Origin of the sequence: Aromatoleum toluclasticum ATCC 700605 (assembly GCF_000378245.1) — a bacterium.
In the GTDB taxonomy this organism is placed as follows: Bacteria; Pseudomonadota; Gammaproteobacteria; order Burkholderiales; family Rhodocyclaceae; genus Aromatoleum; species Aromatoleum toluclasticum.
In genome coordinates, this window is the sequence record NZ_KB899510.1 from 57,672 (window position 1) to 98,641 (window position 40,970).

The 40,970-nt window shown below is 63.7% G+C and carries 38 protein-coding genes (1 of these 38 only partly in view); 23 read left to right on the forward strand and 15 right to left on the reverse strand.

Going from position 1 to position 40,970, the window contains the following annotated elements; translation table 11 throughout:
- The 5 genes from F464_RS0124045 to F464_RS0124065 all read left to right on the forward strand — a co-directional run.
- Nucleotides 1-1,568, forward strand: partial view of a Na(+)/H(+) antiporter subunit D gene (locus F464_RS0124045; RefSeq protein WP_018992411.1) — the 3' portion only. 184 nt of this gene lie to the left of the window's left edge; 1,568 of the gene's 1,752 nt are visible here — the last part of the coding sequence; the start codon falls outside the window, past its left edge; it ends in the stop codon at nt 1,566-1,568.
- A gap of 46 nt (nt 1,569-1,614) precedes the next feature.
- On the forward strand, nt 1,615-3,117 hold the full coding sequence (locus tag F464_RS0124050; RefSeq protein WP_232429024.1) for an NADH-quinone oxidoreductase subunit M: 1,503 nt from the start codon (nt 1,615-1,617) through the stop codon (nt 3,115-3,117).
- Nucleotides 3,118-3,130: 13 nt separating this feature from the next.
- Nucleotides 3,131-4,573 (forward strand): NADH-quinone oxidoreductase subunit N, encoded by a 1,443-nt coding sequence (locus F464_RS0124055; protein WP_018992413.1) that lies wholly within the window; start codon nt 3,131-3,133, stop codon nt 4,571-4,573.
- Nucleotides 4,574-4,824: 251 nt separating this feature from the next.
- Nucleotides 4,825-5,271 (forward strand): CBS domain-containing protein, encoded by a 447-nt coding sequence (locus tag F464_RS0124060; protein WP_018992414.1) that lies wholly within the window; start codon nt 4,825-4,827, stop codon nt 5,269-5,271.
- Nucleotides 5,272-5,320: 49 nt separating this feature from the next.
- Nucleotides 5,321-6,511 (forward strand): class I SAM-dependent methyltransferase, encoded by a 1,191-nt coding sequence (locus tag F464_RS0124065; protein WP_018992415.1) that lies wholly within the window; start codon nt 5,321-5,323, stop codon nt 6,509-6,511.
- Nucleotides 6,512-6,704: 193 nt separating this feature from the next.
- On the opposite strand, the gene F464_RS0124070 is transcribed toward F464_RS0124065, so the two are convergent.
- The 4 genes from F464_RS0124070 to F464_RS0124090 all read right to left on the reverse strand — a co-directional run bounded on the left by F464_RS0124070 (nt 6,705) and on the right by F464_RS0124090 (nt 10,831).
- The gene (locus F464_RS0124070) at nt 6,705-7,766 is read right to left on the reverse strand and encodes a GlxA family transcriptional regulator (protein WP_018992416.1); all 1,062 of its coding nucleotides are present in this window, start codon (nt 7,764-7,766) and stop codon (nt 6,705-6,707) included.
- 348 nt (nt 7,767-8,114) lie between these two features.
- Entirely contained in the window at nt 8,115-9,167 is a 1,053-nt protein-coding gene (locus F464_RS0124080) for a GlxA family transcriptional regulator (RefSeq protein WP_018992418.1), read from the reverse strand.
- A 266-nt stretch (nt 9,168-9,433) separates the two neighbouring features.
- A complete protein-coding gene (locus tag F464_RS0124085; RefSeq protein WP_018992419.1) occupies nt 9,434-9,763 on the reverse strand; it encodes a DMT family transporter in 330 nt (109 codons plus the stop codon).
- A gap of 117 nt (nt 9,764-9,880) precedes the next feature.
- Nucleotides 9,881-10,831, reverse strand: coding sequence for a choline ABC transporter substrate-binding protein (locus F464_RS0124090; protein WP_018992420.1), 951 nt, complete (start codon nt 10,829-10,831; stop codon nt 9,881-9,883).
- Between the two features lie 418 nt (nt 10,832-11,249).
- On the opposite strand from F464_RS0124090, the gene F464_RS0124095 reads away from it, so the two are divergent.
- The 4 genes from F464_RS0124095 (at nt 11,250) to betI (ending at nt 15,076) form a co-directional block, all read left to right on the forward strand.
- Nucleotides 11,250-12,134 (forward strand): TorF family putative porin, encoded by an 885-nt coding sequence (locus F464_RS0124095; protein WP_018992421.1) that lies wholly within the window; start codon nt 11,250-11,252, stop codon nt 12,132-12,134.
- A 154-nt stretch (nt 12,135-12,288) separates the two neighbouring features.
- Complete coding sequence (proV, locus tag F464_RS0124100) at nt 12,289-13,497, forward strand: glycine betaine/L-proline ABC transporter ATP-binding protein ProV (RefSeq protein ID WP_018992422.1); 1,209 nt, start codon at nt 12,289-12,291, stop codon at nt 13,495-13,497.
- Nucleotides 13,490-14,326 carry an ABC transporter permease gene (locus tag F464_RS0124105; protein ID WP_018992423.1) on the forward strand — a complete coding sequence of 279 codons (837 nt, stop codon included), beginning with the start codon at nt 13,490-13,492 and terminating at the stop codon, nt 14,324-14,326. Before proV ends, F464_RS0124105 begins: the two co-directional genes overlap by 8 nt.
- 162 nt (nt 14,327-14,488) lie before the next feature.
- Nucleotides 14,489-15,076 (forward strand): transcriptional regulator BetI, encoded by a 588-nt coding sequence (gene betI, locus F464_RS0124110; protein ID WP_018992424.1) that lies wholly within the window; start codon nt 14,489-14,491, stop codon nt 15,074-15,076.
- A gap of 24 nt (nt 15,077-15,100) precedes the next feature.
- Here the strand turns inward: betI and F464_RS0124115 are convergent, their stop codons facing one another.
- Together F464_RS0124115 and F464_RS0124120 are read right to left on the reverse strand one after the other, a co-directional pair.
- Entirely contained in the window at nt 15,101-15,430 is a 330-nt protein-coding gene (locus tag F464_RS0124115) for an addiction module antidote protein (protein WP_018992425.1), read from the reverse strand.
- Nucleotides 15,427-15,759, reverse strand: coding sequence for a type II toxin-antitoxin system RelE/ParE family toxin (locus tag F464_RS0124120; RefSeq protein WP_018992426.1), 333 nt, complete (start codon nt 15,757-15,759; stop codon nt 15,427-15,429). Before F464_RS0124120 ends, F464_RS0124115 begins: the two co-directional genes overlap by 4 nt.
- Nucleotides 15,760-15,982: 223 nt before the next feature.
- Here F464_RS0124120 and betB point away from each other — a divergent pair, with 223 nt between their 5' ends.
- Both betB and betA read left to right on the forward strand, forming a co-directional pair.
- Nucleotides 15,983-17,455 carry a betaine-aldehyde dehydrogenase gene (gene betB / locus F464_RS0124125; protein WP_018992427.1) on the forward strand — a complete coding sequence of 491 codons (1,473 nt, stop codon included), beginning with the start codon at nt 15,983-15,985 and terminating at the stop codon, nt 17,453-17,455.
- A 20-nt stretch (nt 17,456-17,475) separates the two neighbouring features.
- Nucleotides 17,476-19,185: a choline dehydrogenase gene (gene betA, locus F464_RS0124130; protein ID WP_018992428.1), complete on the forward strand. Its 1,710-nt coding sequence runs from the start codon at nt 17,476-17,478 to the stop codon at nt 19,183-19,185.
- Nucleotides 19,186-19,767: 582 nt separating this feature from the next.
- On the opposite strand, the gene F464_RS31165 is transcribed toward betA, so the two are convergent.
- The 7 genes from F464_RS31165 to purU form a co-directional block, all read right to left on the reverse strand.
- Nucleotides 19,768-21,033: a hypothetical protein gene (locus tag F464_RS31165; RefSeq protein WP_157354122.1), complete on the reverse strand. Its 1,266-nt coding sequence runs from the start codon at nt 21,031-21,033 to the stop codon at nt 19,768-19,770.
- A 482-nt stretch (nt 21,034-21,515) separates the two neighbouring features.
- Nucleotides 21,516-21,998: a hypothetical protein gene (locus F464_RS31170; RefSeq protein ID WP_157354125.1), complete on the reverse strand. Its 483-nt coding sequence runs from the start codon at nt 21,996-21,998 to the stop codon at nt 21,516-21,518.
- A 430-nt stretch (nt 21,999-22,428) separates the two neighbouring features.
- Nucleotides 22,429-22,698: a hypothetical protein gene (locus tag F464_RS0124145; RefSeq protein ID WP_018992432.1), complete on the reverse strand. Its 270-nt coding sequence runs from the start codon at nt 22,696-22,698 to the stop codon at nt 22,429-22,431.
- A gap of 36 nt (nt 22,699-22,734) precedes the next feature.
- A complete protein-coding gene (locus F464_RS0124150) occupies nt 22,735-23,379 on the reverse strand; it encodes a GIY-YIG nuclease family protein (RefSeq protein WP_026296281.1) in 645 nt (214 codons plus the stop codon).
- 712 nt (nt 23,380-24,091) lie between these two features.
- Nucleotides 24,092-25,444 carry a bifunctional folylpolyglutamate synthase/dihydrofolate synthase gene (locus F464_RS30085; protein WP_018992434.1) on the reverse strand — a complete coding sequence of 451 codons (1,353 nt, stop codon included), beginning with the start codon at nt 25,442-25,444 and terminating at the stop codon, nt 24,092-24,094.
- The gene (gene folD, locus F464_RS0124160; RefSeq protein ID WP_018992435.1) at nt 25,441-26,346 is read right to left on the reverse strand and encodes a bifunctional methylenetetrahydrofolate dehydrogenase/methenyltetrahydrofolate cyclohydrolase FolD; all 906 of its coding nucleotides are present in this window, start codon (nt 26,344-26,346) and stop codon (nt 25,441-25,443) included. Before folD ends, F464_RS30085 begins: the two co-directional genes overlap by 4 nt.
- 14 nt (nt 26,347-26,360) lie before the next feature.
- Nucleotides 26,361-27,242: a formyltetrahydrofolate deformylase gene (purU, locus tag F464_RS0124165; protein WP_018992436.1), complete on the reverse strand. Its 882-nt coding sequence runs from the start codon at nt 27,240-27,242 to the stop codon at nt 26,361-26,363.
- Nucleotides 27,243-27,565: 323 nt separating this feature from the next.
- Between purU and F464_RS0124170 the strand changes: the two genes are divergently transcribed.
- The 5 genes from F464_RS0124170 (at nt 27,566) to F464_RS29465 (ending at nt 30,799) form a co-directional block, all read left to right on the forward strand.
- On the forward strand, nt 27,566-28,264 hold the full coding sequence (locus F464_RS0124170; RefSeq protein WP_018992437.1) for a corrinoid protein: 699 nt from the start codon (nt 27,566-27,568) through the stop codon (nt 28,262-28,264).
- A gap of 22 nt (nt 28,265-28,286) precedes the next feature.
- Entirely contained in the window at nt 28,287-28,919 is a 633-nt protein-coding gene (locus F464_RS29460; protein ID WP_018992438.1) for a DUF1638 domain-containing protein, read from the forward strand.
- The gene (locus tag F464_RS0124180; protein ID WP_018992439.1) at nt 28,907-29,224 is read left to right on the forward strand and encodes a virulence factor; all 318 of its coding nucleotides are present in this window, start codon (nt 28,907-28,909) and stop codon (nt 29,222-29,224) included. The genes F464_RS29460 and F464_RS0124180 overlap by 13 nt, the downstream gene beginning before the upstream one ends.
- Nucleotides 29,225-29,288: 64 nt before the next feature.
- Nucleotides 29,289-29,762: a methylenetetrahydrofolate reductase C-terminal domain-containing protein gene (locus F464_RS0124185; RefSeq protein WP_018992440.1), complete on the forward strand. Its 474-nt coding sequence runs from the start codon at nt 29,289-29,291 to the stop codon at nt 29,760-29,762.
- The gene (locus tag F464_RS29465) at nt 29,759-30,799 is read left to right on the forward strand and encodes a methylenetetrahydrofolate reductase (protein WP_018992441.1); all 1,041 of its coding nucleotides are present in this window, start codon (nt 29,759-29,761) and stop codon (nt 30,797-30,799) included. The genes F464_RS0124185 and F464_RS29465 overlap by 4 nt, the downstream gene beginning before the upstream one ends.
- Nucleotides 30,800-31,056: 257 nt before the next feature.
- Here the strand turns inward: F464_RS29465 and F464_RS0124195 are convergent, their stop codons facing one another.
- Nucleotides 31,057-33,096, reverse strand: coding sequence for a hydantoinase/oxoprolinase N-terminal domain-containing protein (locus F464_RS0124195; protein ID WP_018992442.1), 2,040 nt, complete (start codon nt 33,094-33,096; stop codon nt 31,057-31,059).
- A 13-nt stretch (nt 33,097-33,109) separates the two neighbouring features.
- Nucleotides 33,110-33,397 carry a CBU_0592 family membrane protein gene (locus F464_RS30090; protein WP_018992443.1) on the reverse strand — a complete coding sequence of 96 codons (288 nt, stop codon included), beginning with the start codon at nt 33,395-33,397 and terminating at the stop codon, nt 33,110-33,112.
- A gap of 381 nt (nt 33,398-33,778) precedes the next feature.
- Here F464_RS30090 and F464_RS0124210 point away from each other — a divergent pair, with 381 nt between their 5' ends.
- From F464_RS0124210 to F464_RS0124240, 7 genes are all read left to right on the forward strand, one after another.
- Nucleotides 33,779-34,480 carry a corrinoid protein gene (locus F464_RS0124210; protein ID WP_018992445.1) on the forward strand — a complete coding sequence of 234 codons (702 nt, stop codon included), beginning with the start codon at nt 33,779-33,781 and terminating at the stop codon, nt 34,478-34,480.
- Nucleotides 34,481-34,557: 77 nt separating this feature from the next.
- Nucleotides 34,558-35,472, forward strand: a complete 915-nt coding sequence (locus F464_RS0124215) for a methyltetrahydrofolate--corrinoid methyltransferase (RefSeq protein WP_018992446.1) — start codon at nt 34,558-34,560, stop codon at nt 35,470-35,472.
- Between the two features lie 96 nt (nt 35,473-35,568).
- The gene (locus F464_RS0124220) at nt 35,569-37,611 is read left to right on the forward strand and encodes an ASKHA domain-containing protein (RefSeq protein WP_018992447.1); all 2,043 of its coding nucleotides are present in this window, start codon (nt 35,569-35,571) and stop codon (nt 37,609-37,611) included.
- Nucleotides 37,608-38,405 (forward strand): GTP cyclohydrolase FolE2, encoded by a 798-nt coding sequence (gene folE2 / locus F464_RS0124225; protein ID WP_018992448.1) that lies wholly within the window; start codon nt 37,608-37,610, stop codon nt 38,403-38,405. The genes F464_RS0124220 and folE2 overlap by 4 nt, the downstream gene beginning before the upstream one ends.
- Nucleotides 38,406-38,433: 28 nt before the next feature.
- The gene (locus F464_RS0124230) at nt 38,434-39,093 is read left to right on the forward strand and encodes a hypothetical protein (protein ID WP_018992449.1); all 660 of its coding nucleotides are present in this window, start codon (nt 38,434-38,436) and stop codon (nt 39,091-39,093) included.
- A gap of 398 nt (nt 39,094-39,491) precedes the next feature.
- Nucleotides 39,492-40,754: a serine hydroxymethyltransferase gene (gene glyA / locus F464_RS0124235; RefSeq protein ID WP_018992450.1), complete on the forward strand. Its 1,263-nt coding sequence runs from the start codon at nt 39,492-39,494 to the stop codon at nt 40,752-40,754.
- A gap of 22 nt (nt 40,755-40,776) precedes the next feature.
- Nucleotides 40,777-40,970 (forward strand): serine dehydratase beta chain (locus F464_RS0124240; protein WP_026296285.1); only part of this gene is annotated, 194 nt, incomplete at its 3' end.

Genomic DNA, 40,970 nt, shown 5'->3' on the forward strand with positions numbered 1-40,970 from the left:
GACAGGTGGACAAGCTCAGCATCCTCTTCGCCTGGGTCTTCAGCCTGATGGGCTTGATCGGCACGGTCTATGCGCTGCAGGTGAGAGGCGCCGGTGAACATGTCGCCGCCTTTCTCTATGTAGGCAGCGCCCTGGGGGTGGTCTTTGCCGGTGACTTCCTCAGCCTGTTCCTGTTCTGGGAACTGATGGCCTTTGCCTCGGCCTATCTGGTGTTTGCCCAGGGGGGCAAGGCGGCCCTCGCGGCAGGTTTTCGCTATCTGCTGGTGCATATCGCCGGAGGACTCTGCCTACTGGGCGGGATTGTGTTGCACTATGCCGCCGCCGGGTCCATCCAGTTTGGTCCCCTGAACGGGGGTGGGGCCGCCTTCTATCTCATCCTGACCGGTTTTATCCTCAATGCGGCGGTGCCGCCGCTTAATGCCTGGCTCACCGACGCCTATCCCGAGGCCACCGTTACCGGCGCCGTCTTCATGAGCGCCTTTACCACCAAGACCGCCGTCTATGTGCTGTTGCGTGGTTTCCCCGGAACCGAGGTGTTGATCTGGCTGGGCGCAGTCATGGCGATCTATGGGGTGGTCTACGCGGTGCTGGAAAACGATGCCCGACGTTTGCTCGCTTACCATATCGTCAGCCAGGTGGGTTATATGGTGGCCGGGGTCGGGATCGGCACCGAAATGGCGGTCAACGGCGCCAGCGCCCACGCTTTTGCCCATATCCTCTACAAGGGGCTGTTGTTCATGGGGGCGGGGGCGGTGATTTTTGTCACCGGCCGTCGCAAGCTCACCGAACTGGGCGGCTTGTATAAACAGATGCCGGTGACGCTGTTTCTCTACATGATTGGCGCTTTTTCAATCTCGGCCTTCCCGTTCTTTAGCGGTTTTGTCAGCAAGTCGATGGTGATCGCAGCCGCCACGGGGGACGGTCGCAGCCTGATTGCCTTGATGCTGATACTGGCCTCATCGGGTACCTTCCTGCATACCGGGCTCAAGTTGCCCTACTACATGTTCTTTGGCAAGGATTCCGGACTCAAGGCAAAGGAGCCGCCAACGAACATGCTCATCGCCATGACCATCGCGGCCAGCCTCTGTCTGTTGATCGGCATCTTCCCGGATCTGCTCTACCGGCTTTTGCCCTATAGCGTCGACTTTCATCCCTATACCGGCGTGCACATCACCGAGACCATGGGCCTGCTGCTCTTCACCGGCCTGGGCTTCGCGCTGTTTCTCAAACACCTGGACCCCGAGCGCACCATCAGCCTGGATACCGACTGGTTTTACCGCACCGGGGCAAGGTGGTTGATGTGGTTTGCCCGTCGTCCGCTGACGCGCTACGAAGAGGTGGTCAGCGATTTTTCCAACTCGCTGGTACTCAAGCCCCATACCGCCATCGCAAAGCTTGGACTCTGGTTTGATCAGCATATTGTTGATGGGGTGGTCAATGGCGTGGCGACCGGTCTGATCCGGTGTGCCACGCAGCTGCGCCAGCTGCAAAGCGGCATCCTGAGCCAGTATGCCCTGGGTATCGTGGCGGGGCTGGTGGCCTGTCTGTTGTTGTATGGTTTTTTGTGACTTGAATGTAACGCGCGTGGCGTGTTGATCAAGGAGGTTGTGGGTGGTGGATTCAGCCGTCAACACAATGGGTTTTCCCGTGCTGAGCCTGATCGTGCTGGTGCCGTTGGCTGGTGCGTTGCTGTTGCTCTGGCTCAAGGATGACCTTCAGATCAAGCGACTGGCCCTGCTGGTCACCACGCTTGATCTGGCGCTGACGCTGAAGCTGCTGGCGCATTTCAATCCAGACACCCACCTGATGCAGTTTTTCGAAGAATATCAGTGGATACCTGCCTTGGATATCCACTATGCGCTGGGTGTCGATGGCATCAGCGTGCTGTTTGTCTTTCTCAGTGCGTTTCTGGGCTGGATCTGTGTGCTGGCTTCCTGGCGTGCCATTGAACAGCACGTGAAAGGTTTCATGTGCGCGCTGTTGGTGATGCAGACCCTGATGTTAGGCGTCTTTTGCGCCATGGATCTGTTTCTCTTCTTCATCTTCTGGGAGGCGATGCTGATACCGATGTATCTGATCATCGGTGTCTGGGGTGGGGACAACCGCATCTATGCCGCTTTCAAATTCTTTCTCTACACATTGTCCGGCAGCGTACTCTTTCTGGTGGGCATGATCGTGCTCTATTTTGAAGGCGGGCGCAGCTTTGATATTCCGACCCTGATGACGCAAAAGTATCCCTTTACCGTCCAGTTCTGGGTCTTTATCGCCTTCTTTATCGCGTTTGCCATCAAAGTGCCGATGTTCCCGTTTCATACCTGGTTGCCCGATGCCCACGTACAGGCCCCCACCGCTGGCAGCATCGTGTTGGCTGGCGTCCTGCTGAAGATGGGGGCCTATGGCTTTTTGCGTTTTTCACTGCCGATGCTGCCTCTGGCGACCCACTATTTTGCAACGCCGGTGGTGCTGCTCTCCTTGGTGGCCATCATCTACGGCGGCTATCTGGCACTGGCCCAGGACGACCTGAAAAAGCTGGTGGCCTATTCCAGTATTAGCCACATGGGCTTTGTCACCGTCGGCCTGTTTGTGCTCAATGTTGCCGGTCTGAAAGGCGGTATTTTGCAGATGTTTAGCCACGGCATCATCACCGGTGCGCTGTTCCTGCTGGTCGGGCTGGTCTATGAGCGTACCCATACCCGGCTGATCAGCGATTACGGCGGACTGATGAAGGTGATGCCGATCTACACCACCGGGCTGGCCTTTTTTACCCTGGCGGCGATGGCCTTGCCCGGCACCGGTGCCTTTATCGGTGAATTGCTGGTGTTGGTGGGGGTCTTTGGCTTTAGCAAGATCGTTGCCGCACTGGCAGTCATTGGTGCACTGCTCAGTGCCGGTTATCTGCTGAGTATGTTTAAACGGGTGGCGCTGGGCAAGGTGACCAACCAGGCGCTGACCAAAAGTTGGGATCTGGATGCCAGGGAAGTGGTGGCGCTATTGTCGCTGGCCCTGTTTGTTCTCTGGGTGGGCTTCTATCCCATGCCCTTCCTGAACATCATGCATGCATCCGTCGAGCACCTGCTGCAGCAGACGCAAGCGCAGGTGGTATTGATTAGCCGGTAATCGGATGGGAACAATGGATCAAGATGCCATTATCCATTCATTGATCACCAGTCTGCCGGAGATAACGGTGTTACTTGCCGCTTGTCTGCTGTTGATGCTCGATCTCGTGTGGCGGCGTCAACGAGTCGCCGTGATTGGCTATCTGGCGATCGCCGTGATCGCCATTGCGGCACTGGAGACCCTGTTGATCGCCGGGCAAATCAAGCCCGTCTATAACGGCATGTTTGTGCTGGATGACTTTGCCGTATTTTTCAAGCTGCTCTTCTGTCTGATCACGGCACTGTGCATCCTCTTCTCCATCGGTTATCTGCAGCAGGAGCAGATCGAGCACAGCGAATACTACGTGCTGCTGCTGTTTGCCCTTTGCGGGCTGATGATTCTGGCCTCGGCGGTGGATCTGATCATCATCTATGTGGGGTTGGAGCTGATGGCCCTGTCGATCTATCTGCTGACCGGGTTCAAGCGCCAGAGCCGGTTATCCAATGAGGCGGCACTCAAGTATGTCATCCTGAGCGCCTTGTCCTCCAGTGTGCTGCTGTACGGTATGTCACTGCTCTATGGCCTGACCGGGACGACCAATATTGCGGATATTGCCGCGGTGATCGGGCTACAGGCGGCGATTGATCCGCTGCTAATCTTCGCGATTGTGTTCCTGATAGGCGGATTCTCATTCAAGATCGCGGCTGTCCCGTTTCATATGTGGGTGCCCGATGTCTATCAGGGGGCTCCGACCTCGATTACCGCCTTCATGTCGGTTGGACCCAAAGCGGCGGGATTTGTCGTGCTGTTACGCGTGTTTTTGCAAGGTTTGCTACCCGTCTCGGAGATCTGGCTTGGGCTGTTTACGGTTATCGCGGTGGCGACCATGGCACTTGGCAGCATCGTGGCATTGGTCCAGCACGATATCAAACGCATGCTGGCGTATTCGAGTATCGCCCATGTCGGCTTTGCCCTGTTGGGTGTGGTGGCTGGCGGGAAGGCGGGTATCGCCAGTGTGATGCTTTATCTGCTGATTTACAGCTTTATGAACCTTGGCATCTTTTCCGCCATCATCGTGATGCGCCAAGGGGCATTCGGCGGTGAACGAATCGAAGACTATACCGGTCTTTCCCGGTCACATCCGGTGTTGGCCATGCTGATGTTGATCCACCTCTTCTCATTGGCCGGCATTCCCCCGACGGCCGGTTTTTTTGCCAAGTTTTATATTTTTGTGGCGCTGATCGAACAACAACATATTGCCCTGGCGGTGATTGCGGTGATGTTCAGTGCGGTGGTTGCCTTCATCTATATCCGCATCGTGATGCTGATGTATATGCGCCCGCCCACGGGTGAATTTGCCATGCAGCTTGAATTGCCGCCACGGCTGGCGTTAGGCATCACCAGCATGGCGGTCATCGTGATTGGTCTGTTCCCCTCCTGGTTTCTCACCCTGGCTCAGATCGCGATACTTCAGTAGCAAGGAACTGCACTAGCCTTACCCTCTGAGTCAGACCGGTTGTCACCTCGATGAAATCCGAAACCGACGGCGATAAGGGGAAAACGAAGTGGCGAGTTACCGGCAAGCATCCAGGGACAACGCAGTAGTGAAGTTGTTGTTTCCGGAGAGCGCGTCAGTAGAGATGGCGTCGCGGGATTGTCTGGACACGTTGTGGGTCAGGACTACACTAAGGAGTGGAGTTCCTGCAAAGAAATGAAGGAGGTGCGCTCATGCTCGTTGAATCTGTGCTGGCAACGAAAGGTCATGATGTATTGACAATTTCACCGGATGCCACGGTCTATGAGGCCTTGGCACTGATGGCTAAAAACAATGTGGGTTGTGTGCTTGTAATGTCCAAAGATCAAATCGCAGGCATCTTCTCGGAACGGGATTATGCCAGAAAGATAATTCTAAAAGGTAAGGGCTCGAAAGATACCCCGGTGAGCGAGGTGATGACCACGGAGGTCTGCATCGTCGATAAAGGGAAGACCCTCGATGAGTGTATGGCTGTGATGACCGCCAAACGAGTACGCCATCTACCGGTAGTCGAAGGCGATAAGCTCATTGGTATAATCAGTATTGGCGACACCGTAAAAAGCATTATCGATGAAAAGGAACAGGAAATCGAACACATGATTGATTTCATTCATGGCGGGGTAACCCCCCCCGGAAAATGATGATCGTCAGAAGTAGAATTTTCTCGAACGCAGTCGGAGGAAGTTCTACGTGAAGAAGTCTCTTTTTCAGACGCAGTTACCAGAACCCGCCGCCGATGCCCAGGCGCGAAGTCTGCTACTCGTTGAGCAGATCCAGCAGGCGATCGCTGACCAGGGCGGGCGGTTGCCCTTTGACCAGTATATGGAGATGGTCTTGTATCAACCCGGTCTGGGTTATTACACGGCGGGTTCGCGTAAATTTGGTCCCAGCGGGGATTTTATTACCTCGCCGGAGATCTCGTCCCTGTTTGCCAAATGCCTGGCTCGCCAGTGTCGGCAGGTGCTGGCACTGCTGGGGGGTGGCTATCTGCTTGAGGTGGGGGCCGGTTCTGGTGTATTGGCCGCCGATCTGCTGGCCGAGCTGGAGCAACTGGGCCAGTTACCGGAGGCCTATCTGATCCTGGAGTTGAGCCCGGATCTGCGGGCACGGCAACGTGAGATGCTGCAGACAGAGGTCCCCACCTTGGTTGACCGGGTACGCTGGCTGGATACCCTGCCCGAGGCTGGGTTTCGCGGTGTGGTGGTTGCCAATGAGTTGTTGGATGCGATGCCGGTGCACCGTTTTAGGCTGGAGCAGGGGGCGATCAAAGAGCAGTTTGTCACGTCCCGGGATGAGGGGTTAGCGCTGGTATGGGACAGGCCGGTGAGTCGGGGGTTTGTCGAGGCGGCAGCCGCTGTGGCCACCCAATTGGGAAAGGCGGGCGCAGACTACGAATCAGAGATCAATCTGCGGGCGCCCCCCTGGCTGCAGGAGCTGGCAAAGGCGGTTGACGCCGGGGCTGTGTTGTTGATCGATTATGGCTACAGCCGGGCCGAGTATTATCATCCCGAGCGCAGCCGCGGCACCCTGATGTGCCACTATCGGCACCGTGCCCACCCGGACCCCATGGTTTACCCCGGGCTGCAGGATATCACCGCCCATGTCGATTTTTCCGCTGTGGCCGAGGCGGCGCTGGCTGCCGGGTTTGCGGTGGCCGGCTTTACCACCCAGGCCTTTTTTCTGATGGGCAACGGCTTGGATGATCTGGTGGCGGCCTCGGATATCGATGATGTTGTTGCCCATATGGAACTGATCCAGGCGGTCAAACGGCTTACTTTGCCCAGTGAGATGGGTGAGCGTTTCAAGGTGCTGGGACTTAGCTTGGGGATCGATCAGCCATTGTCTGGCTTTACCTTGAGAGATATGCGTGAACGACTTTAGAACATCGCCGGACGAAAGGCTGGTTGCGGGTGAGCGGTCCCGCTCAACGTCGGCTTTGGAAAATAATCGCCACCGGCTGGTCATGGCCGGGGGCTGTCGGTGACGCGGCTGACGCTCATGACGAGCGGCAGTCATGACATCGACATCGCATGTCCGACCAACACGATCGGAACCCGCGGTCAGCCGGAATCGATCAGCCGCGACGGTGCTTCGCGCTGACCTGGGAAGGCGGCACGCCAAAGAACTCTCGATAGCAGCGGCTGAAGTGGGGCGCGCTACTGAAGCCGCAAGCGATCGCGATGCTGGTGATGGGCTCATTGGTCTGCTGGAGCAGGCGGCGCGCGCGGGTGAGGCGGGCTTCCAGGTAATAGCGTGAAGGCGTCGTACTGAGGTGGCGCTGGAAAAGGCGATCGAGCTGGCGCTGGGAAACCCGCGCCCGCAGGGCGAGATCCTCAATGCTCAACGGTTCCTCGATATTGTTCTTCATCAGTTGCAGGACGGCCTGGAGCACTTCAGGGAAGGTGGGATCGTCCACCAGTGTCGGCATCGGACTGTCGGGCAGGTCGTCCAGAGTCCGGTCGCAGGCGAGGATCTCCTCGATGCCGCGAACCGTCTCGTCACCATGGTGATGGCGGATCACCGCGAGCATCATTCCCAGCGCACTGTTGGCCCCCGCCGACGAGATGCGGTCCCGGTCAATGACAAAAGGATTGGGTAGAAGCCGGACCTGGGGGCGCAACTCTTCGAGTCCTGCGCGGCTGTCCGGATGCACGGTGCAGCTGTAACCATCCAGCAGGCCGGCGTGCGCAAGCAGGTAACTGCCGTTCCACAGGCTGCCCAGGATCACCCGGCGCCGCGCTGCCTCGCGCAGCTTGTCGACCACCGGACGCCGGGGTTCGAGATTCGAACGGAACCCGCCACAGATGATCAGGATGTCGAGATCCTTGGTGTCGAGTGCGAGGAACTCCCCGTCCACGGAAATGTTGATGCCCAGATCGCTGCGCACCGTTGCCCCTTCCAGGCTGAACGTTTCGAAGCGGTAGAGCGGCTTGCGGCTGATCAGGTTGGCGGTGACGATTGCGTCGACGGCGCCGGTGAAGGCCATCATCGAGAAATGTTCGAGCAGCACGAAACCGATCCGGCGGCAGATCGGGGGGTGCGCGTCGGGGGACGACCGGCCCTGCAGATAGGCCTGGTTGCTGTGTCGCATGCGGCTGTCGAAGCTGCGCGGCAGTTGCTGCGGTTTGTCCCCCATCTATCGTCTCCACATCCTGATGTTCGAGGGCGAAAGGGCTCCTGCCGCGAGGGGCGGATCGGGCCGTGAACCGCCGCGAATATACACGAGATCCGGGACGTGCCGTCTCCCGGGGTAGGGCGGCGGCGCGGAAGGATTTTTCGGGGGCGCTCCCGGAAGCGGGTCGCACCGGGACACGATCGCTTCGCAGCCGTCGGTGCCTGGGCGGACACGCTGCACGCGGCAGCGGCCAGCGCCGGCATTACCGACGAGGAGATTGCCGAAGGCTATGTGCTGAGCTGCTGCACGAAGGCCGCCTCGGACGTGAGCGTGGAGTACTGATCGGGGCCGATCCGGCCCCTTTGCCTCTCAAGCGTTGCCGTAATAGTCGACGCTCGGCGTCATGGATGGCGGGCGCGGCATGGACAGCAGCGGGACGGGCGTGAACGTCCGATTCCTGCACTTCTGTCCGCGCTCGCCGCTCGGCGGGTAGCCGAAGAGATCGCGGTAGCACTTTGCGAAGTGCGGCGGCGTCCGGAAGCCGCAGGCGATGGCGATTTCGAGGATCGACATCGAGGTCTGCAGCAGCAGCGCGCGTGCGCGGTGCAGGCGCAGGTCGAGGTAATACTTGGTCGGTACGCAGTTGAGGTAGCGCTTGAAAAGGCGCTCGATCTGGCGCCGCGACACGCCGATCTCGTCGGACAGTTCGTCGAGCGAGAGCGGCTCCTCGATGTTCGCCTCCATCAGCGCGGCGACCTTGAGCAGGTTTTCCTGGCAGATGCCGACCTGGCTCTGCAAGGGGACACGCTGGCGGTCGTTGTCGTCGCGAATGCGCTCGACGATGAACTGCTCCGAAATCGCCATTGCGATCTCGTGTCCGAGGTGGCCCTTGATGAGGTGAAGCATCAGATCGAGCGGCGCGATCCCGCCCGAGCAGGTATAGCGGTCGTCGTCGATCGAGAAGAGCTTCTCGGTGAGCTTGATGCCGGGAAACTCTTCGAGAAGACCCGCCATGTTCTCCCAATGGATGGCCACGTGGTGTTTCTCGAGCACGCCGGCCTTGGCGAGCGCGTAACTCCCCGTGCACAGCGCGCCGATCGGCACATGGCGCTGCGCCAGCCTGCGCAGGGCGGACAGCAGCGGCGGGGTGACCGCTTCCTTGACCTTGATACCCCCGCACACGAAGGCGATGTCGACCGGCCCCGTGTCGTCGAGCGCCACCGTCGGCAGCATGTACGCGCCGTTGCTGGCGGTGGCCGGTTGACCGTCGAGCGTGACGATCGACCACTGGTACACCTCGCGTCCGATGAGGTAGTTCGCCATGCGGAGCGGCTCGATCGCGCTGGAGAGCGCGATCATCGAATACTTGTCGAGCGTGATGAATGAGAAGCGATAGGTGGGCGCTGCCGTTGCTGCTGCCATGGTGTGGTCTCCTTCCGGTCTCTTTTCGTTTGGCCAGAATGCTTGTGTCTGGCTCTTGTTGCCTGAACCGTTTGTTTCAGGGTGACGAACGGTTCAGGCACATGTTCCTCGTTTTTAATTGAACGTGCAATCAAAAAAAGAAACGAGTCGATTGAGAAGCGCTATCGCGCCTTGCGCGAAGTCGACAGACATCGTTTGAAGCGCAGCAGGTGTGACGCGGCGACGGGCTTCGACAGGCGTAACCCGAATGCAGATCGGCAGCCGGTTCAGTGGGCGGCGCTGGGCGAAAAGACGTTGATGACGATCACCCCGGCGACGATCAGCGTCATGCCGGCGACCACCGGGCCGCTGAGTCGCTGAGCGAAGAGCAGGGCGCCGGCAATGGAGATCAGCACGACGCCCACCGCCGACCAGATCGCGTAGGCGACGCCGAGCGGAATGCGGTGAATGGCGAGCGAGAGGAAATAGAACGAGATGCCGTAGCCGGTCACGACGACGAGCGAAGGCAATGCGCGCGTGAAGCTGTTGGAGGCCTTGAGGGCGGTGGTGGCGGTGACCTCGGCGAGGATAGAGATCGACAGGTAAAGCCACTCCATGGGGTGCTCCGTCACGGTCGCAGGGAAAAAAATGGCGCGCGCCTTTTGGCGGCGCGCGCCGAGGGAGGAAGCAGAGGGTGCGCCCGGGTTTGCGGCCGATGACGGCCGCCCCGATTCTCAGCGCTTCAGGTAGGCCTTCACCGCGGCGAGACCGTCGCTGCCGTCGGCAGTCTTGACGCCGGCGAGCCACTGGTCGAGCTGCGTCGGGTTTTCCTTGAGCCAGGTCTTGATCACGGTTGCCGGATTCTTCTTCTCGACGATCGGCATCATCAGGCGGTTCTCGATGTCGGTGTTGAAGGTGAGGTTGCTCACCAGACGGCCGACGTTCGGGCAGCGGTTGAGGTAGTCGGGGGGCACGACGGTGTAGACCTTGGCTTCACCGTAGTTCGGCCCGAAGACCTCGTCGCCGCCTTCCAGGTAGCTGACGTCGAACTTGACGTTCATCGGATGCGGCTCCCAGCCGAGGAAGACGATCCACTTCTTCTGCCGGACCGCGCGGTCCACCGACAGCAGCATTCCGGCCTCGCTCGACTCGACCATCTCGAAGCCCTTCAGGCCGAAGGTGTTCTCCTTGACCATCTTCTCGATCAGCGCGTTGCCGTCGTTGCCCGGCTCGATCCCGTAGATCTTGCGATCGAGCTTGTCGGCGAAGCGGGCGATGTCGGCGAAGGTCTTCAGTCCGGCGTCGTAGGCGTACTTCGGCACCGCGAGCGTGTATTTGGCGCCGGTGAGATTGGGTGTATCGAGGACCTTCACGTCGCCCGTCTTGACGAAGGGCTCGATCATCGGCGTCATCGACGGCGACCAGTAGCCGAGAAAGACGTCGATCTGCTTCTTCTTGATCCCGGCGAAAGTGATCGGCACCGACGCGATGGTGGTCTTCGGCCGGTAGCCGAGGCCTTCGAGCAGGGTGGAAGCGAGCGCGGTCGTCGCGGTGATGTCGGTCCAGCCCACGTCGGCGAAGCGGACGTCACGGCAGCTCGACGGTTCGACGCTGGCGGCGGCGTTGGTGGCGAACCCCGCGAGAGCCAGGGTGGCGGCAGCGGCGACCTTGACCAGTTTCTTCATGGCGATTCCTTTTCGGTGCGGTGGCAATCAATCCAGGCGGCACGCCCGGCCGCGCGATTCCGCGCCAACCCGGGTGCCACTCGCTCTTGGCTGCCGATCATGGACCGACAGTGTTGCCGAGAATAGCCACGGGAGGGCGGAGCGAATTCCCTCGGCGCGACCCGATCTGTCGCCACGGCGCCCGCCATGGTCGGGCAGCTGTCGCCGGTCGCGGTCCACCCGCCCGCGGGCTTCTCCGGGTCCGGTCGCAAACGTGGGTTTTCGGGTCGCAATCCGGTCTGCTCGTGCCCCCTTCGCGACGAATAATCGGCCCGCCTCCCCGGAGGATGACCTCGTGTGCCCAGGCCATGGCGTGACCTGGACGGCGAGCGGGGGCGCGAACGAAGTCCTTCCATGTCTCGTGATAGGAGCCAGAATAATGAAATTCCACACCACCGCCTCCACCGTCGGCTTCTGCGCAATGGCTCTGTGGGGCATCGCCCCGCCCGCCCTTGCGCAATCCGCCAGTCCGGATCCCGTGCAGGTCGCCGCCGGCCCCCAGGCCGGCGTATCCGTCGCGCCCGAGGAACCTGCCGCCTCTGCGCTTACCGCGAACGTGACGCTCACCTCGCAGTATGTCTCGCGCGGCTGGCGGCAGACCTGGGGCCAGCCCGCGCTGCAGGGCGGTTTCGACTACGCCCATCCGAGCGGCTTCTTCGCCGGCACGTGGATGTCGAGCGTGAGCAACCGCTTCATCGAGGACGGCACGGTCGAGTGGGACCTGTATGCCGGCTACGGCGGAACGGTTGGCGATGTCGGATATGGCGTCACCGCCTACTACTACGTCTACCCCGGGGCGAAGATGGCCTTCGCGGACGTGCGCTACGACTACGGCGAGATCGTTCCGAGCATCAGCTACAAGTTCCTCACGGTGAAGTACTGGCTCACCTATACCCGGGACTACTTCGGCTTCAATGACGAGACGCTGGGCACCACGGCGCGCACCGGCGATCGCCACAGCCGCGGCTCGGGCTACCTCGACGTCAACACCAATTTCGACCTCGGCGCCGGCTACGGGCTGCTGCTGCACTACGGTCAACAGAACGTACGCGGCTTCAGCTTCGCCAACTGGCGCGACGCCAAGGTGGCGGTGAGCAAGAGCTTCGACGGCGGCTGGACGGCGTCGCTCGCCTATACCAAGGCATGGGACAAGCACGACCTCTTCAAGCGCTTCACCACGGGCGCCGTCGACTCCTCGGGCCAGCTGGACACCTCCAACCCGCTGAAGGGCACCGTCCTGGTCTCGCTCACGAGGACCTTCTGAGGCATGGCCAGGGGCGCCGGAAACGAGCCACGCAGGGCCAAGCCGCGTCGACGGCGGCCAAAAGAACTCAACGGGAGACACGATCAATGAACGCACATGCTTTGGTGAGGAGCGGCGGGCGCATCTTGCCCGCCGTCGACGAGGGGGGAGGCCGATGAAACACAAGATTGTCGCCAAAGGCCTCCACAAGATCTTCGGTCGCGCTCCCGACGTCGCGATGGAGATGCTGCGCAAAGGGCGGCACAAGGATGAGATCTTCCAGCAGACCGGCATGGTCGTCGGCGTGCAGGACGCGAACTTCGCGGTCAATGAAGGCGAGATCTTCGTCATCATGGGGCTGTCGGGCTCCGGCAAGTCGACGCTGATCCGCCTGTTGAATCGCCTCATCGAGCCGACCGCCGGACAGATCCTTGTCGACGGCGTCGACGTGGCGACCATGAGCAAGGCGCAATTGGTCGCATTGCGCCGACGCGACATGGCGATGGTGTTCCAGTCCTTCGCGCTCTTGCCTCATCTGACCGTGCTGGACAATGCCGCTTTCGGGCTCGAAGTCGCGGGCGTGGGGCGCAAGGAGCGCGAGCGGCGCGCGCTGGAGGTCCTCGACGAGGTCGGTCTCAAGGCCTTCGCCGGCAAGCGCCCCGCCGAGCTGTCCGGCGGCATGCAGCAGCGCGTCGGCCTCGCGCGCGCGCTGGCGGTGGACCCGTCGCTGATGCTGATGGACGAGGCCTTCTCGGCGCTCGATCCCCTGAAGCGGACGGAAATGCAGGAACTCCTGCTGACGCTGCAGAAGGAACACAAGCGCACCATCATCTTCGTCTCGCACGACCTCGACGAGGCGTTCCGCATCGGCAACCGCATCGCGATCATGGAAGGCGGGCGCATCGTGCAGATCGGCTCGCCCGACGAGATCCTGCGCAATCCCGCCGACGACTACGTGCGCGCGTTCTTCAAGGGCGTGGACGTGAAGCGTTACCTCACCGCCAAGGACGTTGCCCTCCCGAACGAGGTTCTCGTCATGGAGGCGCCGGCCGACGTCAACGCCGGGTTCCACTCGGCGATCGGACGCTTGCGCGAGATGCGGCGCAATTACGGCTTCGTCGTCGACAAGGAGCAGCGCGTGCTGGGTACGGTGTCGATCGATTCGATGCTCCGTTGCCTGGCGGAGGGCAGGACGACGTTCGAGCAGGCATTGCTCGACGACATCCAGCCCATTCCGGGCGACACCCGCATGAACGAGCTCATTTCCAACATCGTCAGGAATCCCTACCCGCTCCCGATCATCGACGGCGAGCGGCGCTACCTCGGCGCCGTGACCCAGACGATCCTGCTGCGGAACATGGCACAGGAGGCGGCCAATGTCTGAGTTTCTACCGATCGGCGAGTTGGCCGACCACGCGGTCAATCTTCTGCTGGAGAACGACAGCGGCAGCTTCGGCGCGATCGGCTCCTTCGTCGGCAGCCTGACCGAGCTCGTCGAGCACGGGCTTTTGCTCATCCCCGGCCCGGTGCTGGCCCTGGCGCTGACCGCGCTGGCGTTCTGGCGCGTGGGTTGGCGCTTCGCGCTGTTCTGCGCCGCCGCCGCGGTGGTGATCATCGGCACCGGGTTCTGGAACGCGACGATGGCGACCCTCGCGCTGGTGATTTCCGCCACCTTGATCAGCCTGATGGTGGGCATACCGCTCGGCATCTGGACGGCGAAGAACAGGCTCGCGGCGTCCTTCGTGCGGCCGAGCCTGGACTTCATGCAGACGATGCCGGCCTTCGTGTATCTGATTCCGGCGGCGATGCTGTTCGGTCTGGGCAAGGTGCCGGGCGTGCTGGCGACGGTGATCTTCGCGATGCCGCCGGTGGTGCGGATGACCAGTCTCGGAATCCGTCAGGTCAACAGCGAGCAGGTCGAGGCAGGCATCACCTTCGGCTGCACGCCGTGGCAACTGCTGTTCAAGGTGCAGATTCCCGGGGCGCTGCCGTCCATCATGGCCGGGATCAACCAGACCATCATGATGGCACTGTCGATGGTGATCATCGCCTCGATGGTGGGCGCGGGCGGTCTCGGTAACGACGTGCTGACCAGCATCTCGCGCCTCGACATCGGGCTCGGCTTCGAGTCGGGGCTGGCCGTGGTGCTGCTGGCGATCATTCTCGACCGCATCACCGAAAGCTTCGCCGCGGTTCGCCCAACGAAAACCTGACGCCCTGCGCCGGCGTCTCGTCTTACTCCCTCCCCTTGAAGGGGAGGGGGCTTACCGCACAGCCCACGCCGGTTTTCGGGCTGGGCTGTATTTATATTGATTGCCTGTTCAAAGAAAACGCTTCAGACTCCCGCCCTCCTGTTTCCCCAGTCAGAGGAATCCATGCCCAAGGTCGGAATGCAGCCGATCCGCCGCTCGCAGCTGATTGAAGCAACGCTCAAGGCGGTCGACGAGGTCGGCCTGGGCGACGCCAGCATCGCCTACATCGCGCGTCTCGCCGGCGTGTCGAACGGCATCATCAGCCACTACTTCCGCGACAAGAACGGGCTGATCGAGGCGACCATGCGCCACCTGATGCAGGCGCTGGGCGAGGGCGTGCGCTTGCGCCGGGCTGCCCTCTCCGACCCGGGGCCGCGCGCCCATCTGCGCGCGATCATCGAGGGTAACTTCGACACCCGCCAGGTGAGCGGCGCAGCGATGAAAACCTGGCTCGCCTTCTGGGCCAGCAGCATGCACCACCCCCTGTTGCAGCGCCTGCAGCGGATCAACGACCGCCGCCTGTACTCGAACCTGTGCGGCGAGTTCCGCCGCGCGCTGCCGCCGGAGTACGCACGCTCTGCGGCCCGCGGCCTGGCCGCGCTGATCGACGGCCTGTGGCTGCGCGGGGCGCTGTCGGGCAAGGCCTTCGACACCGAACAGGCGCTGCAGATCGCCTACGAGTACGTCGATCTGCAGCTCGCGAAGGCCTGAATCGGAATTCCCGAGTTCACTCGATCAAGCGCGTGCGTGATCTTCCGGCTCTACGGACAGACGCATGCCGACTGTCTTGAGGACGGCGAGCAGGGTTTTAAGCGTCGGATTGCCCTTCGGTGACAGCGTGCGATAGAGGGATTCGCGGCTGATGCCGGCTTCCGCCGCCACGGCGCCGAGGCCGCCGTAAGCTTCGGCCACGGTGCGCAGGGCGAGCAGGCCGGCCGCTCGATTGTCAGGATCATCGAGCGATTCCATCGCCGCCTTGAGGTATGCCACGGCCAGTTCGCGATCGGCGCGCAACTCCGCCACCTCGGCCTCATGGTGCGATACGGTGCCCTTGAGTTTGCTCATGTTTGCCTCCGTTTCCATTCCGACCACAGTTCCCTGGCACGCTTGATGTCGGCCGCCTGGCTGCCCTTGTCGCCACCGCACAGCAGAAGCACCACGGCTTTGCCGTGACGTCCGCAATAGACGCGATACCCGGCTCCGACATGCACGCGCAGTTCGATTACCCCTTCGCCGACCGGCTCGCAGTCGCCGAAGTTGCCCGCCTGCAGCTGGCGCAATCGAACGCGAATGCGCGCCTGAGCCAGCTTGTCGCGGACGGCCGCGAGCCATTCGCTGAACGGCTCGCGGCCGTCTTCGCGTTGGTAGCGGAGAAGTTCGATCATGATGGCCATTGTAGCTTAAAAGCTACTCGGCGAATGGAAAGGGAAACGGTGTCAGGCGTGCGGCTCGCGCGATCGAGCCAAGCGTCCAGCCAGCCCGGTCGCCGGACGGTCGCGCGCAGAACCGCCCCGGTCGTTTTTTTGGCTGAGCGTTCACCCGTCGGCACGTAGCCTTGGATCCTGAATCCCCGCTCCGTGCGAAGCGCGGCGCGGATTGCCGATCAGAGGAGTCGCCATGCCCCGTTTCACCGAACAGCAGCTCTACATCGACGGCCGCTACGTGCCGGCCACCAGCGGTGCCGGCTTCGACACCATCAACCCGGCCAACGGCGAGGTGCTGGCACGCGTGCAGCACGCAAGCCAGGCCGATGTGGAGCGCGCGGTACGCAGCGCCGTGGCGGGGCAGAAGAAATGGGCGGCGATGACCGCGATGCAGCGCTCGCGCATCCTGCGCCGGGCGGTGGCCATTCTGCGCGAGCGCAACGATGCGCTGGCCGAGATCGAGACGCTCGACACCGGCAAGCCGCTGGCCGAGACGCGCAGCGTGGACATCGCGACCGGCGCGGACGTGCTGGAATACTACGCCGGCCTCGCGCCTGCGATCGAAGGCGCGCAGATCCCGCTGCGCGAGACGAGCTTCGTCTACACCCGCCGCGAGCCGCTCGGCGTGGTGGCCGGTATCGGCGCGTGGAACTACCCCATCCAGATCGCGCTGTGGAAATCCGCGCCGGCGCTCGCCGCAGGCAACGCGATGATCTTCAAGCCGAGCGAGGTCACGCCGCTCACCGCGCTGAAGCTCGCCGAGATCTACTCCGAGGCGGGGCTCCCGGACGGCGTCTTCAACGTGCTCACCGGCAACGGCCGCCACGTCGGCCAGTGGCTGACCGAGCATCCGGACATCGCCAAGATCTCCTTCACCGGCGGCACCGCCACCGGCAAGAAGGTGATGGCCAGCGCATCGGGCTCGACGCTCAAGGAGGTGACGATGGAGCTCGGCGGCAAGTCGCCGCTCGTCGTGTGTGCCGACGCCGACCTCGACCGCGCCGCCGACATCGCGGTGATGGCCAACTTCTTCAGCTCGGGCCAGGTGTGCACCAACGGCACCCGCGTGTTCGTGCCGCGCGCGCTGCAGGCTGACTTCGAGGCGCGCGTGCTGGCACGCGTGGCGCGCATCCGCGTCGGCGATCCGATGGACGAGGGCACCAACTTCGGTCCGTTGGTGAGCTTCAACCATATGGACAAGGTGCTCGGCTACATCGAGAAGGGCCGCGCCGAGGGCGCGCGCCTGCTGTGCGGCGGCGGGCGCATCGCCACAGGCGAATACGAACGCGGTGCCTATGTCGCCCCCACGGTGTTCACCGACTGCTGCGACGACATGACCATCGTCCGCGAGGAAATCTTCGGCCCGGTGATGAGCATCCTGGTCTATGACACGGAGGAGGAAGTCATCCGCCGCGCCAACGCCACCGACTACGGGCTTGCCGCTGGCGTCGTGACCCGCGACCTGACCCGCGCGCACAGCCTCATCCATCGCCTGGAGGCCGGCATCTGCTGGATCAACACCTGGGGCGAATCGCCGGCCGAGATGCCGGTGGGCGGCTACAAGCAGTCCGGCATCGGGCGCGAGAACGGCTTGACCACGCTGGAACATTACACGCGCCTGAAATCGGTGCAGGTCGAACTGGGCGAGTTCCACTCGGTGTTCTGAGCCCTCCCGAGGACGATAACGTGAAGAAAGAATACGACTACATCATCATCGGCGCCGGTTCCGCCGGCAATGTGCTCGCCGCGCGCCTGACCGAGGACGCCGACGTCAGCGTGCTGCTGCTGGAGGCGGGTGGCCCCGACTATCGCCAGGACTTCCGCACCCAGATGCCGGCCGCGCTCGCCTACCCGCTGCAGGGCCGCCGCTACAACTGGGCCTACGAGACCGACCCCGAGCCGCACATGAACAACCGGCGCATGGAGTGCGGGCGCGGCAAGGGGCTGGGTGGCTCGTCGCTGATCAACGGCATGTGCTACATCCGCGGCAACGCGCTGGATTTCGACAACTGGGCCACGGCCAGGGGCCTGGAGGACTGGACCTACCTCGACTGCCTGCCGTACTTCCGCAAGGCCGAATCGCGCGACATCGGCGCCGACGACTACCACGGCGCCGACGGCCCGGTCAGCGTCACCACGCCGAAGCCGGGCAACAACCCGCTGTTCCATGCCATGGTGGAGGCGGGCGTGCAGGCGGGCTTCCCGCGTACCGACGACCTCAACGGCTATCAGCAGGAAGGCTTCGGTCCGATGGACCGCACCGTGACGCCGCAAGGGCGGCGTTCGAGCACCGCGCGCGGCTATCTCGACCAGGCACGCGAGCGGCCGAACCTCACGATCGTCACCCACGCGCTCACCGACCGCATCCTCTTCAGTGGCAAGCGCGCAACCGGCGTCGCCTACCTCGTGGGCGACAGCAACGAACCGTCCACGGTGCACGCCCGACGCGAGGTCCTGCTGTGCGCGGGTGCGATCGCGTCGCCGCAGATCCTGCAGCGCTCCGGGGTCGGCCCCGCGCCGCTGCTGCGCAGCCTCGACATCAAGCTCGTCCACGACCTGCCGGGCGTCGGGGCTAACCTGCAGGACCACCTCGAGATGTACTTGCAGTACGCGTGCAAGGAGCCGGTGTCGCTGTACCCGGCGCTCAAGCTGTGGAACCAGCCGGCGATCGGCGCGGAGTGGCTGTTCAAGGGCAGGGGCATCGGCGCGAGCAACCAGTTCGAGGCGGGCGGCTTCATCCGCACGCGCTCGGCCTTCGAGTGGCCGAACATCCAGTTCCACTTCCTGCCGGTGGCGATCAACTACAACGGCAGCAACGCGGTGAGTGAGCACGGCTTCCAGGCGCACGTCGGATCGATGCGCTCGCCGAGTCGCGGGCGCGTGCACGCGAAATCCCGGGACCCGCGTCAGCACCCCAGCATCCTGTTCAACTACATGAGCAGCGGGCAGGACTGGCAGGAGTTCCGCGACGCCATCCGCATCACCCGGGAGATCATCAACCAGCCGGCCTTGGACCCCTATCGCGGACGCGAACTCAGCCCCGGCGCCGAGCTGAAGAGCGACGCCGAGCTCGACGCCTTCGTGCGCGCACGCGCGGAGACCGCCTTCCACCCCTCGTGCTCGTGCAGGATGGGCGAGGACGACATGGCGGTGGTGGACGGTCAGGGCCGCGTACACGGCCTGCAAGGCCTGCGTGTGGTCGATGCCTCGATCATGCCGCTGATCATCACGGGCAACCTCAACGCCACCACCATCATGATCGGCGAGAAGATCGCCGACCGCATCCGCGGCCGCGAGCCGCTGGCGCGCAGCACGGCACGTTACTACGTGGCCGGAGAGGCGCCGGTGCGCGGGCGCCCGGAGCGTAGCGCGGTCGAGCTGCGCGCGGCTTCCTGAGTTTGCAGGCGCTTCCGGTAACCGGACCGCGGCTGGCTACGGCTCGCCCTTCCTGTGCAATCGCGGTTGGAGCGCTTTTTCACCGAAAGTGCTGCTGTACGGGGGAGGCGCGCAATTCGGCCGGAGCCGTCATCCAGATCGAGTTGGACAAGATGCAGGGATGTGGACGACTGTCGCCGCTCATCTCGCACCATGGATGCTACGAACCGAGATCCCACGCCCGCCATGCCGTTAAGATGATCGACGTCCTCCGCCCCTCTGCGTGTCCCGTTGCCGCAATTCCGTAGGGCGGGAGGAGCGCAGCGCATCCCGCCACTCAAACGTTGTCGCGCCGAAGAACACGGTTGTGGCTACGTGGGCCAGCGGTCGATTGGCTTGCTGGCCGGCAGGTGGTCGGCCGGAGCGGACCTTCAGCCGGCGGTCTGTTTCGGTCCGCAATGCATCCGGAAGTTCGTGTTCGCTAGCGCCGCCAAGATCAGCCGCTCGGACTGCTGTATGGCGTCCGACTGGCGGCGTGAGACCAAGCCGCGGCTACACCAACAGCTCGTTCTGGCGATCCGCGTTTGGCGGTGACTTCCCGCCTCAATCCTCCTGAAGCAATCCGATCAGCCTATTGCGGTATACATCAAGGAACGCTGAGTAACCCCCTGCCGGCCCCCGGAAGAGTGGGTATTTCACAGCGCTGCCCATGCTTTCGGGCTTGTCGACTTGATCCGGCTTGTAAAAGGTGCCGAATTTGTTGGCCTCCCTATGGAATTCCAAAACCGTTTCGTCGCTGACGATGTCGCGCAGGGGCTTTAGCATCTGAGTCCAGATTCCTCCCGTGCCCAGATAGGCCAAGGGATGGAATTCGCCGCCGTCAGTCGGATAGGTGAACCCGAACTGGAGGTAGCAGACTGACCCACGCTGGTCGAACCCAAGGTTTTCCATCTGCTCGATAAGTTCGGAAACCACGGGTAAATCGCTGGGGGAAACCCGTTGCAGCAACTGTCCCTTTGTCATGGGTAAGGCTGCCGCCTTCACGACCCTCGATTCCTGTACCCGCCCACCAGATGTGCCTTGGTACTCGTCAATCACTTGTGCGCTGGTCGTGACCGGAGCATTCGGACGAATATCGACCACTACGACATGTCGGGAGACTTCTCGGGTCTTGAGTACGGTGCGGGGAATCACCAGTCGCTGAGAACCATGGGTATAGAATTTTAGTTCTACCAGACCAAATTTGAAGGGTGAGCTATTACCCTGTTCGTTGAGCCAATGCGTAACCCTCTCAACTCCAACATGAATCCCATCGGAAACAATGAGCAGCAGGATTTCGCCGCGCCGCAGATGGCGCTCAAGGGCTTCATCAAAGTCGTCGGCGAGTCCAGCAGATTGGTTTTGATCACCAGCTACGCGGGAAACACAATCTCGGATGTTCTCCGCCGGGCGAAGCGAGGGGGACTGGCCGCGTTTGATTCGCGCTTCCAACTCCATGATAGGCATCTGACCGATTGCCATTCCATATTGGAGGGTCTGGGCAATGACCTCGCGGATGCCTTCCGGATTGCGGTACAGCTTGGTTTCGACGATTACCAGGTAGCCGTCATTCGTAACGAGCAGGTTGTCAACGCGCCCAAGGGAGCCGCCCACATCGAGGGGAATTTCTCGTCCCAGTGAAAATAGGCTCGTGGTGGATGGCAGGTATTCGCGTACCGGTAACACGTTGGGGCAGGCATCGATCAGTTCCTGTAGCAGGCTTTCATCGAATGAATTCCGGTCCTCACGTCTTACGGAAATTCCGAATAACGGGGTGAACTCTCGCCCTTCTGTGCCTTCCATAAAGACGACAGGCGTGCCCACACTCATGCGCTTCTCCTAGAACTATTGGGAGCCAGAATTCTAATACGAGCGAGCTGTCGCACCTTGCGAGGACGACTCCGAGCGTGTCTTTGGCAACCCGTGTCGGCCGTACGATGCATGGCGACCGAATGACAGCTTCGGCCGAGTAGGCAGCGTACTCGGGCAGTGCGAGCCCACTGCCTCTTCGTCGGCCTCAGCCGTCATTCGGTAGCAGCTGCCAGTGCAGCCACTATGCGACGGTTACCTGCCGCTCGACCGCCAAGCTGCGACGAGCGGCAGCTTCTCCACCCCGTGAACGGAAACTGACGACTGCGGATTCAACCGGTGGATGCAACACACTAGAGCCTGTGTAAGCAGGGGGAGTGTTGCATCCACCGGTTGAATCCGCAACCCAATGCCGTCATTGAGTGCCGAGGCCAGTTGTCGTTTAATGCCCAAGTCAGCGGGTGATTGAAGCGTAGCGTAGATTGATTCGTTGCATTAAATTGTTAGCTGAATTGCTTAGTCTTGATAAATTCTTTCTCATGAGCCGGATCTAGCCGCTCTCCTTCAGGTATGTAAATACTCAATGCTTCTCGTACCCTTTGCGCTGAGTAGCAATTTAGTATCCCCTGATTTGCGAGAACGTGGTCATGACCATTGTGTAAACCGATAAGCCCTTTAGATGCTTTGCTAATCAGGTCTTGGCTTGGCAAGCCGAATAACTTTGAAGTTACTCCGTACGCCGGAACGAGATACATTGCTGACTGAAGCTTTGAGGATAGAATCCTGAACTCCTTTGAAGCTTCAGCTTGCTTTTCGTCTTCTAACGTTTTCGGATTGGCATAAACATTTGCATATAAGATTAACTTGTGAGCAATCTCTGCAATGACATTTTTCATTGCCTGTACAGGCTCGATGATTAATTTAAGCAAAATTTGCCCAAAAACGAAAGTACCTGCGCCCGCCAAGATTGTTAGAAATATCTCCACATTTCATCCTTTGCAGATAACTTTGGTTTATGACGACAGTGTTTGCGCATGACATATAAATGCATGGCAAAATATTCAGCAAGTTGCTGTTTAAAATCGCAAATTACGCGCAATGCGAAGTGACACGTCAGGAAAGGCAGCAGCCGACGGCATAGTCGGGTGGTCGTATCCATGTGGTAAATAGGCGGAGAGCATACCGCTTCGCCCTGATGGCCGCTATCTGGATCGGGCGGCTTCTGGCCGATACAACCCTTTCAGCCGCCAACGTTACACCGACTGTTCGAAATCCTACCAAGCACCCAAGGCTAGGCGACAGGATTTGACTCAAGACAGTTACTCAAACAGTAGGGATGCTGCCTTGCAACGTTCGCGTTGAAACGGGCGGAGCACTCGCGAGAGACCAGGGTTGCCCGGTGTACCCGGTCCTCCGCTACTCATTGAATGACGTGGTGATGGCGACCAGTGGAATGCGAAGATGAATCGGGCTTTCCATCGATTGAACCTGCGCTCGGATATCGGCATCCGTGATCCACTCTGCCACCACTGACAACTCAAGGTATGCTTGATTAGTTGCCGGCGTGAACTCCCCAACGTTGATTCCCTGCAGAAACAGATCTCTGATGCGCGTCGGGATGTGGAACATCAAGAGTCCGCGTCCTGAACTGTGGCGCACATAGATTTCTACGGTCTGATCGTTCATGTTCGGAAACCGCCTTCGTAGTTTCGTGTAGGTGACCTACGAGTCGTTAGATGCGTCGTGAAACTCGTCATAAATCTCCTTCACCGTCTTGCCGTTGAAGGTCCAAAACGGTGAGGGTTGGAGTGCATAGTCCTCTGGAAGTCCCAGTACTTTACGGGTGGCGGCGGTGAGTGAGCAGATGACCTCCCTGTACTCAACTTTGCGTTCGCCAACGACCTTGACGGAAATCCCGGGCTGCTCTGTTGAGACAAGAACTGAACCATCGGGGATGCCCAGATGGTGAAAATTCATATGAGGACGCCGTGACTCCTTTAGGGTTTGGGCAGATTGAATGTCTGCGGTTGGGACATTAGATTCAAGGTTATGCTCAAATTGGATTGTAATGTCATCAACCTTTAGGAGCTTCAGAATAGCGATGACGCGTTCAGGCTCGATCTTAAAGAATTCACGATTTGGATTGACTCGTGAAGCGCCAAAGGCGAAGTGAAGTGCCTTCTCGACTTCGGATGCATCCTTAACTTGACAAGCGAATGCGCAGTCGAATGGAACTGGAACACCTGTGCCATAGAGCTGCTTCATTCGCTCCTGCACTTCAAGTTGCGTGGTTTTTCCAATCTTCACTAGGCTGGGCATAGCCGGGTTCGTGAGAACGTAAACGATCTGGGACTGTAGATCTGCCATGGTTTGAGTGCGAGATTAACGTTCAATGCCACTTGGACATGCAATTTTTTTAGGGGGGTCCGCGGCACCGGTGGGCAGGTAACCGGAGACGCACAAAGCATACCGCACACAGATGGTGGCTGTCCGCATACGGGGACAGCTCTTATCAACCGCTCCCGGCCGGGTGTGCATGGTCAAGAACGGCAGCTTCGGAGCCGCGGAACTTGCGGAGGCACTGAGTGCGCGAATCGCCGCTTCAGGGAAATCTGGATGGCGGCTTGGGGTCGGGTCCGGCTGAGGGGCAGATTTCGGAGCGGACGTAGCGGCCAACTTTCGGAGCTACGACCGCTGACCGACTCGTTGCAGCCATTGGCGGCGACATACCCCAACAACCGGTCTGGCCGATCACCTTCCGGCCGCCAAGCCAATCGACCGCTGGCCCACGTCGCCGCACCCGTGTTCTTCCGCGCGACAACGGCTGAGTGGCGGGATGCGCTGCGATCCTCCCGCCCTACGGGATTGCGGCAACGGGACACGCAGAGGGGCGGAGGACGTCGATCATCGTAACGGCATGGCGGGCGCCCCCCCCTTGCTTCGAACACCTGCCAGCTCTACCCGCCGTGCGACGGGCATCGGTTGCGGTGATTGTGACCGTAGGGCTGCCAGTTCGATGGATCCATTGTTGGACGAGGGCACCCGTCGCCCGGCGCTACAGCCGCTGCATGCGAGCGGGTCATGCGGCCAATACGGCCCTCGCTGCGCCTGCCGCATACACGGACCCGGTGACGCACATCAGCGAGTCGGGCGGCAGGTCGATGAGGGTGTCCCTCACGGCGTGCTGCGGGTCCTCGATGATTCGAACGGGCAGATCGGGATAGCGCTGCCTGAGCCAGTCGGCGATCGCGAGGGGGGCGAGCGAACGCTGCCGATCGGCGCGCGTCGCGACGAGCGAGGTCGCTTGTGCGGCGAGTATCGGGAGCAGGGTCGCGAGGTCTTTGCCGGATGAAATGGACACGACCATGTGCCGCTCGCGGCACCCGAGAACCTCCAGCGAGCGCATCAGGGCGCGGGCGGAGCATTCGGTGTGGGCTCCGTCGGCGACGACCCACGGGCTGCGCGCGAGGATCTCGGTGCGGCCCGGTAGTGCGACCTGTGCGAGACCGCGCCTCGCGGCGTCGGCCAGTTGCGGCAGGGGTAGCAGGTCGGCGTGCCGGATGCATGCGAGCGCCATCGCGGCGTTGCCGGCGAGATGGGGGCCCAGTACCGGCAGCGCGAGGTCGAGCGCCAGGGGGCCGCAGTCGAGGCGTAGCGCGAGGCCTTCGGCGTCGGCCCGCGTCACTTCCGCGGCGAACTCGATGCCGAGGCGATGCAAGGGCGCGGCGCAGGTCGTCGCCTGTGTTTCGACGACGGCGAAGGCTTCGCGGGGCAGGTCGCCGATCACGACCGGGACCCAGGGCTTGATGATGCCGGCCTTCTCGCCGGCAATCGCTGCGAGGGTCGTGCCCAGGCGGTCTGTGTGTTCGAGCTCGATGCTGGTGATGCAGGACACGAGCGGGGTGATGACGTTGGTGGGGTCCAGGCGTCCGCCGAGCCCGACTTCGATCAGTGCGACGTCGACCGCCTCGCTCTCGAACAGCGCGAAGGCGGTTGCGGTCGCGAAATCGAAGAAACCGGGCGGGTGCTCACTATGCAGCAGCGCGGTGAGATGGGGCCGGACGCGCTCGGCCGCGGCAACGAAACCGGCTTCGCCGATCTCGCGCCCGCCGACGCGATAGCGCTCGCTATACCTCTGCAGGTGCGGCGAGGTGTAGCTGCCGACCCGCAGGCCGGCGGCACCGAGGATCGCCTCGCACAGCAGGACCGTGCTGCCCTTGCCTTTGGATCCGGCGACGTGGATGCACCGCAGCGCCCGCTGCGGGTTGCCGATGCGGGCGAGCAACTCGCTCACCGGCTGCAGCGCGAGCGCGGCCGGCGGGCAGGGGCGGGACGCTTCGGCCGCGACGAGCGCGTCGATCAGCCGGGCCAGGTCGTCGGCATCGCGCAGCGGCCGGGCGGCCGCTTCCGCGACGCCGGCCGGGAAACTCATCCCCACGCGGCCTCCATGAGCCCCTGCGGCACGGGGAGGCCGTGCTGGCGGCAGGCCGCTTCGAGCGTGTTGAGCAGCAGGCAGGCGATCGTCATCGGGCCGACGCCGCCCGGTACCGGCGTGATGGCGCCGGCGACCTCGGCGGCGCTGTCGAAGTCCACGTCGCCAACCAGGCGGCCTTTGCCGTCCGGTGTGTCGATACGGTTGATGCCCACGTCGATGACCGTCGCGCCCGGCTTGATCCAGTCGCCGGGGACCATGCGGGGCCGGCCCACGGCGGCGATGAGGATATCGGCGCGGCGGCATTCGTCGGCGAGGTCGCGCGTCTTCGAATGCGCGATCGTTACCGTGCAGCTTTCGCGCAGGAGCAGCGCAGCCATGGGCTTGCCGACGATGTTCGAGCGCCCCAGCACGACCGCGCGCAGGCCGGCGAGATCGCCAAGCCGGTGCTTGAGCAGCATCAGGCAGCCCAGCGGCGTGCAGGGCACCATGCCGTCGCCACCGGTCGCCAGGGCACCCGCGTTGAGGGGATGGAAGCCGTCGATGTCCTTTTCCGGGCGGATCGCGTTGATGACCCGGTCGGCGTCGACCTGCGGCGGCAGGGGCAGCTGGACGAGGATGCCGTGAACGGCCGGGTCCTCGTTGAGCCGGTCGATCAGTTCCAGCACTTTTTCCTGCGGCACGCTGTAGGGCAGGCGGTACTCGAACGAGGCCATCGAGGCTTCGCGCGCCTGACGCGCCTTGTTGCGGACGTAGACCTGGCTTGCCGGATCCTCGCCGACAAGGATGACGGCGAGGCCGGGGGTGAGGAGGTGTTGTTCGCGCAGGCGTACGACCTGGCGTCCGATCTCGGTGCGCAGGCGTTCGGCGGCTTGCTTTCCGTCGATGATCTCGGCTTTCATCCGGTTCTCCCCGCTCAGCGGAACACGACGGTCTTGTTCCCCGTGAGGAACACGCGATGCTCGATGTGATACTTGACGGCGCGGGCGAGGGCGAGGCATTCGGTATCGCGGCCGACGGCGACGAGGTGTTCCGGCTGATAGGTGTGATCGACGCGCTCGACGGCCTGCTCGATGATCGGGCCTTCGTCGAGGTCCGAGGTCACGTAGTGGGCGGTCGCGCCGATCAGCTTGACCCCGCGGTCATGCGCCTGGTGATAGGGTTTGGCGCCCTTGAAGCCGGGCAGGAAGGAGTGGTGGATGTTGATCGCGCGGCCTGAGAGCTTGTGGCACAGGTCCTCGGACAGCACCTGCATGTAGCGTGCGAGCACGACCAGGTCGGAGCCGGTCTCGGCGACGAGTTCGAGCAGGCGCGCCTCCTGCGCGGCCTTGGTCTCGGGCGTCACGGGCAAGTGATGGAAGGGGATGCCGTGCCAGTCGGCGAGGCGCTTGAGGTCGGGATGGTTCGACACGATCGCCGGCACTTCCATCTTCAGTTCGCCGGTGCGGAGCCGGTAGAGCAGGTCGTCGAGGCAGTGGTCGAACTTCGACACCATCAGCAGCACCTTCGGGCGCACCAGCGTGTCGTGCATCTCCCACGTGAAGTCCTCCTCGGAGCGCGGCAGCTCCTCGCTGAAGGCCTGCTTCAGTGCGTCGAAGGACGGCGTGCGGCCGGGCTCGGTCGAGAACACCGTGCGCACGAAGAAGCGCCCGGTGAGGATTTCGTCGAACTGCTGCATTTCCATGATGTAGCAGTGGCGCTCAGCCAGGAAGGTCGAGATGCGGGCGACCGTGCCGATCACGCCCTTGCAGCTCGCCTTGAGTACGTAAATGTTCTTGCCTTCGGTCATGACCGACATCGCGCGTCTCCTGAATGTAGCGTTGTGTCCACCCCGGTCGTGCGAGGCGGCTCCTGTGTCCCTGGGTGGCCGGCAACTGTTGGCCGTCGCCCAATTTAGTCTTCCGGTCAGCACTCGCCTGTCTGGTTGCGACGAGTTCTGATCGCCCCACGACAGCCGCGCCAGTGCTGACGATGGCCGCGATCGCGGGCGGATCGGGGTGTCGCGTTTGGACATGAGCGGGTCGTTGAGACGCCTGTCAGTTCCAGGGGCTACGCCTAACCTGTGTCGCATCGGGTCCGCAGCATCCGCGCACCCGCAACGCCTCAGGAGGAGAAGACGAGATGGCGGATCAGATGGACGACGAAGATTTCGACCTGGCATCGCTGCCCGATGACGAGCTCATCGAGCAGGTGCACGACGACCTCTACAACGGCCTGCGCGACGAGATCGTGGAGGCGACCAACATCCTGCTGTCGCGTGGCTGGAGCGCGAGCCGGGTGCTCGACGAGGCGCTGGTGGAAGGCATGCGCATCGTGGGGGTGGATTTCCGCGACGGCATCCTGTTCGTGCCCGAAGTGCTGATGGCCGCGAACGCGATGAAGGGCGGCATGGAGATCATCCGTCCGCTGCTGTCCGAGACCGGCGCGGAGACGGTGGGCAAGATCGTGATCGGCACGGTGAAGGGCGACATCCACGACATCGGCAAGAACCTGGTGGCGATGATGATGGAAGGGGCGGGCTTCGAGGTGATCGACATCGGCATCAACATCCCGGTGGAGACCTACATCGAGGAGCTGGAGAAGCACAAGCCGGACATCCTGGGCATGTCGGCGCTGCTGACGACGACGATGCCGTACATGAAGGTCGTGATCGACACGCTGAAGGAGAAGGGCCTGCGCGACGACTACATCGTGCTGGTGGGCGGGGCGCCGCTGAACGAGGCCTTCGGCAAGGCGGTGGGGGCCGACGCCTACTGCCGCGACGCGGGCGTGGCGGTCGAGACCGCCAAGGCGCTGATCCAGCAGCGCCGCGCCGCCTGAGACGGGACGAAGGGGCGCGGACGTGGAACCGGTACTGATCATCGCCTGCGGCGCGCTCGCGCGCGAGCTGAAGGCCGTGATCGCCGCGAACGGCTGGCAGCACGTGCAGCTGCACTGCCTGCCGGCGGATCTCCATAACCGCCCGGACCGCATCCCCGAGGCCGTGCGCGTGCAGATCCGCGCGAGCCGCGCGCGCTTCGGTCGCATCCTCGTCGGCTACGCGGACTGCGGGACGGGCGGACTGCTCGATCGCATGCTCGAGGAGGAGGGCGTCGAGCGCCTGCCGGGCGCGCACTGCTACGAGTTCTACGCGGGCACGGCCGCCTTCAATGCGCTCGCCGACGCCGAGCCGGGCAGCTTCTACCTCACCGATTTCCTGGTGCGTCACTTTGACCGCCTCGTGATCCGGGAACTCGGCATCGAGCGTCACCCCGAACTCGCGTCGCAATATTTCGGCAACTACCGCCGGCTGGTCTACCTCGCGCAGTCGGAGGACGCGCAGTTGCTGGAGCAGGCGCGGGACGCCGCGAAGCGGCTCGGCCTCGAATTCCATTATCGGTTCACGGGCTACGGCGACCTTGAAGGGGCCGTCGTCCGCTTCCACAGACAGCCAGGGCGCGACGCCCGCAGGGAGCAGGATTCATGGCAAAGCTGATAGTTGTGCAGTGGCGTGACATCCCTGCACAGGTGATCGTCAAGAACGGCCGGGAGAGCGCGAAGGTGCAGCTTTCCGAGCGCTTCCAGGTGGCGATCGATCGCGCCGCGATGCGCGCCGGCAAGGGCAGCTCCGAGGCCTATCTCGAAGACTGGCAGCGACTGCCGCCGCGCGAGTGTGGAAGCGAGCTGCAGGCCGAAGCGGCCGCCGAGGCTGCGCGCATCGAGGCGCGTTATAGCGACGGCGACCTCGAAACCCTGGTACGGGCGAAGGGCGTGGCGGTCGCGCAGGACGCCGCGAACTAGAAAACGACATCAACAAACAGCCACGCTGCCGCGCCAACGACGGTGGCGGACGAAGGAGACATTCATGTACGCAGTACGCCGGTGGGTGGTCCGACACTCACGGGGTTTCGAGATGATCTACAACGCGTTCGAGCCGGTGATTGCGCGGCTCGATCCGTTGTGGCGCAGCGTCGGATACGCGCGCGCGGAGAGGCCGGTGGCGAAGGTCGAGCGGGCCATCAAGGGCTTCCTGTTCGACTGCAAGATGTGCGGCCAGTGCGCGCTCAGTTCGACGGGGATGTCCTGTCCGATGAACTGCCCCAAGACGCTGCGCAACGGCCCCTGCGGCGGCGTGCGCGCGAATGGGCATTGCGAGGTCAAGCCGGAGATGAAATGCGTGTGGGCCGAGGCCTGGGCCGGTAGCCAGCAAATGAAGTCCGGCAAGAAGATCCACGTCGTGCAGAAACCGGTCGACAACCGGCTGCGCGACACATCGTCCTGGTTGCGCGTCGTGCGCAAGATCGCTGAACAGCGGGCCGGGCAGGGAGAGCAGAAATGATTTTCGACGACGAACCGACTCCAGGCGAAGGACTCCCGATCCTGCCGGGCCATGTCTCGCCGGGCCGCCTGGAGCGCGTGTTGCGCGCGGGCAAGTTCGCGGTCACGACCGAGATCGATCCGCCCGATTCGGCGGATCCCGACGAAGTGTTCAAGCGCGCGGCGATCTTCGACGGCTACGTCGACGCGATCAACGCGACCGACGGCTCGGGGGCTAACTGCCACATGTCGAGCGTCGGCGTGTGTTCGCTGCTGACGCGCCGCGGCTACGCGATGGTCATGCAGATCTCGTGCCGTGACCGTAACCGCATCGCGATCCAGGGCGAGATCCTCGGCGGCGCGGCGATGGGTGTGGCCAACATCATGTGCCTGACCGGCGACGGCGTGCAGGCGGGCGACCATCCGCAGGCGAAACCGGTTTTCGACCTCGATTGCATGTCCTTGCTGGAGATCGCCCGTGGCATGCGCGACGATGCCCATTTCGAGAGCGGGCGCAAGCTCGCGGTGCCGCCGCGCGTGTTCCTCGGCGCCGCGGAAAATCCCTTCGCGCCGCCCTTCGAGTGGCGCCCGCACCGCCTCGCGAAGAAGGTCGCGGCCGGCGCGCAGTTCATCCAGACGCAGTATTGCTACGACATCCCGCGGCTCAAGGCCTTCATGTCGCAGGTGCGCGACCTGGGCCTGCTCGAGGGGCCGAACCGCGTGTACATCATGGTCGGCGTCGGTCCGCTCGCGTCGGCCAAGAGCGCGACCTGGATCCGCGAGCACGTGCCGGGCGTCCACATTCCGGATAGCGTCATCAAGCGTCTGGCCGGAGCCGAGAAGCAGAAAGCCGAAGGCCGGCAGCTGTGCATCGACCTGATCCAGGAGATCCGCGAGGTCGAAGGTGTCAGCGGTGTCCACGTGATGGCTTACCGCCAGGAGGAGGCGGTGGCGGAGATCATCCAGAGCTCGGGCGTGCTGGAGGGACGCGTGCCGTGGTATCCGGGGCGTGACGGTCACCCCGGGAAGCAGAAACGCGAGACCTGCCCAGCGCACTAGGGTCGGTGGCGGACGGGCATGGCTCGTCCGCCCGGTCCTGCCGCAACACCCTTTCTGGTGCCGCCGCTGTCCTCGTCGCGGCGCAGACGGGCTCCCGACCGCCCGTCAAACGCCCGAAGCGCCCGCCGCGGTGATCCTGCACGACTGGCTGCTGGCGGAATCGCGCGGAAACCGGGTCGAGTGAGGCAGGTTGGCGACGGATTCACCGCAGCAGGAGCCGGAATCCAGCGTGCCCCCGCCCGATGAGCCCGAGCTGATCAGGCCGGTTCGGCTTGTGCGACGCGATCAATGCGCCGGCACGGGGGGCCATACGCGATCGCGGTGAGCCGCATCTCGAAGAACACGTCGCCGTCGATCTCGTTGCTGACGCTGTTCTCGTCCTGTTCGAAGTCGATCTGCACCGAGGCTGCCCCCGCTTCCCGCGCCTGGGTCGCGGCTTCGTCGGCGGCGAGCGTGCGCGCGTATTCGACGGCTTCGCCGAGCTGCGGGAAGTCCTTCGGCCCATCGGGCGCGAAAACCCGGAAAGTCCCTCGCGTCGGCTGCGTGATCGTCAGGTGCACCCGCTGCGAGACTTCGCCCAGCACCGCGCCGACGGCATTCGCCACTTCCGCGAAGCGGGGCATGTAGAGGCCGGTGCGCAGTCCGCGCGCGACCTCAGGGTAGTAGCTGGCGGCGGGACCGCCGACGGCGACGACCGGAGCGTCCCCCGCGAACTGGACGGAGAACAACGAGGGCTTGGACGGATCCCGCCGCTGTTCCATGACCATCTCGGTGAGCAGCCGTGCGAGCTTGTCCGCCTGGGCCGCGGCGAGGCGGTTCTGTTCGTGCAGCCCCGCCTCGATGAGCTTCTGGCTGATGCCGTCGACGACCAGATCGAAGACCTCGCGCGACGGGCCTTCGGCGTCGCCGTCGGGCCACGTGCCGCAACCGTACAAGCGGCGCATCTGGCGCGCCCAGATCCGGGCGCCCAGTTCGGCCGCGCGCGTGGACCAGTGGCTCGAGACGCCGAGTACGTGGGCCGCGTCGGTGGGCGTGAAACCGCTGTAGATCACCAGCCCCTTGCGTTCGAGGCGGGCGAGCGCGCGCGCGAGCCGACGGTCCTCCGCGGTGGCGTACTCCATGTCCACGGGTTTGACCGAGACGCGTTCCCAGGCCTGCCGTTCGTCGTCGGGCAGGCGCGCCAGCAGCGCCTCGTCGTGCTGCAGGCGCAGCGCGAAGCGCAGTTGGCTGCCGTGGGGCGCCGAGCTCGCCTGACGCTCGAGGACGGGCAGCACTTCAGGATGTTCGGCGGCGAGCAGGCTGAGCGGCACGACGCGGCGCGGGCCGATCGAGATCCCTTCGCCGCCGCTGAAGCGGACTTCGCTGTCACCGCCGAGACCGATGGAGTACACACGCACCGCCTCGACCATGGGCTGCCATCCGCCGATCAACGCACCATCGAAGCTCAGTTCCGGTCGCCCGTTGCGAACGACGGCGATGTCGGTCGTCGTGCCGCCCATGTCGGCGACGATCGCGTCGCGCAATCCGCTCAGCGCACAGGCGCCGAGGACGCTGGCGGCCGGGCCCGAGAGCACGGTGCCCACGGGACGCTGCAGCGCCGATTGCGCATTGATCAGCGAGCCGTCGCCCTTGACGATCATCAGCGGGGCGTCGATGCCGCGCGCGGACAGGATGGCCTCGACCGACTCGATGAGGCGCTGGACGTGGGTGATCATGCGCGCATTGAGTGCGACCGTCGCGGCGCGACGGGGCGCGCCGAGCGAGGACGCGAGCTCGTGCCCGCAGGTCGCCGGCTTGCGCGAGAGCTCCTGCACGAGTTCGCGCACCCGCACCTCGTGGCGCGGGTTGCGCACGCTGAAGGTCGCCGAGATGGCGAAGGCCGAGACCTTGTCGCGCCAGTTCAGGATCGCCCTGCGCACGGCCTCTTCATCGAGCGGCGCGGCTTCGGCGCCGCCCGCATCGTGCCCGCCCGCGACGGTGACAATGGCCTCGGGGCCGAGCAGCTCCGCGAGCCCGCTGTTCTGCACCTGGCGCTCGTCGTAGCCGATCAGCAGCGCGCAGACGGGCGAACCTTTGCCCTCGACGACCGAGTTCGTCGTCAGCGTTGTCGACAGGGACACTAGCGAGACGTCGGAAAGGGATTCGGGCGGCAGGCTGTCGATCGCGCGAGCGATGCCGACGGTCAGGTCGTAGCGCGTCGTGAGCTGTTTGGCGGCAGCGATCACTTCACGCCGATCGTCGACGAGCACCGCGTCGGTGAAGGTGCCACCCGTATCGATACCCAGCATCAGGCCCATTCAGAATCCCCGGTCAGGTTTTGTTTTCCGCGCACTTGGCGCTCAGGTGTTCCGTCTTGCGGCTGCGTGCGTACATCGCCCGCAACAGGCCGATGAAACTCAGGCCGAGCCACAACACCTGGGTGATCACGGCAGCGAGGTTGAAGTCGTGCATCAGCGAGATCAGCAGGCAGGCGGGGCTGAGGATGTTCAGTCCGAGATAGCGAAGGTCGTCGTGCTGGAAGCGGCCGACCTGCAGGCCGGCATACGCGACCAGACAGGTGATTACACCGATGAGTCCAACGAGGTCCGAGGGGGTCATGAGGGTCTGGAGAAAGTTGATGGGGGCAGGTGCTCCGAAGGCGACATGGGCCATGGAGCTTGTCGTCTTGGTTTTACCCCGGCAGGGCGTGACCTCGACCGCGGAGTCTCCGTACAGCATCCGCAGATTTATTCATGCGCAATTTAGTCTTCTTTCCGACATTTGCATGTCTGGTTGCGACAACTTCCAGCCATGCGGCGACAGCCTTGTCGTTGCAGATAGCCGCGGTCGCACGAGGCGGATGGGGCTGCACAGGCCTGTCGCGTTTGGACACGAGGGCGTCGTTGAGACGCCTGCCAGTTGCTGGGGTCGGGCCTAACCTGTGCCGCATCGGGTGCGCCACGGATCGGCCCCCGCAACGACGTGAAGGAGATGACCGGCATGGCGGAGCAGTTCGACGACGACGAGGATTTCGACCTGGCGGGGCTGCCCGATGACGAGCTCATCGAGCAGGTGCACGACGACCTCTACAACGGCCTGCGCGACGAGATCGTGGAGGCGACCAACATCCTGCTGTCGCGCGGCTGGAGCGCGAGCCGGGTGCTCGACGAGGCACTGGTGGAAGGCATGCGCATCGTGGGGGTGGATTTCCGCGACGGCATCCTGTTCGTGCCCGAAGTGCTGATGGCCGCGAACGCGATGAAGGGCGGCATGGAGATCATCCGTCCGCTGCTCTCCGAGACCGGCGCGGAGACGGTGGGCAAGATCGTGATCGGCACGGTGAAGGGCGACATCCACGACATCGGCAAGAACCTGGTGGCGATGATGATGGAAGGGGCGGGCTTCGAGGTGATCGACATCGGCATCAACATCCCGGTGGAGACCTACATCGAGGAGCTGGAGAAGCACAAGCCGGACATCCTGGGGATGTCGGCGCTGCTGACGACGACGATGCCGTACATGAAGGTCGTGATCGACACGCTGAAGGAAAAGGGCCTGCGCGACGACTACATCGTGCTGGTGGGCGGGGCGCCGCTGAACGAGGCCTTCGGCAAGGCGGTGGGGGCCGACGCCTACTGCCGGGACGCGGGCGTGGCGGTCGAGACCGCCAAGGCGCTCATCCAGCAGCGCCGCGCCGCCTGACGCCGCCTGCGCAACGACAAGAACCACATTCGCGCGGTGCCGCCGACCGGCGCCCGCAATCCACAAAGGATGGAAACATGACCGACACCATAATCAGTTCGCACAAGAAGGAAGTCGTGCTCGGCTTCGAGCGCCCCTTCGTCGTGATCGGCGAGCGCATCAACCCGACCGGCCGCAAGCTGCTGGCTGCCGAGATGGCAGCCGGCGATTTCTCCCGCGTGATCTCCGACGTCCAGGCGCAGCTCGAGGCCGGCGCGCACATGCTCGACGTCAATGCCGGCATTCCGCTCGCCGACGAGCCCGCCATCCTCGCCGAGACAATCAAGCTCGTGCAGTCGCTGACCGACGTGCCGCTGTCGATCGACTCGTCCATCGTCGCGGCGCTCGAAGCCGGGCTTTCGGTGTACAAGGGCAAGGCGCTCGTGAACTCGGTGACGGGCGAGGAAGACCGACTTGAAGCGGTCTTGCCGCTGGTGAAGAAGTACGGCGCCGCGGTGGTCGCGATCAGCAACGACGAGACCGGCATTTCGCAGGACCCCAACGTGCGCTTCGAGATCGCGCGCAAGATCGTCAATCGCGCGGCCGACTACGGCATCCCGGCCTGCGACGTCGTCGTCGATCCGCTGGTGATGCCGATCGGCGCCGTTTCGACCTCGGGCCGCCAGGTGTTCGAGCTGTGCCATCGGCTGCAGAAGGAGCTGAAGGTGAACACCACCTGCGGCGCCTCGAACGTCAGCTTCGGCCTGCCCAACCGCAACGGCGTCAATGCCGCCTTCATGGCCATGGCGATTTCGTCGGGCATGACCTCGGCGATCACCAACCCGCTGCACGCCGAGATCATGACCGCGATCATGGGGGCGGACGTGCTGATGGGCCATGACCAGGACTGCATGCGCTGGATCCGCAAGTTCCGCGAGGTGCCGCCGGCAGGCGCGGATGGTGCCGAGGCACGCGGCCGTCGCGAAACCCGTCGTCGGCGCGTCGAGGCCTGAGCCCATCCGGGCCGCGCGGGCAAGCCCCGACTACAGGGGCAGCGCTGCGCCGGACCCGGCAGGCTGAAAACTCCCAACCCCCTGCAGGAGAGCACCGTGACCCAGGACGCCCTCGTCGTCTTCACCCCATCCGGACGGCGTGGCCGGTTTCCGGTCGGCACGCCGGTGCTGCAGGCTGCGCGTGCGCTCGGCGTCGACATCGACTCGGTATGCGGCGGGCGGGGAATCTGCGGTCGCTGCCAGGTCGTTTTGACCGAAGGCGAGTTCGCCAAGCACGGCGTGAACTCCTGTGCGAGCAACCTCAGCGAGCGCAGCGAGAACGAGCAGGCTTGGGAGAAGACCCACGGCGCGATGAACCCCGGCCGTCGCCTGAGCTGCTCGACGACCGTGCTCGGCGATGTCGTGATCGACGTGCCCGCCGACAGCCAGGTGCACCGGCAGATCGTGCGCAAGCGCGCCGAGGTGCGCGACATCGAGCTGGATCCCGCGGTGCGGCTGTACTACGTCGAAGTGCAGCAGCCGGACATGCATGTGCCGTCGTCCGACCTGCGCCGCCTGAAGGAGGCGCTGGACTTCGACTGGCGGCTCACGAACCTGCAGGCCGACATCCGTGTCGTGCAGGAGCTGCAGTCCGCCTTGCGTCAGGGTGGATGGAAGGTCACCGTCGCGGTGGTCGATTCCGAACGCATCATCGCGGTGTGGCCGGGCCTGCGCGAGAAGGTCTACGGCATGGCGGTGGACGTCGGTTCGACGACGATCGCCGCGCACCTGTGCGACCTGCAGACGGGCGCGGTCGTCGCTTCCGCGGGCAAGATGAACCCCCAGATCCGCTTCGGCGAGGACCTGATGAGCCGGGTCTCGTACGTGATGATGAAACCCGGCGGGGACGGCGAGATGACGCGCGAGGTGCGCGCCGCGCTCAACGGTCTGGCTGCCGAGCTCGCGGCGGAGGCGGGCATCCGCGTCGCCGACATCCTCGAAGCGACTTTCGTCGGCAACCCGATCATGCACCACCTGTTGTTCGGGATTAACCCGGTCGAACTCGGTGGCGCCCCGTTCGCACTGGCCACCGACGAGGCCGTGACCGGGCTGTGGGCGACCGAGATCGATCTCCACATCCACCCCAACGCGCGTATCTACGCGCTGCCCTGTATCGCGGGCCATGTCGGCGCGGACACGGCAGGGGCGATCCTGTCCGAGACCCCCTATCTCACCGACGCGATGACGCTGATCGTCGATATCGGCACCAACGCCGAGATCGTCCTCGGTAACCGCACCCGGCTGCTCGCGGCATCCAGCCCCACCGGGCCCGCCTTCGAAGGCGCGCAGATCAGCTGTGGCCAGCGGGCGGCCCCGGGCGCCATCGAGCGCGTGCGCATCGATCCGGTGACGCTGGAGCCGCGTTTCAGGGTGATCGGCAGCGAGCTGTGGTCGGACGAAGCGGGCTTCGCTGACGCGACGGCCGCGACCGGCATCACGGGGATCTGTGGCTCGGGGATCGTCGAGGTCATCGCCGAAATGTACCTCGCTGGCATCATCGACCAGGACGGCGTGATCGACGGAGCGCTTGCGGCGCGCAACCCGCGCATCAAGCCCAACGGGCGCACTTTCTCGTACTCGCTGTTCGAGAGCGAGGCGCGCACGCTGCAGATCACGCAGAACGACGTGCGCGCGATCCAGCTCGCGAAGGCCGCGCTGTATGCCGGCGTGCGCCTGCTGATGGACAAGCTCGGCGTCGCACACGTCGAGCGGATCAGCCTCGCCGGCGCCTTCGGCAGCCACATCGACGTCAAGTACGCGATGATCCTGGGCCTGATCCCCGACTGCCCCCTCGATCACGTCGCGGCAGTCGGCAACTCGGCCGGGACGGGCGCACGCATCGCGCTCCTCAACCGCGGCCGGCGCGAGGAGATCGAGACCGTCGTGCGCCGCGTGGACAAGATCGAGACCGCGGTCGAACCGAGCTTCCAGCAATACTTCGTCGACGCGATGGCGATTCCGCACAAGTCCGATCCCTTCCCGAACCTGCGCGCGGTCGTGCAGTTGCCGGAGAACAAGGCCCGCGAGCGGGAAGGCGCAGCGGGACGGCCGCGGCGCGGACGGCGGGAGCGCACGCTTTCCGATGAGGACCGGACATGAGCGAGAAACTTGAAGACGTGCAGAACGCCGAGGACGAGCGCCGCATCGCGATCGACAAGGTCGGCATCAAGGGCATCCGCCACCCGGTGCGCGTGCGCGACAAGAGCGAGGGCGTGCAGCATACGGTCGCCGAGTTCAGCATGTTCGTCGGCCTGCCGCAGCATTTCAAGGGCACGCACATGTCGCGCTTCATCGAGATCCTGAACGGCAATGAGCGGGAGATCTCGGTCGAGTCGATCGGGCCGATGCTGCGCGAGATGGTCGCGCGACTGGAAGCGGAGACGGGCGTCATCGAGCTGCGCTTTCCGTACTTCATCAACAAGGCGGCACCGGTCTCCGGCGTGCGGAGTCTGATGGACTACGAGGTCAGTTTCATCGCGGAACTGCGCGAAGGCGGGGAATACGTCTTCACGATGAAGGTCGTGGTGCCGGTGACGAGCCTGTGCCCGTGCTCGAAGAAGATATCCGAGCACGGTGCGCACAACCAGCGCTCGCACGTCACCGTGACCGCGCAGACGCGCGGCTTCGTGTGGATCGAGGAAATCGTCCAGCTTGTCGAAAGCCAGGCATCGTGCGAACTTTACGGCCTGCTCAAGCGTACGGATGAAAAGTTCGTGACCGAACGTGCCTACGAGAATCCCAAATTCGTCGAAGACATGGTGCGCGACGTCGCGGGCCTGCTCAATGCCGAAAAGCGCATCGAGCGCTACGTCGTCGAGTCTGAGAACTTCGAGTCCATTCACAATCATTCGGCCTACGCGCTGATCGAGCGCGACAAGCGGATCGCCCCATAAGCGTATGGATAGTTCACGGTTTGAAATCTTGATCGGCGAGGCGCTTTCGGCCCACGGGCTCATCGCGCGCGGCGGCTTCAATTTCGGACCCGAAGAGAACGCGCCGCAGGGGCCCTCCGGGATTCCGGCGCGAGCGGTCGTGGTGGTCGGACAAGCCGGCGCTTCCGCTTGGCCGCATTTCCTGGCGTGGCGCGAACGCCAGCCGGCGGGCCTGCGCGAGCCGCTCGATACCTGGGCGCGCGAGGTGATCGGCGCCGTGGCCGCGCAGGTCGGGGCGCGGGAGGTTTCGCCGTCGGACCGGCCTTTCGTGCCGTTCCAGCAATGGGCGATGCGCGCAGAGGGGTTGCGCGCGTCACCGCTCGGCCTCCTCATGCATCCACGCTACGGCCTGTGGCACGCCTACCGCGGTGCGTTGCTGTTCGATACGGAAATCGATTTTGCGGCCAGCGAGGCGTCGGTGCATCTGTGCGACGCCTGTGTCGAAAAGCCGTGCCTGAAGTCCTGTCCGGTCAACGCCTATTCGGGCACCGCCTTCGACTACGCCGGGTGCCGGTCCCACCTGCACTCGGGCGCCGGCGAGCAGTGCATGAGCGCCGGCTGTCTCGACCGGCGTGCCTGCCCCCATGGAGCGGCCTATCGCTATCCGCCCGAGATGCAGGTGTTCCACATGAAGGCGTTCGTCGCCTGATGCGGGCGTAGCGCAGCGTAATCCCGCCAGTTCCTCGGCCGTGCAGGTTCCTCGGTCGCTGGCGGGATGCGCCTTCGGCTCCTCCCGCCCTACGATCCCGTGGTTCACGCCCTGCTTCTTCCGTAGGGCGGGAGTAGCGCAGCGTATCCCGCCGATCCACCGGCCGAAGGTATTCCAGTGCTGCATGACGGGATACGCCTTCGGTTGCTCCCGCAGCGCTTTTCATGCGTGTCGCAATTTCACATACCGTCGTGGGCAATGGTCCGAATTGAGCACGTGCGTGACGGATACAGGCAAAGGTACTCCGGACAGAGTTCCTAACATCTCCTCCCATGAAGCCGCCATCCGCTGCGGCTGCCTCCGGAAACGGCGGCTCAACATCCAAGGAGACAGGACCCATGTTTGCCATGACCGACCGCATTGCCGATTTTGACGACGAACTGAAGGCGGCGATGGACGCCGAGTTCGAGCGCCAGGAATCGCACATCGAGCTGATCGCCTCCGAGAACTACACCAGCCCGCGGGTGCTCGAGGCGCAGGGCAGCGTGCTCACCAACAAGTACGCCGAGGGCTACCCCGCCAAGCGCTACTACGGCGGCTGCGAGCACGTCGATGTGGTCGAGCAGCTGGCGATCGACCGCGCCAAGCGCCTCTTCGGCGCGGACTACGCGAATGTGCAGCCGCACTCGGGCTCGCAGGCCAACGCGGCGGTGTACATGGCGCTCCTGGAGCCGCACGACACGGTGCTGGGCATGAGCCTCGCGCATGGCGGTCACCTCACGCACGGCGCGAAGGTGAACTTCTCCGGCAAGCTCTACAACGCGGTGCAGTACGGTCTGAACGAGGCCACCGGCGAGATCGACTACGACCAGGTCGAAGCGCTGGCGCGCGAGCACAAGCCCAAGATGATCGTCGCCGGCTTCTCCGCGTACTCGCGCGTGGTCGACTGGAAGCGCTTCCGCGAGATCGCCGATGCGGTCGGCGCCAAGCTCTTCGTCGACATGGCCCACGTCGCGGGGCTGGTCGCCGCGGGTCTCTATCCCAACCCCATCCCCTTCGCCGACGTCGTCACGACGACCACGCACAAGACCCTGCGCGGCCCGCGCGGCGGCCTGATCCTGGCGCGCGCCAACGCGGAGCTCGAGAAGAAGCTCAACGCGGTGGTGTTCCCCGGCATCCAGGGCGGCCCGCTGATGCACGTGATCGCCGCCAAGGCCGTGGCACTGAAGGAAGCGCTGCAGCCCGAGTTCCGCGCCTACCAGCAGCAGGTGCTGAAGAACGCCCGCACGATGGCGGGCGTGTTCATGGAGCGCGGCTACAAGATCGTCTCCGGCGGCACGGACGATCACCTCTTCCTCGTCGATCTGGTCGCCAAGGGCCTCACCGGCAAGCAGGCCGATGCGGCACTCGGTGCGGCCCACATCACGGTGAACAAGAACGCCGTGCCCAACGACCCGCAATCGCCCTTCGTCACCAGCGGCATCCGCATCGGCACGCCCGCGATCACCACGCGTGGCCTGAAGGAAGCCGAGGCCAAGGAACTCACCCACTGGATCTGCGACGTGCTCGATCACATCGATGACCAGTCCGTGATCGCCGCGGTGCGCGAGAAGGTCTCGGCCCTGTGCGCGCGCTTCCCGGTCTATCCGGCCAGCCGCTGATCGGCCCGCGGAGCGACACGTCATGGCGATCAGCGTATTCGAGATGTTCAAGGTCGGCGTCGGCCCGTCCAGTTCCCATACCGTGGGTCCCATGCGTGCGGCGCTCACCTTCGCCTCCGGACTCAAGGACGACGGGCTCTTGCCGCGCGTGTGCCGTATCCGGGCCGAGCTGTACGGCTCGCTCGGTGCCACCGGCAAGGGCCACGGCAGCGACAA

Excerpts from the sequence above, each read along its gene's own strand:
- F464_RS0124055 (WP_018992413.1), top strand. The coding sequence starts at position 3,131 with ATGGATCAAGATGCCATTATCCATTCATTGATCACCAGTCTGCCGGAG.
- F464_RS0124060 (WP_018992414.1), top strand. The coding sequence starts at position 4,825 with ATGCTCGTTGAATCTGTGCTGGCAACGAAAGGTCATGATGTATTGACA.
- F464_RS0124070 (WP_018992416.1), bottom strand. The coding sequence starts at position 7,766 with ATGGGGGACAAACCGCAGCAACTGCCGCGCAGCTTCGACAGCCGCATG.
- F464_RS0124080 (WP_018992418.1), bottom strand. The coding sequence starts at position 9,167 with ATGGCAGCAGCAACGGCAGCGCCCACCTATCGCTTCTCATTCATCACG.
- F464_RS0124085 (WP_018992419.1), bottom strand. The coding sequence starts at position 9,763 with ATGGAGTGGCTTTACCTGTCGATCTCTATCCTCGCCGAGGTCACCGCC.
- F464_RS0124090 (WP_018992420.1), bottom strand. The coding sequence starts at position 10,831 with ATGAAGAAACTGGTCAAGGTCGCCGCTGCCGCCACCCTGGCTCTCGCG.
- F464_RS0124095 (WP_018992421.1), top strand. The coding sequence starts at position 11,250 with ATGAAATTCCACACCACCGCCTCCACCGTCGGCTTCTGCGCAATGGCT.
- proV (WP_018992422.1), top strand. The coding sequence starts at position 12,289 with ATGAAACACAAGATTGTCGCCAAAGGCCTCCACAAGATCTTCGGTCGC.
- F464_RS0124105 (WP_018992423.1), top strand. The coding sequence starts at position 13,490 with ATGTCTGAGTTTCTACCGATCGGCGAGTTGGCCGACCACGCGGTCAAT.
- betI (WP_018992424.1), top strand. The coding sequence starts at position 14,489 with ATGCCCAAGGTCGGAATGCAGCCGATCCGCCGCTCGCAGCTGATTGAA.
- F464_RS0124115 (WP_018992425.1), bottom strand. The coding sequence starts at position 15,430 with ATGAGCAAACTCAAGGGCACCGTATCGCACCATGAGGCCGAGGTGGCG.
- F464_RS0124120 (WP_018992426.1), bottom strand. The coding sequence starts at position 15,759 with ATGGCCATCATGATCGAACTTCTCCGCTACCAACGCGAAGACGGCCGC.
- betB (WP_018992427.1), top strand. The coding sequence starts at position 15,983 with ATGCCCCGTTTCACCGAACAGCAGCTCTACATCGACGGCCGCTACGTG.
- F464_RS31165 (WP_157354122.1), bottom strand. The coding sequence starts at position 21,033 with ATGAGTGTGGGCACGCCTGTCGTCTTTATGGAAGGCACAGAAGGGCGA.
- F464_RS0124145 (WP_018992432.1), bottom strand. The coding sequence starts at position 22,698 with ATGAACGATCAGACCGTAGAAATCTATGTGCGCCACAGTTCAGGACGC.
- F464_RS0124150 (WP_026296281.1), bottom strand. The coding sequence starts at position 23,379 with ATGGCAGATCTACAGTCCCAGATCGTTTACGTTCTCACGAACCCGGCT.
- F464_RS30085 (WP_018992434.1), bottom strand. The coding sequence starts at position 25,444 with ATGAGTTTCCCGGCCGGCGTCGCGGAAGCGGCCGCCCGGCCGCTGCGC.
- folD (WP_018992435.1), bottom strand. The coding sequence starts at position 26,346 with ATGAAAGCCGAGATCATCGACGGAAAGCAAGCCGCCGAACGCCTGCGC.
- purU (WP_018992436.1), bottom strand. The coding sequence starts at position 27,242 with ATGTCGGTCATGACCGAAGGCAAGAACATTTACGTACTCAAGGCGAGC.
- F464_RS0124170 (WP_018992437.1), top strand. The coding sequence starts at position 27,566 with ATGGCGGATCAGATGGACGACGAAGATTTCGACCTGGCATCGCTGCCC.
- F464_RS0124180 (WP_018992439.1), top strand. The coding sequence starts at position 28,907 with ATGGCAAAGCTGATAGTTGTGCAGTGGCGTGACATCCCTGCACAGGTG.
- F464_RS0124185 (WP_018992440.1), top strand. The coding sequence starts at position 29,289 with ATGTACGCAGTACGCCGGTGGGTGGTCCGACACTCACGGGGTTTCGAG.
- F464_RS29465 (WP_018992441.1), top strand. The coding sequence starts at position 29,759 with ATGATTTTCGACGACGAACCGACTCCAGGCGAAGGACTCCCGATCCTG.
- F464_RS0124195 (WP_018992442.1), bottom strand. The coding sequence starts at position 33,096 with ATGGGCCTGATGCTGGGTATCGATACGGGTGGCACCTTCACCGACGCG.
- F464_RS30090 (WP_018992443.1), bottom strand. The coding sequence starts at position 33,397 with ATGACCCCCTCGGACCTCGTTGGACTCATCGGTGTAATCACCTGTCTG.
- F464_RS0124210 (WP_018992445.1), top strand. The coding sequence starts at position 33,779 with ATGGCGGAGCAGTTCGACGACGACGAGGATTTCGACCTGGCGGGGCTG.
- F464_RS0124215 (WP_018992446.1), top strand. The coding sequence starts at position 34,558 with ATGACCGACACCATAATCAGTTCGCACAAGAAGGAAGTCGTGCTCGGC.
- folE2 (WP_018992448.1), top strand. The coding sequence starts at position 37,608 with ATGAGCGAGAAACTTGAAGACGTGCAGAACGCCGAGGACGAGCGCCGC.
- glyA (WP_018992450.1), top strand. The coding sequence starts at position 39,492 with ATGTTTGCCATGACCGACCGCATTGCCGATTTTGACGACGAACTGAAG.